This is a genomic window from Streptomyces sp. NPDC050636 (assembly GCF_040654775.1).
Lineage (GTDB): Bacteria > Actinomycetota > Actinomycetes > Streptomycetales > Streptomycetaceae > Streptomyces.
In genome coordinates this window covers 1-41478 of record NZ_JBFAIP010000059.1, presented here as the reverse complement: position 1 = coordinate 41478, position 41478 = coordinate 1, and the positions used below count along the sequence as shown (strand labels likewise).

At 72.1% G+C, this 41478-nt stretch carries 32 protein-coding genes; 25 read left to right on the top strand and 7 right to left on the bottom strand.

The features are described 5' to 3' along the window. Positions 1-187 precede the first annotated feature (187 nt). The 6 genes from AB0I10_RS29555 (at position 188) to moeZ (ending at position 6982) form a co-directional block, all read left to right on the top strand. Positions 188-2152, top strand: a complete 1965-nt coding sequence (locus AB0I10_RS29555; RefSeq protein WP_363155714.1) for a DUF3492 domain-containing protein — start codon at positions 188-190, stop codon at positions 2150-2152. Positions 2153-2230: 78 nt separating this feature from the next. Next, positions 2231-2431, top strand: a complete 201-nt coding sequence (locus tag AB0I10_RS29550; RefSeq protein ID WP_363155713.1) for a hypothetical protein — start codon at positions 2231-2233, stop codon at positions 2429-2431. Further along, the gene (locus AB0I10_RS29545) at positions 2428-3705 is read left to right on the top strand and encodes a hypothetical protein (RefSeq protein ID WP_363155712.1); all 1278 of its coding nucleotides are present in this window, start codon (positions 2428-2430) and stop codon (positions 3703-3705) included. Before AB0I10_RS29550 ends, AB0I10_RS29545 begins: the two co-directional genes overlap by 4 nt. A gap of 295 nt (positions 3706-4000) precedes the next feature. Next, entirely contained in the window at positions 4001-4957 is a 957-nt protein-coding gene (locus AB0I10_RS29540; protein WP_363155711.1) for an NAD-dependent epimerase/dehydratase family protein, read from the top strand. Beyond that, positions 4945-5733, top strand: coding sequence for a spherulation-specific family 4 protein (locus tag AB0I10_RS29535; RefSeq protein ID WP_363155710.1), 789 nt, complete (start codon positions 4945-4947; stop codon positions 5731-5733). The genes AB0I10_RS29540 and AB0I10_RS29535 overlap by 13 nt, the downstream gene beginning before the upstream one ends. A gap of 70 nt (positions 5734-5803) precedes the next feature. Beyond that, complete coding sequence (gene moeZ / locus AB0I10_RS29530) at positions 5804-6982, top strand: adenylyltransferase/sulfurtransferase MoeZ (protein WP_363155709.1); 1179 nt, start codon at positions 5804-5806, stop codon at positions 6980-6982. A gap of 83 nt (positions 6983-7065) precedes the next feature. On the opposite strand, the gene AB0I10_RS29525 is transcribed toward moeZ, so the two are convergent. Next, entirely contained in the window at positions 7066-9690 is a 2625-nt protein-coding gene (locus AB0I10_RS29525; RefSeq protein ID WP_363155717.1) for a lysylphosphatidylglycerol synthase transmembrane domain-containing protein, read from the bottom strand. 626 nt (positions 9691-10316) lie between these two features. On the opposite strand from AB0I10_RS29525, the gene AB0I10_RS29520 reads away from it, so the two are divergent. The 5 genes from AB0I10_RS29520 (at position 10317) to nudC (ending at position 20733) form a co-directional block, all read left to right on the top strand. Further along, the gene (locus AB0I10_RS29520; RefSeq protein ID WP_363155708.1) at positions 10317-10802 is read left to right on the top strand and encodes an MGMT family protein; all 486 of its coding nucleotides are present in this window, start codon (positions 10317-10319) and stop codon (positions 10800-10802) included. A gap of 352 nt (positions 10803-11154) precedes the next feature. Beyond that, positions 11155-14532, top strand: a complete 3378-nt coding sequence (locus AB0I10_RS29515) for an ATP-dependent DNA helicase (RefSeq protein WP_363155716.1) — start codon at positions 11155-11157, stop codon at positions 14530-14532. Positions 14533-14646: 114 nt separating this feature from the next. Continuing rightward, positions 14647-18276, top strand: a complete 3630-nt coding sequence (locus tag AB0I10_RS29510; protein ID WP_363155707.1) for a UvrD-helicase domain-containing protein — start codon at positions 14647-14649, stop codon at positions 18274-18276. A gap of 10 nt (positions 18277-18286) precedes the next feature. After that, on the top strand, positions 18287-19687 hold the full coding sequence (locus tag AB0I10_RS29505) for a dipeptidase (RefSeq protein ID WP_363155706.1): 1401 nt from the start codon (positions 18287-18289) through the stop codon (positions 19685-19687). A gap of 110 nt (positions 19688-19797) precedes the next feature. After that, entirely contained in the window at positions 19798-20733 is a 936-nt protein-coding gene (gene nudC, locus AB0I10_RS29500; protein ID WP_363155705.1) for an NAD(+) diphosphatase, read from the top strand. A gap of 128 nt (positions 20734-20861) precedes the next feature. Here nudC and AB0I10_RS29495 read toward each other — a convergent pair whose 3' ends face one another. After that, positions 20862-21104 carry a mycoredoxin gene (locus AB0I10_RS29495; RefSeq protein WP_363155704.1) on the bottom strand — a complete coding sequence of 81 codons (243 nt, stop codon included), beginning with the start codon at positions 21102-21104 and terminating at the stop codon, positions 20862-20864. Between the two features lie 425 nt (positions 21105-21529). Here AB0I10_RS29495 and AB0I10_RS29490 point away from each other — a divergent pair, with 425 nt between their 5' ends. From AB0I10_RS29490 to AB0I10_RS29470, 5 genes are all read left to right on the top strand, one after another. Continuing rightward, complete coding sequence (locus AB0I10_RS29490; protein ID WP_363155703.1) at positions 21530-23755, top strand: ATP-dependent DNA helicase UvrD2; 2226 nt, start codon at positions 21530-21532, stop codon at positions 23753-23755. A 142-nt stretch (positions 23756-23897) separates the two neighbouring features. Further along, on the top strand, positions 23898-24224 hold the full coding sequence (locus AB0I10_RS29485) for a hypothetical protein (protein ID WP_363155702.1): 327 nt from the start codon (positions 23898-23900) through the stop codon (positions 24222-24224). Positions 24225-24344: 120 nt separating this feature from the next. Further along, positions 24345-24698 (top strand): WhiB family transcriptional regulator, encoded by a 354-nt coding sequence (locus AB0I10_RS29480; protein WP_363155701.1) that lies wholly within the window; start codon positions 24345-24347, stop codon positions 24696-24698. After that, on the top strand, positions 24695-25012 hold the full coding sequence (locus AB0I10_RS29475) for a hypothetical protein (protein WP_363155700.1): 318 nt from the start codon (positions 24695-24697) through the stop codon (positions 25010-25012). The genes AB0I10_RS29480 and AB0I10_RS29475 overlap by 4 nt, the downstream gene beginning before the upstream one ends. A 100-nt stretch (positions 25013-25112) precedes the next feature. Next, positions 25113-25310 carry a hypothetical protein gene (locus tag AB0I10_RS29470; protein WP_363155699.1) on the top strand — a complete coding sequence of 66 codons (198 nt, stop codon included), beginning with the start codon at positions 25113-25115 and terminating at the stop codon, positions 25308-25310. A gap of 77 nt (positions 25311-25387) precedes the next feature. Here AB0I10_RS29470 and AB0I10_RS29465 read toward each other — a convergent pair whose 3' ends face one another. Together AB0I10_RS29465 and AB0I10_RS29460 are read right to left on the bottom strand one after the other, a co-directional pair. Further along, on the bottom strand, positions 25388-26818 hold the full coding sequence (locus AB0I10_RS29465; RefSeq protein ID WP_363155698.1) for an AarF/ABC1/UbiB kinase family protein: 1431 nt from the start codon (positions 26816-26818) through the stop codon (positions 25388-25390). Positions 26819-26853: 35 nt separating this feature from the next. Continuing rightward, positions 26854-27990, bottom strand: a complete 1137-nt coding sequence (locus AB0I10_RS29460; protein WP_363155715.1) for a ThiF family adenylyltransferase — start codon at positions 27988-27990, stop codon at positions 26854-26856. A 201-nt stretch (positions 27991-28191) separates the two neighbouring features. Between AB0I10_RS29460 and AB0I10_RS29455 the strand changes: the two genes are divergently transcribed. The 4 genes from AB0I10_RS29455 (at position 28192) to AB0I10_RS29440 (ending at position 32119) form a co-directional block, all read left to right on the top strand. Next, positions 28192-28818: a M48 family metallopeptidase gene (locus AB0I10_RS29455; RefSeq protein ID WP_363155697.1), complete on the top strand. Its 627-nt coding sequence runs from the start codon at positions 28192-28194 to the stop codon at positions 28816-28818. Between the two features lie 111 nt (positions 28819-28929). Further along, positions 28930-30642, top strand: coding sequence for a TerD family protein (locus tag AB0I10_RS29450; RefSeq protein WP_363155696.1), 1713 nt, complete (start codon positions 28930-28932; stop codon positions 30640-30642). 14 nt (positions 30643-30656) lie between these two features. Further along, positions 30657-31340 carry an AIM24 family protein gene (locus tag AB0I10_RS29445; RefSeq protein WP_363155695.1) on the top strand — a complete coding sequence of 228 codons (684 nt, stop codon included), beginning with the start codon at positions 30657-30659 and terminating at the stop codon, positions 31338-31340. A gap of 20 nt (positions 31341-31360) precedes the next feature. Beyond that, a complete protein-coding gene (locus AB0I10_RS29440; RefSeq protein WP_363155694.1) occupies positions 31361-32119 on the top strand; it encodes an AIM24 family protein in 759 nt (252 codons plus the stop codon). A 113-nt stretch (positions 32120-32232) separates the two neighbouring features. Here the strand turns inward: AB0I10_RS29440 and AB0I10_RS29435 are convergent, their stop codons facing one another. Together AB0I10_RS29435 and AB0I10_RS29430 are read right to left on the bottom strand one after the other, a co-directional pair. Then, positions 32233-32763 (bottom strand): NUDIX hydrolase, encoded by a 531-nt coding sequence (locus AB0I10_RS29435; RefSeq protein ID WP_363155693.1) that lies wholly within the window; start codon positions 32761-32763, stop codon positions 32233-32235. Next, positions 32760-34214: a zinc-dependent metalloprotease gene (locus tag AB0I10_RS29430; protein WP_363155692.1), complete on the bottom strand. Its 1455-nt coding sequence runs from the start codon at positions 34212-34214 to the stop codon at positions 32760-32762. Before AB0I10_RS29430 ends, AB0I10_RS29435 begins: the two co-directional genes overlap by 4 nt. Positions 34215-34405: 191 nt before the next feature. Between AB0I10_RS29430 and AB0I10_RS29425 the strand changes: the two genes are divergently transcribed. From AB0I10_RS29425 to AB0I10_RS29410, 4 genes are all read left to right on the top strand, one after another. After that, positions 34406-35557: an SDR family oxidoreductase gene (locus AB0I10_RS29425; protein ID WP_363155691.1), complete on the top strand. Its 1152-nt coding sequence runs from the start codon at positions 34406-34408 to the stop codon at positions 35555-35557. A 125-nt stretch (positions 35558-35682) separates the two neighbouring features. Then, entirely contained in the window at positions 35683-36162 is a 480-nt protein-coding gene (locus AB0I10_RS29420) for a molybdenum cofactor biosynthesis protein MoaE (RefSeq protein WP_363155690.1), read from the top strand. A gap of 164 nt (positions 36163-36326) precedes the next feature. Next, positions 36327-36509: a hypothetical protein gene (locus AB0I10_RS29415; RefSeq protein ID WP_363155689.1), complete on the top strand. Its 183-nt coding sequence runs from the start codon at positions 36327-36329 to the stop codon at positions 36507-36509. 137 nt (positions 36510-36646) lie between these two features. Further along, positions 36647-37753: a PDZ domain-containing protein gene (locus AB0I10_RS29410; RefSeq protein WP_363155688.1), complete on the top strand. Its 1107-nt coding sequence runs from the start codon at positions 36647-36649 to the stop codon at positions 37751-37753. A 26-nt stretch (positions 37754-37779) separates the two neighbouring features. On the opposite strand, the gene AB0I10_RS29405 is transcribed toward AB0I10_RS29410, so the two are convergent. Further along, positions 37780-38334, bottom strand: a complete 555-nt coding sequence (locus AB0I10_RS29405; protein ID WP_363155687.1) for a PPA1309 family protein — start codon at positions 38332-38334, stop codon at positions 37780-37782. 214 nt (positions 38335-38548) lie between these two features. Between AB0I10_RS29405 and AB0I10_RS29400 the strand changes: the two genes are divergently transcribed. Beyond that, positions 38549-41353, top strand: coding sequence for a UPF0182 family protein (locus tag AB0I10_RS29400; protein ID WP_363155686.1), 2805 nt, complete (start codon positions 38549-38551; stop codon positions 41351-41353). Positions 41354-41478: the final 125 nt, after the last annotated feature.

The following is a 41478-nucleotide window of genomic DNA, read 5'->3' as shown; positions in this document are numbered from 1 at the left end:
CCGCGTTCTTCTGTGTCTTCTCATCACCCGGTTGGGCTTGCTTTAAAGACCGGACCTGCGTTGCGGTCGTTGCGGGACTTAAACCCCCCGCCCCCCCGCCACCGGGCCCTTTGCGTAGCTTCTTCCTGCAGGTGACGGGGAGACCGTCGCGCCAGGGACGCCGACAGGGAAGGGCGGGGGTGCACTCGTGCGCGTGGGGCTGCTGACCGAGGGTGGTTATCCGTATGCGTCGGGTGAGTCGCGGGGGTGGTGCGACCGGCTCGTGCACGGGCTCGCCGGCCATGACTTCGAGATCTACGCCCTGAGCACCGGCGCCCGCCAGGAGGCACGGGGCTGGGACCGGCTGCCGGAACACGTACGGCTGGTGCGCACCGCACCGCTGTGGGGCGAGTTCCCCGAGGAACACCGCCGGCACGTCGAGGACCGCAAGGGCCGCGCCGCCGGGCGCCGCGAACGCCGCCGCTTCGCCGAGCACTTCGGGGACCTCGCGGCGGCGTTCGGCACCCAGCCCGCCGAGAACGCGTCGGCCGGTGCGGCCGGCGGCCCCGACGATCCCGCCGCCGGGCAGGCGGACCGTTTCGCCGCCGGACTTTACGGGCTCGCCGAGCTGGCCCGCGAGCACGGCGGACTGCCCGCGCTGTTCCGCTCCGAGGACGCCGTACGCATCCTGGAAGGCGCCTGCCGGGGCCGCCGCGCACTGCGCGCCGCCCACGGCGCACAGCTCCAGGACGTCTTGGCCGTCGCCGAACACCTCGAACTCGCGCTGCGCCCGCTGTCCCTGGACTGGTACGGCGACGGCTACGACCCCGGGCTCGGCGGCGTGGACCTCTGCCATGCCACCTCCGGCGGCGCGGCGGCTCTCCCCGGCCTGCTGGCCAAACGCTTCTTCGGGGCTCCGCTGCTGGTCACCGAGTACGGCGTACGGCTGCGCGAGCACTACCTCGCGCGCGCCGCGGCTCCTCTCAGCGGGGCCGTGCGCGCGCTGCTCGCGGCCTTCCAGGGAGCGCTGGTCGCCGAGACCTACGCACAGGCGGCGCTGATCACCCCCGGCAACACCCACGCCCGGCGCTGGCAGCAGCGCTGCGGCGCCGACGCGGCCCGGCTGCGCACGGTCTATCCGGGCATGGACGCCGACCGCTTCGCCTCGGTCGCCGACGCCGAGGCGGACGACTCCAAGACGCTGGTGTGGATCGGCGCCGTCGAGCCCGCCAAGGACCTCGTCGCGCTGCTGCACGCCTTCGCGGAGATCCGCAAGGCCGAGCCGGAGGCCACGCTGCGGATCATCGGCGGGGTCGGCCGCGCCCCGGATGCGCCCGGGTACTTCGCGCACTGCCGGTCGCTGGCCGCCCAGCTCTTCCCCGACGAGGCGGCCGACGCCCGCACCATCGGCGAGAACCCGGTCAGCTTCGAGGAGATCGGCGGCCCGGACGCGCCGTCCCTGGAGGACGCGTACGCCTCCGCCTCGGTGGTGGTCCTCTCCAGCGTCGTCGAGGGCTTTCCGCGCTCCCTGGTGGAGGCGATGTTCTGCGGCCGCGCCACGGTGTCGACCGATGCCGGCGCGGTCTGCGAAGTCATCGGCGGTACGGGGCTGGTGGTCCCGCCGCGCAACCCCCGCGCACTCGCCGACGCCGTCAACGCACTGCTCGGCGACCCGGACCGCAGGGCACGGCTGGGTGCGGCGGCCCGTGCGCGGGCGCTCGAACTGTTCACCGCCGAGCAGAACATCACGGCATTTCGTGGCATCTACCTGGAGCTGATCTCACGCGCTCCGGCCCGTCCGGCCACATACCGCGCGGTGGACGCGCAGGGTGTGCCGCAGCCGTTCGCCCGCCCCGCCGAATCCCATGTCCCGGGGCGTTGGGTCGCGCCTGCCGCCGCCACCCGCGCCGCCGCCCCGGCCGGCCGTACACCGAGCTGGGCGACGCCGGAGGTCGAGCGTGCGGCGGTGGCGCGCGCGGCGGCGGTCCGGGCCGGCGGACGGGCGGAGCCGCTGGCGGCATACGGCGCGGAGGACGCCCCCGAGGACATGGGCGGCACCGCCGAGGTGCTGGCCAACAGACCTGCGGAGAAGCCCTGTCGGATGTCCGGGGTGCCGGTCGGTGCCGGCGGGTTCGGGAGACTCGGGGGGCTCGGGGGAGGCGCGACTACGTGACGCCGGGACGGATGTGATGCGCGGGACGGACGTGAGCCGGACGGACATGAGGCACGGGACGGCGATGAGGTGGGCGTGGTGAGCGTGCTGGAGATGGCGGTGGCGACGGACATGACGGTGGCTATGGACATGACGATGGCGACTGACGTGACGGTGGCGGCAGGTGTGATGAACGTGGCGATGGTGGCGGGCCTGGGCGCAGCGATGCCGACCGGCGCGGCGCAGATGGCGCATGACGGCAGCCCAGGACAGGCCCCAGGGAGAGGAGCCGGGGCATGACCGCGTCAGAGGCGGAGCGCGCGGCGCCCGACGGCCCGCCCGCCGGGAGCCCCCGCCGGGAGCCCGCCGCGCTCCCCACCCCGTCCGCCCGTAAGAGCCCCACGGACGCCGGGGACGCCAAGGGTGCAGCCCCGCGCCCCGCGCGCCGTGGCCCCGCCGACCCCGTAAGAGCCCTGATGTACCGGCACCGCAAGCTCTGCGAACGCGCCGTCGACGCGCTGGAGATCGCCGCCGGGCTGGAGGCACACGGCGTCACCGACCGCACGGCCGCCCGGTTCCGGCACCGCGATGTCTTCTCGCTGGCCGAGGAACTGTACGCCCGGGTGCCGCGCGCCGAGTCCGACGGCACCCCGGCACCGGGCCCCGAGCCGGGCGGGCGCTCCCGGGGCGTGCGCGGGGCGCTGCATCTGCTGCCCGGCGCGGTCTGTGCCGCGGCGGTCGCCGCCGTCGCCTCGGCGGATGCGCCAACTCCCTTCGTGCGTCCCGTAGTTGCCGTCACCGGCATCGTGCTGGTCGTCCTAGCGGTGCGGCTGAGCGTACGGTCCGGGCCGCTGCGGGTACGCCCCGGCGCCGGATCCCGTGCCGCGAGCCTGTGGATCTGCTGGACGGCGGGGTACGCGGTCTACGGCGACTGGCTGCTGGCGCAGCTGCTGGCCGGCGGTCCCGATCTGCCGTATGTGCACCCCCGGGCCGCCCTCGCCACCGCCGTGGCGCTGGCCTTCGGCATCGCCCCGGCGGCCTGGTGCGCCCACCGGTTCGCGGTCCGCGGCCGGCGCTCCCTCGCCGCCAGCCGCGGCCTCACGGAACTCGCCGCCCGGACAAGGCCGTTGCTGGCCGGTGTCACCCTGCTCTTCCTCGGCGCGCTGGTGGCGCTGCTGGCCGGCGCGGGCCTGGTCTTCGGGGGTGGCGGCCTACTGGCCGCGACCGCGGCGGCCGCCCTGGGGATGCTGCTCTTCCTCGCCCGGCTGCTCGCCATCCACGGCTTCCCCGGAGCGGCCGCGGCGGGCATGGCCTCGGCCGCCGCCCTGGAAGCCCTCGCCCTGGCCGCGGTGCTGATCGCCCGGCTCCCCGGCCTGGCCCCGGTCGGCCGCCCGGTGGAGGCGCTGACCACCGCCGTCGGACCGGCCGCCGTACCCGCCGTCGCCTGCACGGCCGCCGCACTCGGCCTGCTGGTCCACGGCCTGCGGGCGCTGACCGGCGCCTGCGCGCACTCGCCCGCCCCCTCCGTACCGGCGGAGCCGGGCGGCGGGTGGGAGAGGGCTGACCGGCCGTGACCCTCCCGACCACCACCGGCGCGCACCGCGCCACCCCACCCCGCACCCGCGCCCTCTTGCGCCCCCGGCGGGATCCCGCACCACGCACCACTCCCGAAGCGGCACCCCGACACGGCCGCTTCGGGGCCTTCGACGCGGGCACCACCCCCCACGTGGCCCCGCCGCCAGGGCGGACGCCGAACCCGCCGTCCCCGCCGGCCCCCGTTGAAGTTTTCCCCTTCCCACAACCCGTCTTAGGAGCACGACACATGAACGTCCACCCCACCACTCGCCACGGGCACCGGGGGGTCGCACGATGAGGGTCCTGCTCATCGGTGCCAACGGGTACCTCGGCCGCTATGTCGCCGACCGCCTGCTCGCCGACCCCGCCGTCCAGCTCACCGCCCTCGGGCGGGGCGACGACGCGGACGTCCGCTTCGACCTGGCCACCGGCAGCCCCGGCGCGCTCACCCGCTTCCTCGACGCCGTCCACCCCGGGGTCGTCGTCAACTGCGCGGGCGCCACCCGGGGCGGCGCCCGCGATCTGACCCGGCACAACACCGTCGCGGTCGCCACCATCTGCGAATCGCTGCGGCGCAGCGGCTGCGGCGCCCGGCTGGTGCAGCTCGGCTGCGCCTCCGAGTACGGGCCCTCGCAGCCCGGCTCCTCCACCGCCGAGGACGCGGTGCCGCGCCCCGGAGGGCCGTACGGCGTGAGCAAGCTCGCCGCCACCGAACTGGTCCTCGGCTCCGGGCTCGACGCCGTGGTGCTGCGGGTCTTCTCACCGGTCGGCCCCGGCACCCCGGCCGGCTCGCCGCTCGGCCGGCTCGCCGAGGCGATGCGTCGCGCGATGCAGTCCGGCGACAGTGAACTCAAGCTCGGCGGGCTCGGCGTCCAACGGGACTTCGTCGATGTCCGCGACATCGCGCGCGCGGTGCACGCCGCCTCGCTCTCCGCCGCGCAGGGCGTCGTCAACATCGGGACCGGCCGCGCGGTACGGCTGCGCGAGGCCGCGTCCGTGCTCGCCCGGGTCGCCGGATTCGGCGGCTCGCTGCACGAACTGGACTCGCCGCCCGCCCGGCTGGTCATCCCGGCCCCGTCCACCGAGCACAACGTGGGCTCGCCGCCCGCCACCTACCCGTATCCGGACGGCTGCGGCACCTGGCAGCAGGCGGACGTCCGCACGGCGCGCGACCGGCTCGGCTGGCGCCCGCGGATCGGTCTGGAGGAGTCGCTGGCCGATATCTGGATGGAGGCCGCATGTCGTATCTGACCACTCCCACGGACATCACCCGCGCGCCCGCCGGGGCCGGACCGCTCCACATCGGCGTACCGGGCTTCGCCCATCCGCTGCTCGCGCCCACCGAATGGGCGGAACTGCTGCGCTCCGGCGGGTCCGGCCACGGCGCCGCCCCGGGGCCGGTGCACTGGGCGGTGCTCAACGTGTCCAACGGGCCGGGGGCGCGCCCCGACCCGCACTGCCTGCGCTCCGCGGCCCGGCTGCGTGAGACCGGCGTCCGCCTGCTGGGACACCTGGACATGGGGCGCGGCGCGCGCCCCTTCGGCGAGCTGGTCTCCGATGCGCACCGCTACCTGGAGTGGTACAAGGTCGACGGTTTCTGGATGGACCGCTGTCCCACGGACCGGACGCAGCTGCCCGAAACCCGGCGGATCAGCACCACCCTCCGGACCCTCCTCGATGACGCCTACCTCGTCCTCGGGCACGGCACCCACCCCTGCCCCGGCTACGCGGAGTGCGCCGACCAGCTGGTGACCTTCGCCGGGCCGTGGGCCGACTACCGCTGGTCGCAGGTGGCCGAGTGGACCGCCGACCACCCGCCCGAACGGTTCTGCCACCTCGTCCACGGTGTGCCCAGGACACATCTGGACGAAGCGCTGCGGATCGCCCGCTGGCAAGGGGCGGGCACGGTGTACTTCACGGACCACCGTGCCGCCGCGGCGGCAGGTACCGCCGGTGACGCCTGGCAGTCGCTGCCCGGTTACTGGGACGAATTCGTCTCGCGCATCGGACCAGGTGTCTCGGAATGAAGGAGGGCGTGGCAGTGTTACGGAGAACGTCCGTAGTGAATTACCGATCAACACCCTTGTTGAGGTCTTCGTGTCGCTGCCACCCCTGGTCGAGCCCGCTTCCGAGCTCACCGTCGACGAGGTCCGCAGGTACTCCCGCCACCTGATCATCCCCGACGTCGGGATGGACGGGCAGAAGCGGCTGAAGAACGCCAAGGTGCTGTGTGTCGGCGCCGGCGGTCTGGGCTCGCCCGCGCTGATGTACCTGGCCGCGGCCGGCGTCGGCACCCTGGGCATCGTGGAGTTCGACGAGGTCGACGAGTCGAACCTCCAGCGCCAGATCATCCACAGCCAGGCGGACATCGGCCGCTCCAAGGCCGCGTCCGCCAAGGACTCGGTGCTGGGCATCAACCCGTACGTCACGGTCAATCTCCACGAAGAGCGCCTGGACTCCACGAACGTCATGGAGATCTTCGCGCAGTACGACCTGATCGTGGACGGCACGGACAACTTCGCCACCCGCTACCTGGTGAACGACGCCTGCGTGCTGCTGAACAAGCCGTACGTGTGGGGTTCGATCTACCGCTTCGACGGCCAGGCGTCGGTGTTCTGGAGCGAGCACGGCCCCTGCTACCGCTGCCTGTACCCGGAGCCCCCGCCGCCCGGCATGGTCCCCTCCTGCGCCGAGGGCGGCGTCCTGGGCGTGCTCTGCGCGTCCATCGGCTCCATCCAGGTCACCGAGGCGATCAAGGTCCTCACCGGTACCGGCGACCCGCTCGTCGGCCGCCTGATGATCTACGACGCGCTGGAGATGACCTACCGCCAGGTCAAGGTCCGCAAGGACCCCGGCTGCGCGGTCTGCAGCGACAACCCGACCGTCACCGAGCTCATCGACTACGAGGCCTTCTGCGGCGTCGTGTCCGAGGAGGCCCAGGAGGCGGCGGCCGGCTCGACGATCACTCCCAAGCAGCTCAAGGAGTGGATCGACGCGGACGAGAAGATCGAGATCATCGATGTCCGCGAGCCGAACGAGTACGAGATCGTCTCGATCCCCGGCGCCCGACTGGTCCCGAAGAACGAGTTCCTGATGGGCACCGCCCTCCAGGACCTGCCGCAGGACAAGAAGATCGTTCTGCACTGCAAGACGGGCGTCCGCTCCGCCGAGGTCCTCGCGGTCCTGAAGTCCGCCGGCTTCGCCGACGCGGTGCACGTCGGTGGCGGCGTCATCGGCTGGGTCAACACGGTCGAGCCGGAGAAGCCGATTTACTGAGCCCGCGTTCCACGTGAAAGGCGCCGGTCCGCATGTCCTGCGGACCGGCGCCTTCGTGTGGGCGGCGCGCTCGGCCGACCGCCTCAGATCTCGCCCTTGCGGGTCAGATACGTGAAGGCCAGCCACCCCGGCAGCACCGGCAGCCAGAAGACCATCAGCCGGAACAGCAGTACCGCGGGGAACGCCACATCACCGGCGAGCCCGGCGACCGACAGCGCACCCAACAGCGCGGTCTCGACGGCGCCCACACCGCCGGGCGTCGGCGCGGCCGATCCCAGCGCGTTGCCCGCGAGGAAGGCGACCGCGATCGCCGCGTAACTGATCTGGTCGCCGCCGCCGAATGCCCGGATCGACGCGTCCAGACACATCACGTTCGCCGCCGTCAGCAGCAGCATGCCGCCGATGCCGGTGATCAGCTTCCGCGGCCGCTGGAGGATGTCCAGCATCCGCGGGACCACCCCCGCGAACAGCGACCGCACCCGCGTCGAGACGAACTTCCGCAGCGCCGGGACCGCGGTGGCGATCAGCACCAGCACCGCCACCGTCAGCAGACCGGCGATGACCGTACGGGACGGCGAGATCTGCGGGGTGTCATGCGTGCCGGTCAGATAGCCGAAGATCAGCAGCAGCAGGATGTGACTGCCCAGACCGAACAGCTGGGACGCGCCGACGCTCGCCACCGCGAGGCCCGGCCGGACCCCCGCGCGCTGCAGGAACCGGGTGTTGAGCGCCACACCGCCGATCGCCGCGGGCGCCACCAGCTTCACGAAGTTGCCCGCGATCTGCGCGATCACCGTCCGTACGAACGACACCTTCTCGGTGACGAACCCCAGCAGGCTCATGGCCGCCGCGATGTACGTCAGCGCCGAGAAGAACATCGCGATCAGCACCCACCCCCACTGGGCCTCGCTGATCACATCGCCGAGGTTGAAGTTGGCGAGCTGCGAGAGCAGCAGATACACCGCGACCGCACCGGCGATCCAGCTGATGAGGATGCGCGGACTGAGCCGTTCCAGCTTCGCCGGTTCGATCACCGCCGTCGGGCGGATCAGCAGCACCTGCCGGCGGATCTGGGCGAGCAGATCCTCCTCGCGGGCCTCCTCCGACGCCTCCTCCAGGGCCCGCTTCTGGGCGGTCTTCGCCGCGTTCCGCTCGGCCCGCAGCGTCTTGCGGTCCTTGGGTCCCTCCGCGGCCCGTGCCTCCCGCGCCTCCTTCGCGGCCTCCGAGGCCGCCAGCACCGCCTCCCGCTCCCGCTTGGAGCGCTCACGGGCCAGCTGGCGCAGCGTCGCCCGGGTGGTGCGGCTGAGCGCGATCGGCTGGAGCAGCGGGAGGCTGTCGGCGACCGCGTCCGGGCCGAGTACCTCCACGGCCGCGGCGACCGCGCGCTCGGCGCCGACCCGCAGTCCGCAGGTCGTCAGCAGCTGGGCGATGTCCATCCGCAGGACGAGGTCACCGGCCGCGATCTCGCCGCCGCGCAGCTCGGTCAGGACGATGTTGCCGGAACGATCCACCAGGAGGGCGTCACCCACCAGCCGCCGGTGCGCGATCCGCCGCGACTGCAACGCCTCGACCTGCCGCCAGGCGCTGTGCATCAGCGCGTCGGTGATCTCCTCGTCGGCCAGCGAGTCCAGGGAGCGGCCGCCGATGTGCTCGTAGACCAGCATCACCGCGTCCGGGCCGAGCTCGGAGGTGGCGATCAGCTTGGGGGCGTTGGCGCCCGCCGCGATCGCCGCGTACGCCAGCAGTGCCTCCTGCTCCAGCGCCTGGCGCAGCGACTGCAGGCTCCGGCGCTGGTTGATACCGCGCAGCGACAGGCGGCGCCAGACGCGGTAGAAGAATCCCTGGGCCTGCTGCTCGCGGTCCACGACGGTGACGTCGATCGGCGGGCCGTCCTCCAGGGTGACGATGTAGCGGCGGCCGCGTTCCGACAGCTCCGAGTGCTCCGGGTGGTCCGGGTTGATCACGTCCTCGGCGCGCATCGCGCTGACCGGCCGGAAGCCGACCCGGCGCAGCCCCGCCAGGAGGTTCTGCCCGGTGGGGCGGACGTTGGGGGAGCCGACGGCGTAGAGGGTCCCGTAGGCGACGGTCCAGCCGATCAGCAGCGTCGTGACGATCGCGAACGGCGTGGTGTACCGGCCGACCAGCACCGCGACGACGTCCAGCAGCACCACGAACCACATCGCGACCCGCCAGCGCGGCCGCCGGGACATCCCCACCGCCGTCATATAGGCGATGACGGGCGCGAGATAGCTGTGCACCGGCGGCGTGAGGCCGCCGCTCTCCAGCGGCTGGGTGAGAGCGTCCCGGATGGACGGCGCGGCGGCCTCGGCCACCCACAGGTCGGTCGCCAGCGACACACCGTGCGCGAGTACGGCGGCGAGCACGCCGTCCGCGATCCGCAGCCCGTCCCGCTTGATCAGCCGCTCCACGGCGAACGCCACCGGCACGATCAGCACCGCGACGCTGGAGGTCAGGCCCGCCAGGTTGATCAGCAGCCGCGGCGCCGCCTTCGCGCCGGTGCCGATGTCGTTCTCCAGGCCCTGGGTCGTGCCGTGGGCGAAGGTGGCCAGCGCGAGGACCAGCGCGATCCCGACGACGCCCAGCAGCAGCCGCAGCAGGTCGACGGGGCGGTGCACACGGGCAGGCAGCAGAGGCTCGTCGCCGGAGACCCGGTCGACGTGGAACTCGCCGTACTCGTCCGCGGTCAGGTCGGAGCGGTGCGAGCCCGTACGGGGCGTGCCGCGGTCCGCTTCGGACGGCCGGTCCTCGCCCTTCTCGTGTGCCTCGTGCCGGTCCTGTGCCTCGTACTGGTCCCGCTTCTCCTTCTGCCGCTCGCGTGGTGTGGGCTTCTTGGGCCCTTCCGGCCTCTCGGACGCCCCTGGTCGTTCGGCCTTCTCGATCGTGCTCGCCTTTTCGGTAGCGGAGGCCGTGGCCGGCCTCCGTTGGTGCTTCCCCTGTTTCGCCGCCTGCCGCCGTGCCTGCCGCGTGGTCCGTGCGGCGGGTCCGGGGGCGGCTGCGGCGGTGTCGGCGGCCAGCGCGTCAGGGGCGCCCGCCTCCCGTGGAGGCGCCGCACCCTGCTGCTCGGCCGTCTCTTCTTGATCTCGTATCACCAGTCACCGTCCGGAAGATGGTGGCACGGCCGCGCTTCGACGGGGGGCATCAGGGGGGCATTTCGGTGGTGCGGGAAGCGGAACGACTGCCACCGCCCGCACTTCACAAGGCTTCGCCGCGGGTCCCGGAGCGGGTCCCCGATCGGGTCCCGGAGGGTGTTCGGGAGGGTCGCCCGGCCGGGTTCCGAGGAGCGTTGTCGGTGGGGTGGGGCAGGATGGACCGAATGAGTGGGAGCGGAGACAGAGCGGCCTCCCGGGCCGATGACGACGGGACCGGAGAGCGTGCCGACGCCCCCGGCGCGGACGCCGGTGAGCTGCCCGAATACGCGGAGCGGGTGCTCGGCGTCGCCGAGCTGATCCCGGCCGGCCGGGTGATGACCTACGGGGATGTCGCGGAGTGGCTGCGAGACGAGGGGCAGCCCGACGGGCTTCCGGCGAAGGGCGCTGGTGGGCGACGGGAGGGCGGGCCGCGCCAGGTGGGCCGGGTGATGGCGCTTTACGGGGGCGCGGTGCCCTGGTGGCGGGTGGTGCGCGCGGACGGCGTGCTGCTGCCCGGCAGCGAACTTCGCGCGCTGGCGCACTACCGGGACGAGGGGACGCCACTGCGCGGCGCGTCGCGGACGGCCGAGGGCCACGTGCCGCGGCTTGACATGCGGCGGGCGCGGTGGGAGGGCCCGCAGGACGACGGCGGTCCGCACATACCCGGCTGACGGCAAGCCTGCCGGTGTGTCGCGTCCGCGCGTGGGACGCGCTGCGGCTCGTGCGCCGCCTGGCGTACCGTCGGGCACTGCCGTCACCGCTGCCCCGCCCCCGGTGCGCCGCACGACACGGCCCGTACCGCCGCGCCGCCCTCAGGCGCGCGGCGCGGCACCCACCGCACGACCCACCGCACCACGCACCGCACTACGACCAGCACCTCCACCAGGACCGGCGATCCACGTGAGTTCCCCTTTCTCGGCGTTCCCGGCGTTCCCGGCGTTCCCGGCGTTCCCGGCGTTCTCGGCCGTTCCGCCGACACGGCCGCACCGGTCGGCGCGGCGGGATGCCTCCGGCGCGTACCGGCTGGTGCGCACCCCGCCGGGACCGGTGGATCCTCCTGCCTTGGACGCAGCCCAGCGCGCCGTGGTTGACCACCGGCACGGGCCGCTGCTCGTCCTGGCCGGCCCCGGCACCGGAAAGACCACCACGCTCGTGGAGTCGGTGGCGCACCGGGTACGCGCCGGCGGCGACCCCGAGCGGATCCTCGTCCTCACCTTCAGCCGCAAGGCCGCCGTCGAACTCCGCGACCGACTCGCGGCCCGCCTGGGCGGCGGCGCCCGCTCGGGCGGCGGCGCCGTCCCGCAGGCCACCACCTTCCACTCCTTCTGCTACGCCCTGGTCCGCGCCCACCAGGACGCCGAACTCTTCGCCGACCCGCTGCGGCTGCTGTCCGGCCCCGAGCAGGACCTCGTCGTCCGGGAACTCCTCGAAGGGCAGGCGGAGCTGGCGGGCGACGGCCGCGCCCAGGTCAGCTGGCCGGACGAGCTGCGCGCCTGCCTGACCACCCGCGGCTTCGCCGACGAGGTCCGCGCGGTGCTCGCCCGCAGCCGCGAACTGGGCCTCGGCCCGGACGCGCTCGGCGCCTTCGCCCGGCGCACCGGACGGCCCGACTGGCACGCCGCAGCCGCCTTCCTCGCGGAATATCTCGATGTCCTGGACGCCCAGGGCGTGCTGGACTACGCCGAGCTGGTGCACCGCGCGGTACTGCTCGCCGAGCGCACCGACGTCGCGGCCGGGCTGGCGGGTGCGTACGACGCGGTCTACGTCGACGAGTACCAGGACACGGACGCCGCGCAGGTGCGGCTGCTGCGGGCACTCGCGGGCAACCACGGGGCGACCGCCACACCGGGCTCCCCGGGCCGCACCCTCGTCGCGTTCGGCGACCCCGACCAGTCGATCTACGCCTTCCGGGGCGCCGACGTCAACGGCATCCTCGACTTCCCGCAGACCTTCCGGCGCGCCGACGGCACCCCGGCCCCGGTGGCGGTACTGGGCACCTCCCGCCGTTCGGGCGCCGCCCTGCTGGCGGCCACCCGGCTGCTGACCCGCCGGATGCCGCTGACCCGCCTCCCGGCGCAGAAGGTCCGCGCGCACCGCGAGCCGGCGCCCGTACGGGACGGCGGCCGCGTCGAGGCGTATACGTACCCGACACCGGGCGCCGAACTGGACAACATCGCGGACATCCTGCGGCGCGCCCACCTGGAGGACGGCGTTCCCTGGCGTGAGATGGCCGTCCTCGTCCGCGCCGGCGGGCGCTCGATCCCCGCCGTACGGCGTGCGCTCACCTCTGCCGGAGTGCCGCTCGACATCGACGGCGACGATCTGCCGCTGCGCCACGAACCGGCGGTCGCGCCGCTCCTGGGCGCACTGCGGGCGGCGGCACGGGCTGCGCTGGTGGTGCATACGTCTCCCGCCGACGAAGCCACCCGGCCCGAAGGCCAACCGGATTCCGACACCGATGCCGCCGCCCCCGCATGGATCGACTCCGAGACCGCCATAGAGCTGCTGACCTCGCCGCTCGGCGGCATGGACTCGGCGGACCTGCGGCGGCTGGGGCGCGCGCTGCGCGAGGAGGAGCGGGCCGCCGGACAGGCACTGCCACGGCCCTCCGACGAGCTGATCGCCCAGGCACTCGCCGAACCGCAGCGCCTGGTGGCGCACGACCCGGCGTACGCCCGTGGCGCCCAGCGGCTCGGCCTGCTGCTGCGCAAGGCCCGCGAACTGCTGGCTGGCGGCGGCACCGCCGAGCAGGCCCTGTGGGAACTGTGGGACGGCACCCCCTGGCCGCAGCGGCTGGAGCGGGCGGCCCGGCGCGGCGGCGCGGCGGGTCGCAACGCCGACCGCGACCTGGACGCCGTGGTCGCCCTCTTCGAGACCGCGGCCCGCGCCGAGGAGCGCACCGGCGGCCGCGGCGCACTCAACTTCCTGGAGGAACTGGACGCACAGGACATCGCCGCGGACACCCTCACCCGCCGCACCGTGCGCCCCGACGCCGTACGCCTGATGACCGCGCACCGCTCCAAAGGCCTCGAATGGCGGCTCGTGGTCGTCGCCGGGGTCCAGGAAGGGCTCTGGCCGGACCTGCGCCGGCGCGGCTCGCTCCTGGAGGCGGACCGGATCGGCCGGGACGGCCTGGCGGAGCCGCTCACCCCGGGCGCGCTGCTCGCAGAGGAACGCCGGCTGTTCTACGTGGCCGCGACCCGCGCCCGTGAACGTCTCATCGTCACCGCCGTGAAGGCCGCGGCCGACGACGGCGACCAGCCGTCCCGCTTCCTCACCGAACTCGGCGTCACACCCCAGGACGTCACCGGCCGCCCGCGCCGCCCCCTCTCCGTCGCCGCGCTGGTCGCCGAGCTGCGCGCCACCACCGTCGACCCGGATGCCACCCCGGCGCTCCGCGACGCCGCCGCCCAGCGGCTGGCGAAACTGGCCGCGCTGACCGACGACGAGGGCTATCCCCTGGCGCCGGCCGCCCACCCGGACAACTGGTGGGGGCTGTACGAACCGACCCACAGCGCCGTCCCGCTGCGCGACCGCGACCAGCCCGTGGTGCTCTCCGGGAGCGCCCTGGACCAGCTCGCCAACACCTGCTCCCTCCAGTGGTTCCTGGGACGCGAGGTAAAAGCGGACCCCCCGTCCACCGCGGCCCAGGGCTTCGGCAACGTGGTGCATGTGCTCGCCGACGAGGTCGCCTCGGGCCGTACGCCCGCCGACCTGACCGTCCTGATGGAGCGGCTGGACTCCGTATGGGACGCCCTGGCCTTCGACGCCCCCTGGAAGTCACGCCAGGAAAAAGACAACGCGCGCGCCGCCCTGGAGCGCTTTCTGCGCTGGCATGTGCGGGAACGGGAGACGCTCGGCCGGGACACCGTCGCCACCGAGCACGGCTTCGACGTCACCCTCGAAGCCGGCGCCTACGAGGTCCGCATCCGCGGCAGCATGGACCGCGTCGCCCGGGACACCCAGGGACGCGCATACGTCGTCGACTTCAAGACCGGCAAACAGAAGCCGACCGGACCCGAGGTCGCCCGCCACCCCCAGCTCGCCGTCTACCAGCTCGCGGTGCGCGAAGGCGCCGTCGACGACGCCTTCGGCGGGAGCACACCGGAAGCGGGCGGCGCGGAACTGGTGCATCTGCGGCTGGGCGCGCCCCAGAAGGAGGGCGGCGACGCGCTGCCCGCCGTCCAGACGCAGCAGTCCCTGGAAGTGACACCGCAGCCCCGGGAACCGGCGGAGCCCCCGGCGACGCCAGACGGGGACTGGGTCGGCGACCTCCTCGCCACCGCGGCCGGACGCGTCCTGGACGAGCGGTTCACACCCACCACCGGGACGCACTGCACCCACTGCGCCTTCCGTGCCTCGTGCAGCGCACAGCCGGAGGGGCGGCACATCGTGGAGTGAGCAGCCGGGCCCCGGCGGGCCGAGCGGGTCGGTGGCCGGCCGGCCACCTGCCGCGATCAGCTACCTGACCTGCGGCGACCGCGATTGTCAGTGGGTGCGGATACGGTTTCCGACATGTCAGCCCGCATCACCGACCCCGAGCAGCTGAAACAACTGCTCGGCATCCCGTTCACCCCGGAGCAGACGGCGTGCATCACCGCCCCGCCCGCCCCGCAGGTCATCGTGGCCGGAGCCGGATCGGGCAAGACGACGGTGATGGCCGCCCGCGTGGTCTGGCTCGTCGGCACCGGCCAGGTCGCCCCCGAGCAGGTCCTCGGGCTGACGTTCACCAACAAGGCCGCCGGCGAGCTCGCCGAGCGGGTCCGCGCCGCGCTCCTCGCCGCCGGCGTCACCGACCCCGAAGCTCTCCCCCAGGAAGGGCCCGGCGCGGAGCAGCCCCCCGGAGAACCCCGGATCTCCACCTACCACGCCTTCGCCGGCCAGCTCCTCAAGGACCACGGCCTGCGCATCGGGCTCGAACCGACCGCCCGGCTCCTCGCCGACGCCACCCGCTTCCAGCTCGCCGCCCGCGTCCTGCGCGCCGCCCCCGGCCCCTACCCGGCGCTCACGAAATCCCTGCCCTCCCTCGTGGAGGACCTCCTCGCCCTCGACGGCGAGCTGGCCGAGCACCTGGTGGACCCGGCCCGGCTGCGCGCCTACGACAGCGAACTGCTCAGCACCCTCGACGGCGTCCGGCTCACCAACGCAGACCTGCGCAAAGTCCCCGACACCGCCCGCGGCCGCCAGGAACTCCTCGACCTCGTCGGCGCCTACCGCAGCGAAAAGCGGCGCCGCGACCTGCTCGACTTCGGCGACCAGATCGCGCTCTCCGCGACCCTCGCCACCACCCGCCCCGAAGTCGGCCAGATCCTGCGCGACGAATACCGGGTCGTCCTCCTCGACGAATACCAGGACACCTCCGTCGCCCAACGGCTGCTGCTCTCCGGCCTCTTCGGCACCGGCACGGGGACCGCCACCGGGACCGCCCCCGGGCATCCGGTCACCGCCGTCGGCGACCCCTGCCAGGCCATCTACGGCTGGCGCGGCGCCTCCGTCGCCAACCTCGACGACTTCCCCGACCACTTCCCCTTCAAAGACGGCACCCCCGCCCGCCGCTTCGCCCTCAGCGAGAACCGCCGCAGCGGCGGCCGCCTCCTCGACCTCGCCAACGGCCTCGCCGCGCCACTGCGGCAGATGCACGCCGGCGTCGAAGCGCTCCGCCCCGCCCCCGGCGCCGAACGCGACGGCATGGTGCGCTGCGCCCTGCTGCCCACCCACGCCGAAGAACTGGCCTGGATCGCCGACTCCCTCGCCCACCTCGTCCGTACAGGCACCCCGCCCGGCGAGATCGCGGTGCTCTGCCGGACCGCCGGCGACTTCGCCCGTATCCAGGGCGAGCTGGTCGCCCGCGACATCCCGGTGGAGGTCGTCGGCCTCTCCGGGCTGCTGCATCTGCCCGAAATCGCCGACCTCGTCGCCGTCTGCGAAGTCCTCCAGGACCCGACGGCCAACGCCGCCCTCGTCCGCCTGCTGACCGGCCCGCGCTGGCGGATCGGCCCCCGCGACCTGGCGCTCCTCGGCCGCCGCGCCCGCACCCTCGTCCACCACGGCGGCCCGACCGACGACCCCGAACGGCGGCTCGCGGAAGCCGTGGAAGGCGTCGACCCCGCCGAGACCGTCTCCCTCGCCGACGCCCTCGACACATTCCTGGAAACCGACGGCCCCGACGACGACCTGCCGTTCGCCCCCGAGGCACGGGTCCGCTTCGCCTATCTCGCCACCGAACTGCGCGACCTGCGGCGCTCCCTGAGCGACCCGCTGATGGACGTACTCCACCGGGTGCTGGCCACCACCGGCCTGGAGGTCGAACTGTCCGCCTCGCCGCACGCCCTCGCCGCCCGCCGCCGGGAAACCCTCGGCACCTTCCTCGACATCGCGGCCGGCTTCGCCGCCAAACAGGGCGGCGCCGCCCTGGACGGCGAGGCGACACTGCTCGCCTTCCTCGGCTTCCTGCGCACCGCCGTACAGCACGAAAAGGGCCTCGACAGCTCGCTCCCCGGCGGCGACAACACCGTCAAGGTGCTCACCGCGCACAAGTCCAAGGGCCTGGAATGGGACGTCGTCGCCGTGCCCGGCCTCGTCGGCAAGCAGTTCCCCAGCGAACAGGCCCGCGAGTCCTGGATCACCCAGCCCAAGGTCCTGCCGCACGCCCTCCGCGGCGACGCCGCCACCCTCCCCGACGTCGAGGAATGGGCGAGCCGCGGCCTGAAGACCTTCAAGGAGGCGATGAAGCACCACCAGCAGACCGAGGAACTCCGCCTGGGCTACGTCACCTTCACCCGCCCGCGCTCCCTGCTCCTCGGCTCCGGCCACTGGTGGGGCCCCGACCAGAAGCGGCCACGCGGACCGTCCGCCTTCCTGGAGGCGCTGCGCGAGCACTGCGAAGCGGGGCACGGCGAAATCGAGGCCTGGGCCGAACCACCCGAGGACGGCGCCGGGAACCCCGCCCTCGCCGAGGCCGCCACGGAACAGGCCTGGCCACTACCCCTCGACCCCACCGCCACGGCCCGCCGCCGCACCGCCGCGGCAACGGTCCGCGCCCATCTGGCCCGTGCGGCCGCGGCGGCGCCGGCCCCCGCCCCGGCGCCGCCGTCCGCCCACGACCCGGAGTGGCCGCCGCCACCGGCGGAGGACGAGTGGGAGCCCGAGGACGCCCCGTTCGACGTGCCCGAGGCCGATCCGTTCGACGACGCCCCGCCGTACGCGGACATCCCCGAGGCCGATCCGTTCGAGGGCGCCCCGCCGTACGACGTCCCCGAGGCCGACCCCTTCGGCGACGCCCCGCCGTACGACACCCCCGGCGCCGAGCCCGCCCCGCCCCGCCCCTGCATCATCGCCCAGCGCTCCGCCGAACCCGACCCCACCGTGCCCGTCCCCACCGCGCGCACGGCCGCCGCCGATACCACCCCGCGCGCCCTCCTCCCCGAGGAGCGCCGCACCGTCGGATCCTGGGACCGCGATCTGGACGCCCTCGCCGACGAACTGCGCCGCTCCCGCGCAACCGTCCGCGACGTCCCGCTCCCCGCCTCCCTCAGCGCCACCCAACTGCTCCGCCTCGCCGCCGACCCCGACGGCTTCGCCCGCGAACTGGCCCGCCCCATGCCACGCCCCCCACAGCCCGGCGCCCGCCGCGGCACCCGCTTCCACGCCTGGGTCGAATCCCGCTTCGAAGAGCTCACGCTGCCCCTGCTCGGCCCCGACGAACTGCCGGGCGCCGAGCCCGGCCAGGAGACGGAGATCGTCGACGAACGCGACCTGGACGCCCTCAAGGAAGCCTTCGCCCGCTCCCCGTACGCCCACCGCACCCCGTACCGCGTCGAGGCCCCCTTCCAGCTGACCCTCGCCGGACGCGTCATCCGCGGCCGCATCGACGCCGTCTACAAGGAACCCGGCCCCGACGGCGACCGCTTCGAGATCGTCGACTGGAAGACCGGCCCCGCCGGCACCGCCGACCCCCTCCAACTGGCCGTCTACCGCCTCGCCTGGGCCGAGCGCCACGGCCTGCCGCCCGCCGCCGTCGACGCCGCCTTCCTGTACGTCCGCAGCGGCGAGGTCGTCAGACCCGGACGGCTGCCGGGCCGGGCCGGGCTGGAGCGCATCCTGCTCGGTGAGACCGCCGACCGGCCACCCCCGGAAGGCCGATAGGCTCGGCCGTATGAGCACCACCCCGGACAGCGCCGTCCGCGCGTACATCACCAGCCAGCGCGACACCTTCCTCGACGACCTCGCCGAGTGGCTGCACATCCCCTCCGTCTCGGCCGACCCCGAGCGCGCCGCCGATGTGCGCCGCAGCGCCGAGTGGCTCGCCGCCAAGCTCGCCGGCACGGGCTTCCCGACCACGGAGATCTGGGAAACCGACGGCCTGCCCGCGGTCTTCGCCGAATGGCCCTCCGGGGACCCGTCCGCGCCGACCGTGCTCGTCTACGGCCACCACGACGTGCAGCCCGCCGCCCGCGAGGACGGCTGGCACACCGATCCCTTCGAGCCGCAGACCATCGACGGCAAGCTCTACGCCCGCGGCGCCGCCGACGACAAGGGCCAGGTGTTCTTCCACACCCTGGGCGTCCGCGCGCACCTCGCCGCGACCGGCCGCACCGCCCCCGCCGTCAACCTCAAGCTCCTCATCGAAGGCGAGGAGGAGTCCGGCTCACCGAACTTCCCGGCCCTCATCGAGAAGCACGCCGCCCGCCTCGCCTGCGACACGGTGATCGTCTCCGACACCGGCATGTGGTCCAAGGACACCCCGACGGTCTGCACCGGCATGCGCGGCCTGACCGACTGTCAGATCGACCTCTACGGCCCCGACCAGGACATCCACTCCGGCTCCTTCGGCGGCGCGGTCCCCAACCCCGCCACCGAAGCCGCCCGGCTCGCCGCCGCACTGCACGACACCGACCGCCGCGTCACCGTCCCCGGCTTCTATGACGGCGTCGTCGACCTCACCGACCGCGAGCGCGAACTCTTCGCCGAACTGCCCTTCGACGAGTCCGCATGGCTGCGCACGGCCCACTCCCACGCCACCCTCGGCGAGGCCGGCAGCACCACCCTGGAGCGCATCTGGGCCCGCCCCACCGCCGAGGTCAACGGCATCAGCGGCGGCTATCAGGGCCCCGGCGGCAAGACCATCGTCCCGTCCACCGCCCAGCTCAAGCTGTCCTTCCGCCTCGTCGCCGGCCAGGACGCGGACGCCGTCCAGCAGTCCGTACGCGACTGGATCGCCGCGCGCCTCCCCGCCGGCATCCGCCACGACATCACCTTCTGGGGCGCCACCCGCCCCTGCCTGACCCCGCTCGACCACCCCGCGCTCCAGTCCGTCGTCCGCGCCATGGGACGGGCCTTCGACGAGAAGATCCGCTTCACCCGCGAGGGCGGCTCCGGCCCCGCCGCCGACCTCCAGGACGTCCTCGACGTCCCGGTCCTGTTCCTCGGCATCTCCGTCCCCTCCGACGGCTGGCACGCACCGAACGAAAAGGTCGAGCTCGACCTGCTGATGAAGGGCGTCGAGACCGCCGCCCACCTGTGGGGCGACCTGGCGGAGACCTGGCGCACCGCTTGACCCGGGCTCTCCCCCGTAGCCTCAACGGCACGGGAGGTGCCCCCATCGTCGTACCGCTCCGCGCCCGTACGCAGCAATCACCCACGCCATAGGGGGAGTTGGAAACACCAGTGACCACCTGGACCGACCACAGCGCCGACCGGCCGCTCACCTTCAGCGCACCGAGCGGAATCGACCGCTCCGCCCACCACCGCCTCGACGAGGCCTGGCTCGCGGCGGCCTGGAGCCACCCGACCACGCGCGTCTTCGTGGTGTCCGGCGGCCAGGCGCTGATCGACGACACCCCCGACGGCCGCACCGAGCTGATCATGACGCCGTCCTTCGAGGCGCCGATGACCGAGGCGCACCGCTACTACCTCGGCACCGACGGGGACGGCGTCAGCTACTTCGCCCTCCAGAAGGACGCACTGCCCGGCCGCATGGACCAGTCCGCCCGGCCCGCCGGCCTCCGCGAGGCGGGCCTGCTGCTCTCCCCGCGAGACGCCGGGCTCCTCGTCCACGCCGTGGCCCTGGAGAACTGGCAGCGGCTGCACCGCTTCTGCTCACGCTGCGGCGAGCGCACCGTCATCGCGGCCGCGGGCCACATCCGCCGCTGCCCCGCCTGCGGCGCCGAGCACTACCCGCGCACCGACCCGGCCGTGATCATGCTGGTCACCGACGAGGACGACCGCGCGCTCCTGGGCCGCCAGGTCCACTGGCCCGAGGGCCGCTTCTCCACCCTCGCGGGCTTCGTGGAGCCGGGGGAGTCCATCGAGCAGTCGGTGGCGCGGGAGGTCTTCGAGGAAGCGGGCGTCGTCGTCGGCGACGTCGAGTACGTCGCCAGCCAGCCCTGGCCCTTCCCGTCCAGCCTGATGCTGGGCTTCATGGCACGCGCCACCTCGTCCGAGATCCAGGTGGACGGCGAGGAGATCGAAGAGGCCCGGTGGTTCTCCCGCGAGGACCTGCGCGCCGCCTTCGAATCGGGCGAGGTACTGCCCCCGTACGGCATCTCGATCGCGGCCCGCCTGATCGAGCTGTGGTACGGCAAGCCGCTGCCCAAGCCGTGAGCGGTCCGGCGGCCGGGCTCAGAGGGCGCTGAGCGGACAGAACCGCCGGCCGGATCCGTCGCACGGACCGGCCGGCGGCCCTGTGAAACCGCTCACTCCGGATCGGACGGGCACAGAGCCCGGATCGGTCAGCCGCCGACCTTCTGCTTGACCTGCGCCAGAGACGGGTTGGTCAGCGTCGAACCATCGGCGAAGAGCACGGTCGGCACCGTCTGATTGCCGCCGTTCGCCTTCTCCACGAACGCCGCGGACTCCGGGTCGGTCTCGATGTTGATCTCGGTGTACGCGATGCCCTCGCGGTCCATCTGGCCCTTCAGCCGACGGCAGTAACCGCACCAGGTCGTGCTGTACATCGTCACAGTGCCCGCCATGCGTCACGCGCTCCTTCGGTAAGTCTTCGGTTCGATGCCGTCCGACGCCGTCCCCGGCGTGGCGCTCCGGCGTGGCGCCAAGGGTAAAGAACGCTCGGGGGGGCGCGACCATTCCCGAGCTTTCCTGGCCCCTCCCCGGGGGGGCCCGCCCCCGCCCCACCCCGCCCCACCCCCGCCACCAAGCGCCGGCTGCTCACGGCGCGAGCCTCCGCCACCGAGCGCCGGCCGCTCAGAACGTGCCGGCGCCACCTCTGCGATCACGAGCGCCGGCCCGGTTCCGGGCGTTCTGACCGCTGGACACAGCACAGCAGAAGGCTGCGGTGTGCGTTGTCGCTCATCCACAGGGGCCGGGGCCGGTACGAGGGGAGGCCGGCGTCTGTGGACAGGTTTCCCGGGCGTCTCGGGGGACCTGGCAGCATGGCGGGGTGACAGCAGCAACGGACTCCTCTCTCTTCCCGCAGGTCCCTGACTCGGCCGACGCGGTGCTCGACGGGCTCGACCCCGAGCAGCGCGAGGTCGCGACGGCCCTGCACGGTCCGGTGTGTGTGCTGGCCGGCGCCGGTACGGGCAAGACCCGCGCTATCACCCACCGGATCGCGTACGGCGTGCGAGCCGGCATCCTGCAGCCCTCCAGTGTGCTCGCCGTCACCTTCACCGCCCGCGCGGCGGGCGAGATGCGCGGGCGGCTGCGGCAGCTCGGCGCGGGCGGGGTGCAGGCGCGGACGTTTCACTCCGCGGCCCTGCGGCAGCTGCAGTTCTTCTGGCCCAAGGCCGTCGGCGGTGAGGTCCCGCGGCTGCTGGAGCGCAAGATCCAGCTCGTCGCCGAGGCCGCGGCCCGCTGCCGCATCCGGTTGGACCGCAATGAGCTGCGCGATGTCACGGGCGAGATCGAATGGTCCAAGGTCACCCAGACCGTGCCCGCCGACTATCCGGCCGCGGTCGTCAAGGCCGGGCGCGAGGCCCCCCGCGACGCGGCCGAGATCGGGCAGATCTACGGCACGTACGAACAGCTCAAGCGTGACCGCGGTGCCATCGACTTCGAGGATGTGCTGCTGCTCACCGTCGGTGTGCTCCAGGACCGGCATGACATCGCCGAGCAGGTCCGCTCGCAGTACCAGCACTTCGTCGTCGACGAGTACCAGGACGTCAGCCCGCTCCAGCAGCGGCTGCTCGACCTGTGGCTGGGCGACCGCGACAGCCTCTGCGTGGTCGGCGACGCCAGCCAGACGATCTACAGCTTCACCGGCGCCACCCCCGAGCACCTGCTGAACTTCCGCACCCGCCATCCCCACGCGACCGTAGTCAAGCTCGTCCGCGACTACCGCTCCACCCCCCAGGTGGTGCACCTCGCCAACGGCCTGCTCTCCCAGGCGAAGGGCCGCGCCGCCGAGCACCGCCTGGAGCTGGTCTCGCAGCGCGAGGCCGGCCCTGAGCCGGCGTTCGCCGAGTACGCCGACGAGCCCGCCGAGGCCGAGGGCACCGCCCGCCGCGTCCGTGATCTCATCGCGTCCGGCGTCCCCGCCAGCGAGATCGCCGTGCTCTTCCGCATCAACGCCCAGTCCGAGGTCTACGAACAGGCGCTGGCCGATGTCGGCGTGCCCTACCAGCTGCGGGGCGCCGAGCGGTTCTTCGAGCGGCCGGAGGTCCGGGAGGCAGGCGTGAAGCTGCGCGGAGCCGCCCGCTTCGGCGCCAACGACGCACTGCTCGACGACGCCGTCGATCTGCCGTCCGAGGTGCGGGCGGTGCTCAGCGACATGGGCTGGACCGGTGTGCCGCCGGCCGGCTCCGGTGCGGTGCGCGACCGCTGGGAGTCCCTGGCGGCGCTGGTGCGGCTCGCTGAGGACTTCGCCAAGGCCCGTCCCGAAGCCACCCTCGCCGACCTCGTCGCCGAGCTGGACGAGCGCGCCAACGCCCAGCACGCCCCGACGGTCGAGGGGGTGACGCTCGCTTCGCTGCACGCCGCCAAGGGCCTGGAGTGGGACGCCGTGTTCCTGGTCGGCCTCACCGAGGGGATGATGCCGATCACCTACGCCAGGACCGACGAACAGATCGAGGAGGAGCGCCGGCTCCTCTACGTCGGTGTGACCCGCGCCCGTCTGCATCTGGGCCTGTCGTGGTCGCTGGCGCGCTCTCCCGGTGGCCGGGCCTCCCGGCGCGCCAGCCGGTTCCTGAACGGCCTGCGGCCGGGCTCCGGGGCGGCGGCGGGGCGCCGTACGCCGGGTGCCGTCACGGGCGGCGTGGAGCGCGGCGGCGGGGCGGCGGGCGCCGGCCGCCGCAGGAGCCGCGGCCCGGCCCGCTGCCGGGTCTGCAACAAGACGCTGACGGCCGCGGGCGAGATGAAGCTGATGCGTTGCGAGGACTGCCCCTCGGAGCTCGACGAGGCGCTGTACGAGCGGCTGCGTGACTGGCGGGCCGCGCAGGCCGACCGGTCGCGCCAGCCGGCGTACTGCGTCTTCACGGACAAGACACTGATGGCAATTGCCGAGGCGGTTCCGGGAACCGAATCGGAGCTTGCGTGCATCTCAGGTGTGGGGCGGCGCAAGCTCGACCGGTACGGCACCGATGTACTGGCTCTCTGCGCCGGCGAGGACCTCGCGGGGGTGCTGGAAGAAGGCTCTGAAGGCGCCGCGGAAAACTCGTCGGAAAAATAGTTTGCGCGTGCGGAGCGCATCCCCATAGCCTTCGGGAGACGGAGACAACGGACCTTCCGAGATCCGATGGATCCGTGCTGTACTGAACAAGCCTGGAACGGGATTTCCCGGTCCACCGAGACGCCGAGAGGAGGCGAGCCCAGTGATCAGCATTATCGAGACCAACAAAATGACCGATCTCTCGGTCGTCGCCACCTGCGCCCTCGGCTCCTCGCTCCTTGGCACCGGTCTGTCCGGCTTCGGCCGCCTGTCCGGTACCGAGGTCGCGCGCCCCGAGTCCCTCGCTGTCCTGACGGTCAGTGAGCGTACCGCGCGACCGACCGAGGCACCTGCGGTAGCAGCGACGACAGCAGTGGCGAATGCCTTTGCCTTCAACGCGGCCAATGGTGCCGGATCCCCGAAGCAGTACCCGACGAAGCATGAAGCGTGGGCCTACCGCGGCCTCGAACCCTGGAGAGATCCAGCCTGATCGGCACGATCAGGTCGGCACCTTCCAGGGCCGCGGAACCCACACCGGGATCCGCGGCCCTTTTGTTTTGCCCCATGCGCCCGCCACAAGCCGGGCCGAACAGACGAGGAACACACCACAGTGCAACTCCAGACGCACACCCCGTCCGTATCGACCGACCTGATCCCTCCGCCCGACCCTCAGGAGAACTCCTTGCTGCCCCTCACCGAGCTCGACGACGAGATCGACCGCCTCGGCGCCGCTGTCCCGTGCCGCACCTACGACCCGGAGGTCTTCTTCGCCGAGTCCCCGGCCGACGTCGAGTACGCCAAGACGCTGTGTCAGAGCTGTCCCGTCCGTGAGGCCTGCCTCGCCGGCGCCAAGGACCGCCGTGAGCCGTGGGGCGTCTGGGGTGGCGAGCTCTTCGTCCAGGGTGTCGTCGTGGCGCGGAAGCGTCCGCGTGGCCGTCCGCGCAAGAACCCGGTCGCGGCATGAGCACCACCGGCACAGGAACGATCGACCGTCCCGTCACACGGGATCCCAAGAAGCAGGACCCCACGATGAACCCGTCTTTCACCGACACACCCGCCCCCGTGAACTCCGGAGCGCTTGAGGCGCGACAGAACAGGAACCTCGAAATGCAACTCATCCCAGAAGCCCTGGCGCGTGCACATATGCATCAACGCCTCCAAGAGGCGGAATCCGAACGCAGGGCACATCGGGTCGCCACCGCGCGGCGTATGCAGCGGCGCGCCGAACGGGCGTCGATGCGGGCCCGGCGCGCGCTGGCCATGGCCGTGATGCAGTAACGCGACGCGCCGCGTCGCTCCTACGGGGTCCGTCCGACAGGGCGGGCCCCGTAGTGCGTTGCATCCGCCTTCGCGTGGTTGGCGGGGATATCGTCGGACGGTGGACCAGAAGACGCATGAACAGGCGGAGGTGACCGGTGGGAACGCGGTGTGCGCCCGCTGCGGCGCGGTCGCCGAGGGCATCCCGCTGACCTGGACCTGCTCCGTCGAGAACGGCGACCGCCGTTACTTCTGCGACGGCTGCGCGCGGGAGAACCTGCGGGCCATCGAGGGCCGCCTGGATTCAAGCTGGTGGTGAGGCCGGCGCCGCCGCCTGCCGCATGAGCGGCCGGGGCGGCGCGGGCCTGCCGGTCCGCCGTGGCCGGACCGGCAGGCTCAGGCCGTGCTCTCCTCTACGGCTTCCTCGGCCGTGTCGTCGAGGGCATCGAGGACATCGACGCCCTCGATGTCTTTGGATCCCGGCTCCTCGACGGGCACAAAGCCGGGCATCCACGCCTCCAGCTCATCGCGCAGCCGCACCGTCGCCCCCAACTGGCACAGCACCCCGATTGTGCTCAACGTCACACGGTGTATCAGGAGGTACGCGGGCGGCAGATTGAGCCGTTTGCCCAACTGGTGTGCGGGGGAGCGCGGATCTCCGACCCGGGTCGCCTGATTCCGCATCCAGTCCCGGGAGAAGGTGAACGCCTCCACCTGTGCCGGTTCGATGATCGGCAGCAGATACTCCAGCACCGCGTCCGGGTCCAGCTCGATGGAATCCTTGACGAATCCCTCCTCGCACAGCAGTTGATAGACCGCCTCGGCCTCGCCGTCCAGGGTCATCCGCAGCGAGGTGCCGATCGTCGGCGGCAGCCCGTCCGGCAGCCGGTCGACGGTCCCGAAGTCCAGCACGCCCAGCCGCCATTCCTCGGCGGGCCCGTCCGGTGCGGCTCCGGTCAGCAGCCGGAAGTTCCCCGGGTGCGGATCGGCGTGCAGCAGGCCGGTACGGGCGGGTCCGGAGAAGAGGAAGCGCGCCAGCAGCTGGCCGGCCCGGTCCCGCTGTTCCTGGCTGCCGTCCGCGATCACCTCGGACAGCGGCACCCCGTCCATCCACTCGGTCACCAGCACCTGGTCGCTCTGGTGCACCACGGCCGGCACCACCACATCCGGATCGCCCGCGAACTCCTCGGCGTGCGCACGCTGGGCCTCCGCCTCCAGGGCGTAGTCCAGCTCCTCCGAGACCCGGTCGCGCAGCTCCGTGATCAGCGGTTTGATGTCCATCCCCGGGATCAGCGGACCCAACAAGCGCGCGAACCGGCTCAGCTGAGCCAGGTCCGACAGCAGTGCCTGGCCCGCGCCCGGGTACTGCACCTTGACGGCCACTTCGCGGCCGTCGTGCCACACCGCCCGGTGCACCTGGCCGATCGACGCCGCCGCCGACGGTTTGTCCTCGAACTCCTCGAACAGCTCCCGCCAGTCCTCGCCGAGCCGTTCCGCCAGCACCGAGTGCACGGTTCTGGTCGGCATCGGCGGCGCCGCTTCCTGAAGCTTCGTCAGCGCGGCACGGTACGGCCCGGCGATCTCCTCGGGCAGCGCCGACTCGAACACGGACAGCGCCTGCCCGAACTTCATCGCGCCGCCCTTCAGCTCGCCGAGAACTTTGAAGAGCTGTTCAGCGGTGCGCTGTTGGAGCTCACGGCCGACGATTTCGGCGGATCTCCCGCCGATCCGTTTGCCCAGGCCCCAGGTGGCACGGCCGGCGAACCCCAGTGGCAGCGCGGCCAGCTTGGCGGTGCGGGTGACCGCCTTGCGGGGAAGATCAGACATGCGCCCCTCCAACTCACACTGTCCCCCTACCGGGGTTACTCGGTCATTGTGGCGTGTTGCGGCCGAGGATCCGAGGCGCCCGCCCCACCAACCTGAGCGGCGGCGCCACAGCCGCACTCCGGATGCGGCTCGATCCGCACCGTCCGCACGTTCGCACACGGCAGCGCGAGTTCCATCCGCGCGCCGGTGCACGGCGGCAATTCGCCGTCGAGGAACGTCAAAGCCTGGACGGCGGCGAGCCCCGCCACCGCGGTCGCCAGCGCGGCGTCGCAGGCCGGCACCGCCGGGGAAGCCCGCCCCGACCGCCACTGCGCGAGCAGCCGCGGCCAGGCCGGCTCCGCGTCCGTACGCCGCAGTTCGTCACACCGGGCGCATGCCGAACCGCCGGGCACCACAAGCGGGCCCACCACACCCGTGCCCTCGACCACGCCCGCGTAGAGATGCGGGATCCCGGCTGCGAGCAGCGGTTCGGACAGCACGGGGTCGGGGGCGTAGGCGGCGAGACCGTCGCGCGGGGCGACCACCACGAGCGAGATGCCCGGTTCGCCGGAATCGCTCACCGGGACGAGCGGGCGCGGCCTGCGGGTCCAGGGGGAGGACTGGTGGACCAACCGCTCCGCGGAGGCGTCGCGCTGCTCGCCGACCCGTTCGGCCGGTAGCCCGCCCGGCACCACGTCCCACGGCTCGGTCTTTCCGCCGTCCAGGACATCCACCCGGCCGATGCCCGAGGCGGAGAGCAGCGCCGCGACCGAGGCGCCCACCCGCCCCAGTCCCTTGACCCGGGCCCGGATCGCCCGGCGCGCTCCCATCCGGCCCAGCGCGCCCGCCGCCTCCGGATGCCGTACCGACAGCGAGGCCAGATCGGGCCGGAGCCGTTCGCATGCGGGCTCGTCGGCGCGGACGGCGTCGGCCGTCGGGCCGCCCGCGGCCGGTGCTTCCAGCAGCCCGGCCGCGCCGAGCCGGTCCACGACACCCCGTGCGTGCGCGGGCGGGAGATCGAGCGAATGGGCCGCTTCCTCCAACTGCCGCATACTGCGCGTGCCGTCGATCATCCCGAGGAAGCTGCCGGTCGCCAGATCGACCGGGCCGACCACCACCGCGTGGGCCGGCGCTACGCCGAACCGCACCGTTTCCCTGTCCCGCCAGCCGCGCCGCAGCGCGGGCTTGAGCATCGGATGCATGGCATCCGCCCCCCGTCCTTCTCCGTCTTTCGCGTACTGCCTTCAGCATGCGCCGAACGCGGAATCGGCGTCGGAAGTTATCCACAGACTGGGGGTAATAGTCATACAAGCCGTGCACGCCATGGGGTGTTTCGGTGGCGAACCGTCTGTGAGGCGGGACTTCCCGCAGTGCCAGCGGGTAACGTCGGTCGCGTGCCCGCCGACCCTTCCCCTCGCGGCTCCGGGGAGACTCCCTTGCGCCGCGCCGCAGACACATCGCGCAGGGCTGCCCCGAGCCCGAAGAGCCGCGGATCAGGGACGAGCGCGGTCGAGGTGCGCCGTAGCTCACGGCGGCGCAGAACGGTCTCCGCGTACCGCGAGGGCGACCGCACGGTTGTCCTGATTCCGGCCCGTATGTCCGAGGCCGAGGAGCAGCGCTGGGTCACCGTCATGCTGGACAAGCTCGCCGCCCAGGAGAGCAAGCGCATGCTGGGCGACGGCGAGCTGGCCGAGCGGGCGGAGCGGCTGTCCGGCCAGTTCCTGGAGGACCGGGCCCGTCCCGCGTCGGTGCGCTGGGTCACCAACCAGAACACCCGCTGGGGATCGTGCACCCCGGCCGAGGGCAGCATCCGCCTCTCGCACCGCCTGCAGGGCATGCCGGAGTACGTCATCGACTACGTCCTGCTGCACGAGCTCGCGCATCTTCTCGTCCCCGGCCACGGCCCGCGGTTCTGGCGCCTGTTGGAGTCCTATCCGCGTACGGAACGGGCCCGCGGCTACCTCGAAGGCGTGGTCGCGGCCGACCGATTGCCGCATTTGCCCGCTGCCCGCAGCGAATGACCGCTTCCTCGGCCGACTTCCGAGCTGCCCCGGCATCGCACTCTGTCAGCGCAAGCGGTTAGCCTGGCGCGCATACGAACTCACAGCGGGAGCGGGGGACGGTCGTTACGTATGGCCAGGGAATTCCAGCGCGGCCACAAGGCCAAGATCAGTGATCTGACGGCGGGGACGGATCTGTACATCGGCGTGCAGATCGCCGGTCCCGGGCTGACCTTCGACATCAGCTGCTTCGGTCTGGACGCGAGCGAGCGGCTGTCCGACGACCGCTACTTCATCTTCTTCAACCAGCCCAAGTCGCCCGAGGAGTCGATCCAGCAGCTCGGCGCGCAGGCCGGTGACACCGAGTCCTTCCGGGTCACCCTCGACCGCATCCCGCAGCACATCCAGAAGCTCTCCTTCACGGCAGCGCTCGACGGCGCGGGCCAGGTGTCGCAGATCGGCCCCGGCTACATCCGCATCGTCGCCGGTGGTGAAGAGGTCGCCCGTTACTCCTTCAACGGCAGCGAGTTCAGCACCGAACGCGCCGTCATGCTCGGCGACTTCTACCTCAAGGACGTCTGGCGGTTCGCCGCGGTCGGCCAGGGGTTCGACGGCGGCCTTGAGGCGCTGCTGAAGAACTTCGGCGGCGAGGTCGCCGAGGAGGCGGAAGCGGCCGCGCCGCCCGCCCCCGCACAGGGCGCGCCCGGCTTCGCACCGCCGGCCGGGGGAGCCCCCGCGCCGTCCTTCGGTGCCCCCGCCGCCGCACCCGTACCGCCGCAGCCGGCCCCCGACTTCGGCCCGCCCCAGGGCGCACCCCCCGCCGCCCCGCAGGCCCCGCAGCCGGCCGCCGCTCCACAGGCGCCGCAGCCGCCCGCCGCCCCGCAGCCCACTGCCCCGCAGGTCCACAACGCGCCGACCATCGCCGCGCCGATGGTCCCGCCCGGTGGCCCGGTGCCGCCCCCCGGTGTGCCCGGACAGCCGCCGCAGGCCCCGTACGGCCAGCCCGCTCCCGGCGGCTTCCCCGGCCAGCAGGCCCCGCAGGCACCCCCGTACGGCCAGCCCGCACCGGCCCCCGGCGGCTACGGCGCGCCCCAGGGGCAGCCCGGCCAGCCCGCCCCGTACGGCCAGCAGCCTCCCGGCGCCCCGTATGCGGGCCAGGCTCCGGCCGTGCCCCAGGGCGGCGGCCCCAGCCTGGGTGCCGTACTGGAGAAGTACAAGGAAGCCCCCACCGGCCAGCGCTGGACCCCGCAGAACCCCAAGCTGGTCCGTGTCGACCTCGGCGTCGACGGCCAGCCGGTGCTCGCCCGCCAGGGCAGCATGGTGCTCTACCAGGGCAAGGTCGACTTCAGCTACAAGGGAGCCGGCTTCCGCGGCCGGATCGTCGGCAACGCCACCGGCCAGGAGATGCAGCTGATGCGCTGCTCCGGCCAGGGCCAGGTCTTCTTCGCGGAGAACAGCGCCCATCTGCACCCCATCGAGCTGCAGGGCGACGCCATCTGTGTGTCCGCCGAGAGCGTCCTCGCCTTCGACGAGTCGCTGCAGCACGAGATCCGGCGGATCGAGGGCCACGGCATCCCCGGCGGCGCCCTGTTCACCATGCAGTTCCAGGGCACGGGCACCATCATCGTCAAGACCCAGGGCACCCCTGTCGTGCTGCCGGTCACCCCGACCACCTTCGCCGACGCCAACGCCATCGTGGCCTGGTCCGCGGCCTCGCAGGTGATCATCTCCAGTCAGGTGAGCCTGCGCCGGCAGGCCTATCCCGGCCACTCCGGCGAGACCGTGAACCTCCAGTTCCGCGGCGCGCCCGGCAACTTCATCGTCGTCCAGCCCTACGAGGTCTGAGGGAGCCCGTAATCATGAACCAGCAGCAGATGTCGGGCTACGTCCCGACCCCGCCCGCCGCCCGCATGGAGAACCACGGCAGCGCCATGGTGAAGATCGCCATGCAGAGCGGCCAGGACGTCTTCGCACGCACCGGCTCGATGGTCGCCTACGAAGGCTTCGTCCAGTACGAACCGAACCCGCCCGCCGTCCGCCAGATGGCCTCCCAGTGGATCACCGGCGAGGGCGCCCCGCTGATGAAGTGCACCGGCGACGGCCTGCTCTTCCTCGCCGACTACGGTGCCGACGTCGTCTGCATCAACCTCAACGGTGACTCGCTCTCCGTCAACGGCACCAACCTCCTCGCCTTCGACGCGCAGCTCCAGTGGGGCGTGCAGCGCGTCAAGGGCATGGCCAAGTTCGCCGGCCAGGGGCTCTTCAACGTCGGGATCTCCGGCACCGGATGGGTCGCCCTGACCTCCCGCGGCACGCCCATCGTCGTCGACTGCGGCCGCGGCGAGGACGAGACGTATGTGGATCCGGACGCCCTCGTCGCCTGGTCGACGAACCTGAAGATGAAGGGCAAGCGCAGCTTCAAGGCGTCCTCGATGATCGGACGCGGCAGCGGCGAGGCGTACCAACTGGGCTTCTCCGGCCAGGGGTTCGTTGTCGTCCAGCCCAGCGAGGACAGCACCGACCGGCTCCGGGCCCGGGGCTGAGGGGGAGGACCGAACACGCCATGCAGAGTCCGCTTTTCGCCTTCACCGAGGCGCAGACCCAGGACCGTTACGCGCTGCAGAACGAGCAGTTGCTGCGCGTCGCCCTCCAGGGGCACGAGGACATCCTCGCCCGTAAGGGCACGATGGTCGCCTATCAGGGCCTGCTCGAATTCGACGGCAACTACCAGACCCAGGGGCAGCACCGCGCTCGCGCGGTCTCCGGCGAGGGCCTGGACCTGATGCGCGTCTCCGGGCAGGGCACGGTCTATCTGGCCAACCTCGCCCAGTACGTCCATGTGGTCGACGTCGACCACGACGGGCTGACCGTCGACAGCAGCTACGTCCTGGCGCTCGACTCCGGCCTCCACTGGGAGGTCGTCTCCGTCGACAGCCAGTACGGCATCGCCGGCACCGGCAAGTACCAGCTCAACATCTCCGGCCGGGGCAAGGTCGCGCTGATGACCTCGGGCCAGCCGCTGATGATGCAGGTCACGCCCGACAAGTACGTCAACGCCGACGCCGACGCGGTGGTGGCCTGGTCCGCCTCGCTGCGGGTGCAGATGCAGGCGCAGACGCATTCCTCCGGGGTGTGGCGGCGCCGCGGCAGCACCGGCGAGGGCTGGGAGCTCAGCTTCCTCGGCCAGGGCTACGCGCTGGTCCAGCCCAGCGAGGTGATGCCGCCGCAGCACGCCCAGATCGGGTCCGGCATGGCCGCCCAGTACGGCATGGGGCAGCAGGGCGCCCGGGGACAGAACCAGGGCAACATCTTCACCAACTGACACACGCCTGACGTACCTTCGGCGCCCGTCCCGACCCGGGACGGGCGCCGAAGGTACGTCTGCGCCATCGAAGGCCGCTCACGGCTGTGGAGGAGAGCCCGGGTGCGTGCCGCCTACAGGAGCGCGCGGGCGCGCTCCACCAGTCGCACCACCGACGCGTCGGCGACGCCGGGCACCTCGTCGTAGGGGAACCACCGCAGGTCCAGCGACTCGTCGCTGATCTCCGCCTCCGCTCCCTCGGGCGCCAGCGCCGCGTACTGGACGTCCAAATGCCAGGCGCACGGCGTGTGATGACGGTCCAGCCGCACCGGCCCGCCGGGCAGCAGTGTCAGCCCCCGGGCGATCCCGGACTCCTCACGTGCCTCACGCAGCGCCGCGTCCGCCAACGAGGCGTCCTGCGGCTCGCAGTGGCCGCCCATCTGGAGCCACATCTCCAGCTTGCGGTGCAGGGTGAGCAGCACCCGGCCGCCGGCCGGATCGATCACCAGCGCGCTCGCCGTGAGGTGCCCGTCCTTGCAGGGTTTCCACATGCCGTCCTGATGGGCGGCCAGATGATCCAGATACGACAGCCGCAGCTGCTCCTGATCGGCCGACGGCGCGGGCCACTCCTTGAGCACCCGCGCCGCGTCGTCGCGCAGACTCACTTGTCGCCGTCACCCTTGCCGTCGCCGGGGGCCTGCTCCGGACCGTCCGCCGGCTTGCCCAGATCCGGCTTGCCGCCGCCGGCCGCCTCGCCCAGCATCTTGTCGAGCTCGGAGAAGTCCGGCTGCTCGTGGTGCACAAAGCCGTCCGGGTCGTCCAGATCAGCCGCCGTGGGCAGCATGTCCGGGTGCGCCCAGAGGCCGTCACGGCCTTCCAGGCCCCGCGCGTCGGTCAGCGAGGCCCACAGCCGCGAGGCGTCCCGCAGCCGCCGCGGACGCAGCTGGAGACCGATCAGCGTCGAGAACGTCTGCTCGGCCGGGCCACCGCTCGCCCGGCGCCGCCGCAGCGTCTCACGGAGCTTGTCCGCCGACGGCAGATGCGGCTTGGCGGCGGCGTGCACCACCGCGTCCACCCAGCCCTCGACGAGCGCCAGCGCGGTCTCCAGACGGGCCAGCGCGGCCTTCTGCTCCGGGGTGTCCTCGGGCTGGAACATGCCCTGCTGCAGGGCGTTCTGCAGCTCCTCGGGATGCTGCGGGTCGAGCTGGCCGACCATGTCCTCCAGTTTGGTCGTGTCGACCTTGATGCCGCGCGCATAGCCCTCGACGGCACCGAACAGATGCGAGCGCAGCCACGGCACATGGGCGAAGAGCCGCTGATGGGCGGCCTCGCGCAGGGCCAGATACAGCCGCACTTCCTCTTCCGGCACGCCCAGGCCCGCACCGAAGGTGGCGATGTTCCCCGGCAGCAGCGCGGCCTTGCCGGCCGGCCCCAGGGGCAGCCCGATGTCCGTCGAGCCGACGACCTCGCTCGCCAGGACGCCCAGCGCCTGCCCGATCTGGGTGCCGAACATCGCGCCACCCATGGAACGCATCATCCCGAGCAGCGGGCCCGCCATGGCCTGCATCTCCCCGGGCAGCACCTCGCCCATGGCCGCCCCGACGCGCTCGGCGAGCGGGTTGACCAGGTCCTTCCACACCGGCAGGGTCTCCTCGACCCACTCGGCGCGGCTCCACGCCACCACGGAGCCGGACCCCGACGGCAGGGACGTCACACCGTCCAGCCACAGGTCCGCCAGCCGCACGGCCTCCTCGACCGCGGTCCGCTCACCCGGGGTCAGGCTCGCGTCCTTGCTGCCGTCCTCGGCGCCCTGCGCGACGGTCTGCCGCGCGATGTCCTTGGCCATGTCCCAGTTCACCGGGCCGCCCTCGTACGAGAGCATCTGGCCGAGCTTCTGGAACGCGGCGCCCAGATCGCCAGGGTTCATTTCGCCACCGGGTCCGCCCATGCCGCCGAAGAGCGCCGCGAACGGATTGTCCGCGCCGCCGCTCCCGCCGCCGAACCCGAACGGGTCCGCGGGGCCCTGGCTACCTCCCTGGCCGCCCTTCTTCTTGCCGTTGTCGCCGTCCTCCGGCTCCTCCGGCGGAAGGCCGAATCCAAATGGGGTGTCACTCACGGGTTTCCTCGGCTCGTAGGGCCGCCGGCCCGGGGCCGACGGCGACTGCCCGACATCACCTCCAGCGTAGACACCCGGACCGCTTCGGGGCTCGGTGCTTCGCCGGCCGGGTGGCTGCGGCAGGATGGACGCCACCTGGTACGTCCGCGTCAGCACGCGTACGTACTGAATTCAACCGCTGGAGACGCCCGGTGAGTTCCCCAGATCCGACCGTTCGCGCAGCGCGAAACGCTGCGGCCAACACCGAGAAGGCAGGCAGCAACCCCGGCGGCGCCACCGACCGGCCGCTGCGCCGGCCCGTCGTCGCCGTCACCGGAGCCGCGTCCGGAGTCGGCGCGCTGCTCACCCGCGCCCTCGTCGCGTCCGACGAGGTCAAGCAGGTGGTGGCCATCGACGAGCGGCGCGGCGACGTCGCCGAGGCGCACTGGCACGTCCTGGACGTACGCGACCCCGCCATCGCCGACAAACTGCGCGGAGCGGACGTAGTCGTCCACCTCGCGCTCGACCTCGACCTGGAGACCGATGCCGCGGCCCGCACCGCCTACAACGTGCGCGGCACGCAGACGGTCCTCACCGCCGCCGCGGCGGCCGGCGTCCACCGGGTCGTGCTGTGCACCTCCGCCATGGTCTACGGGGCGCTGCCCGACAACGATGTTCCGCTGGCCGAGGACGCCGAGCTGCGCGCCACCGCCGACGCCACCGGTGTCGGCGACCTCCTGGAGATCGAGCACCTGGCGCGCCGCGCGCCCCGCGCACACCCGGGCCTGAACGTCACGGTGCTGCGCCCCACCGTCCTGGTGGGCGGCACCGACACCGCCCTGACCCGCTACTTCGAGTCGCCCCGCCTCCTGGTGGTCGCCGGGTCCCGGCCCGCCTGGCAGTTCTGCCATGTCGAGGATCTGGTCAGCGCCCTGGAGTACGCCGCCCTGGAGCGGGTCGACGGGGAGCTGGCGGTCGGCTGCGACGGCTGGCTGGAGCAGGAGGAGGTCGAGGAGCTGTCCGGCATCCGGCGCATGGAGCTGCCGTCCTCGGTCGCCCTGGGCGCCGCCGCCCGGCTGCACCGCATCGGCCTGACCCCGTCACCCGCCGGGGACCTCGCCTACACGATGCACCCCTGGGTGGTCAGCGGCAGCCGGCTGCACGAGGCGGGCTGGCGGCCCCGGTGGACGAACGAGGAGGTGCTCGCCGAGCTCCTGGAGGAGGTCGCGGGCCGCCACACCGTCGCCGGCCGCCGGCTGGGCCGCAAGGACGCCACCGCGGCCGGAGCCGCCGGCGCGACCGTCGCGTTGCTGGGCACCGCCGCCCTGGTCCGGCGCGCACGCAAGGCCCGCCGCCGTATCTGACCCGGACCGCGCCGGCCCCGCCACTGGGCGGGCCCGGTCCGGCTGTACGAGCCTCCATACGCGGGCGCGCACGCCCGGCGGATACAGCCATTCCCCGGCGCGCCCCGGTACGGCACGATGGAGGCATGTCTGGCACGCACTCCGCTCCGTCCCCCGGCCGTGACCACCCCGGTGAGCAGGCCGCCGCGGACCCGATCCGGCTGCTCGCGATCCGCGACACCGCGCTGTCCGTGGACGAGGTCTTCGCGGCCGTCGGGGACGCCGCGGCGGGCGGTACGGCCCTGTTCGTCGGCACCGTCCGCTCGCACGACGGCGGCGCCGACGTCGACGCCCTGGGCTACTCCGCGCACCCGACCGTCGAGGCCGAGATGCGCCGTATCGCCGAGAGGGTCGTCGCCGACTTCCCCGTCCGCGCACTGGCCGCCGTCCACCGGGTGGGCGATCTGTCCATCGGTGATCTGGCCGTGGTCGTCGCGGTTTCCTGCCCGCACCGCGGTGAGGCTTTCGAGGCCTGCCGGAAGTTGATCGACGACCTCAAGCATCAGGTGCCCATCTGGAAGCATCAGACGTTTTCGGATGGGACAGAAGAATGGGTAGGGGCGTAGCCGGCGCGCGGCCAGTCCTCGTCGACCGCCCTCTCGAACACTGACCGGAACCGGTGCGTTGCGCTCCGGTTGCGTAACCGGCCCCCTGGCGTGAGCGTTGACCTGGCAGATGGTTAATCTGCTTATTCGTCGATTGCGGTCGCGCAAGGGGTTGGGAGGTCGCTATGGGTGCGCTCTTCTGGTTGTTGATTCCGGTTGTCGCGGCGCTTGTCGCTGTGCTCTGGAGTACCTGGGCCCTGCGTAACCGCAAGACCGGGGACGTCGCGGAGCTCGCCGGCTATGCCCGGTTCCGCGCCGCGATGGAAAAAGAGCATTCCGCTTCAGACCCCGCCTCCGACGCGGCCTGACGTTCTCGGGTCGTACGCGTGAGCAACTGCCGTGCCCTCGGGGGTGACGGTCCGTCGGCCATGCGTGGGTACGGACCGGTTCCCGTACGGACAGCCCCTGCGGGCCGACTGTCATACCCGTCCCGTACTGTCGTTCCATGCCACGCCGCACCGCGACGCTGCTCGCCTCGACCCTGATGCTGATCGCGCTGCTCTGCGCCGGGGTGCTGTTCCCCGTCCCGTACGCCGAGATGTCCCCGGGCCCGACGGTGAACACTCTTGGCGATCACGACGGTGATCCGGTGCTGCAGATCTCCGGACGGAAGACGTACCCGGCGAACGGCCAACCGAGCGGTCACCTCAACATGACCACGGTCCGGGTCACCGGCCCCGACTACACCATGAACCTCTTCGAGGCGGTCTACGGCTGGCTGGACCACGACAGCGCCGTGGTGCCGCACAAGACGCTCTACCCCGAGGGTCAGACGGCCGAGCAGGCCGACCAGGAGAACGCCGAGGAGTTCAGCCAGTCCCAGGAGAGCGCCAAGGTCGCCGCGCTCAAGCAGCTGCGCATCCCGGTCGCCACCCAGACCGTCGTCGGTTCCGTCGTCAAGGACAAGCCGGCCGACGGGCGGCTGCACGCGGGCGATGTGATCAAGGCCGTGGACGGCACGCCGGTCAAGGCGAACACCGACGTCGCCAAGCTCGTCACCCGGCACAAGCCGGGCGAGAAGGTCGTCTTCACGGTCATTCCCGCCAAGGAGGCCGCCGCGGAGGAGAAGAAGGGCAAGCGGCCCGCGACCGGCGCGAAGCAGATCACGATCACCACGGAGAAGGCGTCGGACGGCCGCGCCATCGTGGGCATCCAGGCCGAGGTCGATCACACCCTCCCCTTCACCATCGATGTGAAGCTGGCCGATGTCGGCGGCCCCAGCGCCGGGCTGATGTTCGCGCTCGGCATCATCGACAAGCTGACGCCCGGGGATCTGACAGGCGGCAGGTTCGTGGCCGGTACGGGCACGATCGACGACAAGGGGAAGGTCGGCCCGATCGGCGGCATCTCGATGAAGACGGTCGGCGCGCGGAGCAACGGCGCCGAGTTCTTCCTGACGCCGAAGGCCAACTGCGCCACCGCCGCCAAGGACACCCCGAAGGGCCTCCGACTCGTCAAGGTCGACACCATAGGCGACGCGATGAACGCACTGCAGAAGATCCGCAAGGGCGACACCGCCGGCCTGCCGAGCTGCAGCCCGACAGGCCGGTAGGGCGGTACACCGTCACGTCCGGCAGGTCACGCTTCGAACGTCGCCGCCAACGCGTCCGCCAGGCCCGGCACCAGCGCCGACCCGGTGAGGACCTCGGACGTGGAGTCCTTCTCGCGCAGCCGCAGTGCCGACTCACGGGAGCCGTCCCGCAGCACGGCCACCGTCATCCGGACCTCCTGGCGGTCCGGATGGTCGGCGACCCACTTGGCGAGCTGGGCCTCGTCCATGCCCTCGGGCACGGACTCCTCGGCGGACGGGGGCAGCATCAGCCGCTCCACGGTCAGCGCACAGCCGGAGACCGCGTCCGGCCAGGCGATGGTGGCGAGGAACTCGTCCAGCGGTGTGCCGGCCGGGATCTCGTCCTGCTCGACGGGGGTCAGGGAAGCGGTGGTGGAGTCGTCGATGCCGAGCTGGGCGGCGAGCGAGGGCTCCTGATCGCGCAGCTTGGCGGTGTCGACGAGGGCGAACAGTCGGGCGGGCTGATCCCAGCCGAGCCCGGCGCTGTACTCGTCGATTTCGAGTACCGCGCGGGTCAGTGGGTCGGCGGCGAGGGGGGTGCCGTCAACGGGGAGGTTGGTCATGTTCAACATCGTGCCTTGTGAACCCCGGAAATCGGGAACTGGGTAAAGCCTTAGTAAGTTGCATCAGTGGGTCCTACTATCGCCGGGCCTGCTCCACACGACAGCGAACTTCGAGGTGCGCACCTTGGCTTTCCAGATGCCGGACCGCGGCGGAGGCCCGACAGGGCCACGGATCAGAGTCGGCCGACCGTCCCGGCGGATCCGGACCCTGCTCATGACGTTGGGTGTGCTGGCCGTGCTGGCCATGCTCTTCGTGATGTTCGCCGGGTTCTGGACCGACTGGCTCTGGTACCGCTCGGTCCATTACTCCTCGGTCTTCACCACGACCCTGTGGACCAAGATCGGACTGTTCTTCTTCTTCGGCGTCCTGATGGCCGTGGCCGTCGGCGTCAACATCTGGCTGGCGCACCGGCTGCGTCCGCCGCTCAGCGCGATGTCCATGGAGCAGCAGAGCCTGGACCGCTACCGGATGGGCATCGCGCCGTTCAAGAAGTGGGCGCTGATCGCCGTCACCGCGGTGATCGGGCTGATCGCGGGCGCGTCCGCCTCGGGTGAGTGGCGTACGTGGCTGCAGTGGGTCAACGGCGTGCCGTTCGACCAGACGGACCCGCAGTTCGGCATGGACGTCTCGTTCTACGCCTTCGATCTGCCCTGGTACCGCTTCCTGTTGAGCTTCGGCTTCGCCTGCGCGGTGCTGTCCCTGGTGGCCGCAGCGCTGACGCACTACCTGTACGGCGGGCTGCGGGTGACGAGTCCCGGCTCCCGGGCGACCGCCGCCGCGACCGGCCATCTGTCCGTCCTGCTGGGTATTTTCGTCTCGCTGAAGGCGATCGCGTACTGGCTCGACCGGTACGGACTCGCCGTGAAGTCCAGCGGGCTGAAGTCGGCCGACAACTGGACCGGCCTGCGCTACGTCGACGCCAACGCCTATCTCCCGGCGAAGACCATCCTGTTCTTCATCGCGGCGATCTGCGCGGTGCTGTTCTTTGCCACCCTCTGGCGCCGTACCTGGCAGCTGCCGGTGATCGGCTTCGGGCTGATGGTGCTCTCCGCGATCCTCATCGGCGGGCTGTATCCGGCGATTGTGCAGAAGTTCCAGGTCCAGCCGAACGAGCAGGCCAAGGAAACGCCGTACATCAAGCAGAACATCAAGGCGACCCGGGACGCGTACGACATCCAGAACTCGGGTGTCACGCCCTACAAGGGGAACTACAAGCCCGCCGACAAGGAAGACAGCCAGCGGCTGCGGGACAACGCCGACACCACCGCGAGCATGCGGCTGCTGGACCCGAATGTGGTCTCCCCGGCCTTCCAGCAACAGCAGCAGGTCCGCGGGTACTACCAGTTCCCCTCCACGCTGGACGTCGACCGGTACCCGGACAAGGACGGCGCCGAGCAGGACACCGTCATCGGTCTGCGTGAGCTGAACATCGCCGGTATCCCCGAGCGCAACTGGATCAACGACCACTTCAAGTACACCCACGGCTACGGCGCGATCGCCGCCAAGGGGACCGAGAGCGCCGACGGCGGTGGTCCGAAGTACACCGAGTCGGACCTGCCGGCCAAGGGACAGCTCCCCGAGCACGAGCAGCGGGTCTACTACGGCGAGAAGACCACGCAGTACTCCATCGTCGGTGGTCCGCAGAAGGAACTGGACTACTCCGACGACAGCGGCGAGAAGAGCTACAGCTACAAGGGCAAGAGCGGGGTGAATCTGTCCAACCCGATCAACCGCGCCGCGTACGCGGTGGCGTTCGGGGAGCCGCAGATCCTCTACTCCGGCGCGATCGGTGACGGCTCGCGGATCCTGTACAACCGCACGCCCAAGGAGCGCGTCGAAGCCGTCGCCCCCTGGCTGACCATCGACGGTGACGCCTATCCGGCGGTCGTGGACGGCCGGATCCAGTGGATCGTGGACGCCTACACCACCAGCAACGGCTATCCGTACGCCTCGCGCACCACGCTCGGGGACACCACGGCGGACTCGCTCACCGACGGCCAGCGGGCGGTGGTGGCCCAGCAGAACCAGGTCAACTACATCCGCAACTCGGTCAAGGCGACGGTCGACGCGTACGACGGCTCGGTCAAGCTCTACCAGTGGGACACCAAGGACCCGGTCCTCAAGACCTGGATGAAGTCCTTCCCCGGCACCGTGGAGAAGAAGAGCGCCATCAGCCCGAAGCTGATGGAGCATCTGCGGTACCCGCAGGACCTCTTCAAGGTGCAGCGGCAGCTGCTGACCACGTACCACGTCACGGACCCGGGCACCTTCTACACCGGCTCCGAGCGCTGGCAGATCCCGAACGACCCGACGAACAAGTCGGGCAATGCCGTGCCGCCGTACTACCTGAGCATGAAGATGCCGGGTCAGAAGGACCAGACGTTCTCGCTGACGACGACGTTCACGCCCAACAAGCGCGACAACCTCGGTGCATTCATGGCCGTCAACGCCAATGCGACCAGCGGCGACTACGGCAAGATCAGACTGCTGAAACTGCCCTCGCAGACACCGGTGCCCGGTCCGCAGCTGGTGCAGTCGAAGTTCAACTCCGATCCGGACATCGCCAATGAGCTCAACATCCTCAAGAAACTGGGCGATTCGGAGATCGAGTACGGCAATCTGCTGACCGTGCCACTGGACGGCGGGCTGCTGTACGTCGAACCGGTCTATCTGCGCGGCGCCGCCACCAACTACCCGCTGCTGAAGAAGGTGTTGGTCAGCTACGGCGACAACAAGCCCGTCCTGGAGAACTCGCTCAAGGACGCGCTGGATGTCGTCTTCGGCAAGAAGGCGCCGAGTGCCGGCACGGAGAAGCCACCTGGTGACACCAGCCCGCCGCCGCCGTCGGACCAGACGGCCCAGCAGGCCATCGCCGACGCCCAAAAGGCTTACGAGGACGCCGAGAAGGCTCGTGTTTCGGGTGACTGGGGCGCCTTCGGTGAGGCCCAGAAGCGGATGAAGGCGGCGCTGGACCGGGCCGCCAAGGCATCCGAGAAGGCCGGCAAGCCAGGCAGCTGAGCCGGCCCGGCGCGAAGCAGGAGACCGTGCTGCCACCGGTACCAACCGGTCCGCCGGGGCGGATGCGGCCGACGAAGGTCTCGAAGGACTCGTAGATCTCGTCCATCGAGGCCTCAGGCGTCCCC

Excerpts from the sequence above, each read along its gene's own strand:
- AB0I10_RS29545 (WP_363155712.1), top strand. The coding sequence starts at position 2,428 with ATGACCGCGTCAGAGGCGGAGCGCGCGGCGCCCGACGGCCCGCCCGCC.
- AB0I10_RS29540 (WP_363155711.1), top strand. The coding sequence starts at position 4,001 with ATGAGGGTCCTGCTCATCGGTGCCAACGGGTACCTCGGCCGCTATGTC.
- AB0I10_RS29535 (WP_363155710.1), top strand. The coding sequence starts at position 4,945 with ATGTCGTATCTGACCACTCCCACGGACATCACCCGCGCGCCCGCCGGG.
- AB0I10_RS29520 (WP_363155708.1), top strand. The coding sequence starts at position 10,317 with ATGAGTGGGAGCGGAGACAGAGCGGCCTCCCGGGCCGATGACGACGGG.
- AB0I10_RS29510 (WP_363155707.1), top strand. The coding sequence starts at position 14,647 with ATGTCAGCCCGCATCACCGACCCCGAGCAGCTGAAACAACTGCTCGGC.
- AB0I10_RS29505 (WP_363155706.1), top strand. The coding sequence starts at position 18,287 with ATGAGCACCACCCCGGACAGCGCCGTCCGCGCGTACATCACCAGCCAG.
- AB0I10_RS29495 (WP_363155704.1), bottom strand. The coding sequence starts at position 21,104 with ATGGCGGGCACTGTGACGATGTACAGCACGACCTGGTGCGGTTACTGC.
- AB0I10_RS29475 (WP_363155700.1), top strand. The coding sequence starts at position 24,695 with ATGAGCACCACCGGCACAGGAACGATCGACCGTCCCGTCACACGGGAT.
- AB0I10_RS29465 (WP_363155698.1), bottom strand. The coding sequence starts at position 26,818 with ATGTCTGATCTTCCCCGCAAGGCGGTCACCCGCACCGCCAAGCTGGCC.
- AB0I10_RS29460 (WP_363155715.1), bottom strand. The coding sequence starts at position 27,990 with ATGCTCAAGCCCGCGCTGCGGCGCGGCTGGCGGGACAGGGAAACGGTG.
- AB0I10_RS29450 (WP_363155696.1), top strand. The coding sequence starts at position 28,930 with ATGGCCAGGGAATTCCAGCGCGGCCACAAGGCCAAGATCAGTGATCTG.
- AB0I10_RS29445 (WP_363155695.1), top strand. The coding sequence starts at position 30,657 with ATGAACCAGCAGCAGATGTCGGGCTACGTCCCGACCCCGCCCGCCGCC.
- AB0I10_RS29440 (WP_363155694.1), top strand. The coding sequence starts at position 31,361 with ATGCAGAGTCCGCTTTTCGCCTTCACCGAGGCGCAGACCCAGGACCGT.
- AB0I10_RS29420 (WP_363155690.1), top strand. The coding sequence starts at position 35,683 with ATGTCTGGCACGCACTCCGCTCCGTCCCCCGGCCGTGACCACCCCGGT.
- AB0I10_RS29415 (WP_363155689.1), top strand. The coding sequence starts at position 36,327 with ATGGGTGCGCTCTTCTGGTTGTTGATTCCGGTTGTCGCGGCGCTTGTC.
- AB0I10_RS29410 (WP_363155688.1), top strand. The coding sequence starts at position 36,647 with ATGCCACGCCGCACCGCGACGCTGCTCGCCTCGACCCTGATGCTGATC.
- AB0I10_RS29405 (WP_363155687.1), bottom strand. The coding sequence starts at position 38,334 with ATGACCAACCTCCCCGTTGACGGCACCCCCCTCGCCGCCGACCCACTG.
- AB0I10_RS29400 (WP_363155686.1), top strand. The coding sequence starts at position 38,549 with ATGACGTTGGGTGTGCTGGCCGTGCTGGCCATGCTCTTCGTGATGTTC.